This window comes from Bradyrhizobium sp. ORS 278 (assembly GCF_000026145.1).
Taxonomy (GTDB): Bacteria; Pseudomonadota; Alphaproteobacteria; order Rhizobiales; family Xanthobacteraceae; genus Bradyrhizobium.
In genome coordinates this window covers 4,568,746-4,626,416 of the sequence record NC_009445.1, presented here as the reverse complement: position 1 = coordinate 4,626,416, position 57,671 = coordinate 4,568,746, and the positions used below count along the sequence as shown (strand labels likewise).

Below are 57,671 nucleotides of genomic sequence, written 5' to 3'. Positions count from 1 at the left end.
GTCGGCAACACCACCAAGGCGGTCACCAAGGGCTATGCGATCGGCTCCGCCGGTCTCGGCGCGCTGGTGCTGTTCGCGGCATATAACCAGGACCTGCAGTTCTTCATCTCCGACTCCGCCAAGCATCCGTACTTCGCGGGGATCAAGCCGGACTTCTCGCTGAACAACCCCTACGTCGTGGTCGGCCTGCTGTTCGGTGGCCTGCTGCCGTATCTGTTCGGCGCGATGGGCATGACCGCGGTCGGCCGCGCCGCCGGCGCGATCGTGGAGGAGGTGCGCCGCCAATTCCGCGAGAAGCCGGGCATCATGCAGGGCACCGACAAGCCTGACTATGGCAAGGCGGTCGACCTGCTGACCAAGGCGGCGATCAAGGAGATGATCATCCCCTCGCTGCTGCCGGTGCTATCGCCGATCGTGGTCTACTTCCTGATCTACGCGATCGCGGGCGGTGGCGCGGCCGGCAAGTCGGCGGCGTTCTCGGCCGTCGGCGCCATGCTGCTCGGCGTGATCGTCACCGGTCTCTTCGTCGCGATCTCGATGACCTCGGGCGGCGGCGCCTGGGACAACGCCAAGAAGTACATCGAGGACGGCCATTTCGGCGGCAAGGGTTCTGACGCCCACAAGTCGGCCGTCACCGGTGACACCGTCGGCGATCCCTACAAGGACACCGCGGGCCCCGCGGTGAACCCGATGATCAAGATCACCAACATCGTGGCCCTGCTGCTGCTGGCGATCCTGGCGCACTGAGCAACGGAACGGCACTTCAAACAAAGACCCCGCGGTGCGAGCCGCGGGGTCTTGTCATTTCGATATCGTGTTCTGCCGCTACTCCGCGGCGCTCTGCCGCACCCGGTAGCTCTGCAACATGCTCTGCGCCATGCGCGGCTGCATCGCCGTGAAGCTCGCCAGCTGCTGGTCGAGCTGCGGGCGCGCGCTACCGCTGGCGCTGGCCTGCATGAACAGCAGGGTCGTCGTGGTCACCCAGGACAGATCGAGCGCCTTGGCGAGCACGAGCAGCTGATCCGGCTGCTTGCGCACGAAGGCGCGCTCGACCACGTCGAGCGGCAGCTTGCACATCAGGGACAGCGCCAAGGTGACCTTGTCGAAGCTGCCTTCCTTGGCGAAGCCGTGCAGCTGCGCCTCGTGCAGCTGGCCGGTGGCGTGTAGCTGCTCGACATAGGCCTTGGCGTTGGCGAAATCGGTCGAGCGCGTGCGCGCCGCGGCCTGCAGATGGCCGGAAGCCTGGGCAACCGCCAGCTCCACGATCTCCGCGCGGGTGCTGTCGGCCGAGGCGAGCTGGTTGCGAACGGCATCGGAGGCTTCGACGAACAGTCGGACCAGCACCTCGCGCGGACTATCGCGGCGGCTCCAAAGCTTCAGCGCCAGGCCCGGATCGTCAGATGCCTTGGTCACCAGGCCGGAGAAGCCGTGGTCCGAGAAGCGGGCGCCGTCATTGTTGGCGGTGCTGGAGACCACCGCCTGATCGCCACGATCGACCAGCACGTCGGTGACCGCCTCGGTCAGGATCTTGCGGCCTGAGATCGCCAGCAGATGCTCCTGGCCGCGGCTCTGCGCGGTCGCGACCAGCGCCTGTTCGTCCAGACGGTTGCTCTGGCGCAGCACGGGGCCGGCGACCGCGATGGTCTCGTCGCTGGCCAGAAGCTTGATCAGGCGCGGCGGCGCATCCGGCAGCACCGCGAGCCGGCTGCCGAGCTCGGCGCGCGCCGCGACGGCGACGTTGTCGAGCAGCTTGAACAGGACATGGTCGAACAGGTCGACATGCTCGTCATTGAACTTGCCCGAGCCGATCACGAACAGGTCGGTGACGCGCTCCAGGATCTCCGCGCGACGTGAGACGTAGCGGCTGGCGAGAATGTCTTCCAGCTGATGCAGGACGTTGTTGGGCAAGACACGGGCTCATGCAAACAGATATCGCCGCTGCCTGCCCTTCGGACGGTCGCCCGAGCGACAGCCCGACAGGCTACCGTCCCGGCGATCGTTGACGGTATCTCATAACCAGATCAAAGACACGCGGTCGCCATCTATCGCACCATCTCGCTTAAGGTGGCGTTACGCCTTGGCGTGATCCCGATACCACTATGCCGCCGCCAGGGCGATTCTCGACAATGGCCGACGGTCGCCGAGCGGACTGCTGATGCGGAGGCGGGGCCGTCCGAGCACGTGCGCACGGGCGACGCTGCGCCAAACTGCGCAGCAAAGGCCCGTTCTTGCCGTGGCCCGGAATCGTATTCCGGGCTGCGGCGGCTCAGGCTCGGCTCAGTTGAAGCTGAGCAGCTTGAACAGCGGCGTCAGATAGCTGAGCTCCTGGCCCGATGTCGGCGTGGTGCGGCTGACGAAGTCGAAGATCTTGCCGTCCTTCATGCCGTAATTGGCGAGCCTTCGGACCTGGCGGTTCTTGTCGAAATAGACCGCGACAACGCGCTGATCGACCACCTTCTGGTTCATGAAGGCGACCGGCCGCTCGGCGCGCTGGGAGATGTAATAGAACACCTCGCCGTCCAGCGTCGCGACCGTCGATGGCGTGCCCATCACGATCAGCACCTGATCCTGGCTGGCCCCGATCGGGATCTGCTCCAGCGCGCCCGGCGGCATGATGTAGCCCTTCTGGAACTGCTCACCGGTGCAGGCGGCCAGCGCGAGGCAGGTCAGCGCGATCGCACCTGCGGCGCGCAGACGGGTGCTCAGGCCACGGTCGAACCGGCCATGGTTGCGCAGGCCTCGGGTGAGCAGGCGGGCAGTCGTTCGCATTGTCTGGGTCATCTTCTCGAGATTGGATCCCGTCCCCTTGCGTCGGGCAGGGCGTTGACGTACCGGGCAAAGTTGCGGATTGCAACATGCACCCCGAACCGGGTCACGGAAACTTAAGCCGCGGAAGCTCCATGCTCTGGCCATTCAACCATCTCAGGAAATCGCGACCGTCGCCGCGCGGGACCATCGAGCCGATCTATGGCATGATCGTGGCACAAACCCGAGAACCGTTGTTTTATAAACACTTAAATGTCCCCGACACGGTCGAGGGGCGGTTCGACCTGTTGATTCTGCACCTCTGGCTGGTGCTCCGCCGGTTGCGCGGGGTCGGGTCGGAACTGTCGCAGGCGCTGTTCGACCGGTTCTGCGACGACATGGACGACAACCTGCGCGAGATGGGCGTGGGCGACCTGACCGTTCCGAAGCGCATGCAGAAGTTCGGCGAGGCGTTCTATGGCCGCACCGCCGCCTATGACCTGGCCTGGTCGGAGAGCGAGGCCCAGCTGGCCGAGGCGCTGCAGAAGAACATCTTGAACGGGCAGCACCCCGACAGCGCGGCGGGACTTGCCGCTTACGCGGCCCAGGTGGCCGCCCACCTCGCGTCCCTCGACGACGCCAAGCTGCTCGGCGCAGGCTGGAGCTTTCCGCGGCCGGTTCAGCAGGGATCAGCGACATGAGCAGAGACAGAGACGCATCTGGCGACACCGCCGCGAGGGACCGGTCGAAGGATCCATGGCGGTCGCCGCCGGCGATCGTGGCGCAAATTCCTGACGCCGGCCTGCATCGCGAGATCGAAGCCGATGCAGCGACCCGGCGCGCGCTGGCTGCGATCGGCGAGCTCCGCGACGTGATGTCGGCCCAAGCCTCGTTCGACATCGTCCAGAAGCGGGACGGCAAGGTGCATGTCGAAGGCCGGGTCCGCGCCCGGATCAGCCAGACCTGCGTCGTCACGCTCGAGCCGATCGAAACCGAGATCGACGAGCCGATCGACCAGCTGTTTGCGCCGCCCGAGGCCATTCCGGAGCTGGCTGAGTTCGTCGAGGACGACCCGAACAGCGAGGTCGACACCGCCGATCCGCCGGAGCCCATCATCAACGGCCAGATCGACCTTGGCCGCCTGGCCGCCGATGCGCTGTTTCTCGGCATCGATCCCTATCCGCGCAAGCCGGGGGCGGTGTTCGAGCAGCCGGCGGCGGCCGCCGATCCGGAGGATCACCCCTTTGCGGCGTTGAAGGCGCTCAGATCGGGCGGAGAATCAACGCCGGGCACGGCCAAGGCGAAGAAAACGGATGAGGATTGACGCCCGAATGGGAGGGGCGCTTGCGCGCCCGTGCTGTCACGAAGCCTCCTGAATTCGGCTCAACTTGCTGATTTCGATGAGAAAGACATTTCTGCTTGCCGCCCTGGGCCGTGCCCCGGTTGCAAATTGTGCCGCCCTCGGGAGGTTGTTTCGACACGGGGAGACGCTATTGTCGCGCCCGGGTCGGGGTGCGACGAAAACGCTCGGCCGGCCGTGGGACTGTCCTCTGGCCGTGCAGTGCCTCTGAACGACCGCCAGAACACGGCCACGCCAGGCCAAGACGAGATCAAGCTCGAGATCAGGTTTCCGGGACGTCATGCCTCAAAAGGTTCGAATCGCGCTGGACGCCATGGGCGGGGATTTCGGCGCGTCCGTGGTCATTCCCGGTGCCGCGATCGCGCTCGGCCGCCGTCCCGATACGGAATTCCTGCTGTTCGGCGACAGCGCCAAGATCGCGCCGCAGCTCGACCAGCATCCGCGTCTGAAGGCGGTCTCGCGGGTCATCCATACCGACGTGGCGGTCAGCAACGACGACAAGCCGAGCCAGGCGCTGCGGCGCGGACGCAAGACCTCGTCGATGTGGCTCGCCATCGAGGCGGTGAAGAAGGGCGAGGCTGACGTCGCCGTCTCCGCCGGCAACACCGGCGCGCTGGTGGCGATGGCCCGGTTCTGCCTGCGCACCCTGGACGGCATCGACCGCCCCGCGCTGGCGGCGATCTGGCCGACCACCCGCGGCGAATCGGTCGTGCTCGATCTCGGCGCGACCATCGGCGGCGATGCCCACCATCTGGTGGCGCTGTCGGTGATGGGCAGCGCGCTCGCCAGCGTCCTGTTCGGCAAGCCCAAGCCGACGGTCGGGCTCCTCAACATCGGCGTCGAGGAAATGAAGGGTCACGAGGAGATCCGCGAGGCAGCGGAGCAGCTGCGCGCGATGAACCTGCCGCAGCTCGATTATATCGGCTTCGTCGAGGGTGACGGCATCGGCAAGGGGGCCGCCGACGTGGTTGTGACCGAGGGCTTCAGCGGCAATATCGCGCTGAAGGCCGCCGAGGGCACGGCGCGCCAGGTCACCGAATTCCTGCGCGGCGCGATCCAGGCCAGCCTGATGGCCCGGATCGGCTACCTGTTCGCGCGCGGCGCCTTCGCGGCGCTGCGCGCCCGGCTCGATCCGCGCCGCTCCAACGGCAGCGTGGTGCTCGGGCTCAAGGGCATTGTGGTCAAGAGCCATGGCGGAACCGATGCCGAGGGCTTTGCCTCGGCCGTCCGGGTTGGCTATGAGATGGCCCGCTGCGATCTCCTGACCAAGATCAATCAAACACTCAATCGCGACGGCGGCGCATCGGCGTCCGAACCGGTCGCCCAGGAGGCTGTCTCGTGACAATTCGTTCGGTCGTGCTCGGCTGTGGCTCCTATCTTCCGCAGCGGGTCGTGACCAATGCCGAACTTGCAAGCCGGATCGAAACCTCGGACGAGTGGATCGTCCAGCGCACCGGCATCCGGGAGCGCCATGTGGCGGCCGACGGCGAGTTCACCTCCCACCTCGCGATCAATGCCGCCCGTGCGGCGCTCGCCAATGCGGATGTCGATCCGCAGTCGATCGACCTGATCGTGCTGGGCACCTCGACGCCGGACAACACCTTTCCGGCCACGGCGGTCGCCGTGCAGAACGGCCTCGGAATTCATCACGGGGCGGCGTTCGACCTGCAGGCCGTCTGCTCCGGCTTTGTCTACGCCTTGGCGACCGCCGACAATTTCCTGCGCAGCGGCTCGTTCAAGCGGGCGCTGGTGATCGGCGCCGAGACCTTCTCGCGCATCCTCGACTGGAACGACCGCACCACCTGCGTGCTGTTCGGCGACGGCGCCGGCGCGCTGGTGCTGGATGCCCAGCAGCAGGGCGGCACCGCGGCTGATCGCGGCGTGCTGAGCACGCATCTGCGCTCGGACGGCCGCCACAAGGCCAAGCTCTACGTCGATGGCGGCCCGTCCTCGACCCAGACCGTCGGTCACCTCCGCATGGAGGGCCGCGAGGTCTTCAAGCACGCGGTCGGCATGATCACGGACGTCATCGTCGATGCCTTCGAGGCGACCGGGCTGTCGGCCGAGACCATCGACTGGTTCGTGCCGCACCAGGCCAACAAGCGAATCATCGACGCCTCGGCGCACAAGCTGCATATCGCGCCGGAAAAGGTGGTGCTGACGGTCGATCGGCATGGAAATACCTCTGCCGCCTCGATCCCGCTGGCGCTCGACGTCGCGGTCAAAGACGGCCGGATCAAGAAGGGCGATGTCGTTCTGCTGGAGGCGATGGGCGGCGGATTCACCTGGGGCTCGGCCCTGGTGCGCTGGTGAGCCATTCCGTTGCACGAGATTTGGCTGGGACGAATGGTGCCCAGCCCGCCAGTTCGGTTCACGCTGCTGTTGACCATTGCCGCTTAACCTCTTAATTTCCGGACCGAATTATTCGCCGGGAGTTTGGGGCAGGCGATGGCGGGAACGGGAAAAACAGTTACACGGGTCGATCTGTGCGAGGCGGTCTACCAGAAGGTGGGCCTGTCGCGGACGGAGTCGTCCGCCTTCGTCGAGCTGGTCCTGAAGGAGATCACCGACTGCCTGGAGCGTGGCGAGACGGTGAAGCTGTCGTCGTTTGGGTCTTTCATGGTGCGCAAGAAGGGGCAGCGCATCGGCCGCAACCCCAAGACCGGCACCGAGGTGCCGATCTCGCCGCGGCGCGTGATGGTGTTCAAGCCATCGGCCATCCTCAAGCAGCGCATCAACGGCCAGCAGGCCAACGGCAAGATGAACGGCGAATCCGCTCCCTCTGAGTTCAGCGCCGAGACTGAATAGCGGTCTGCCCGGCTTCAACCGCGGTCCGGCCCCAGGCCGGACGGAATGCGTCATCGTCAGCGTAGCCTAGCGTCACATCTTGTCAGCACGATCGAAGGGGAACGGGCATTTGGACAAGGCGCCGGATGCGTTTCGGACGATCAGCGAGGTCGCGCAGGAGCTCGACATTCCGCAGCACGTGCTGCGGTTTTGGGAGACGCGGTTCGCCCAGATCAAGCCGATGAAGCGAAGCGGGGGCCGGCGCTATTACCGGCCCGATGACGTCGACCTGCTCAAGGGCATCCGCCGTCTGCTCTACAGCGAAGGCTACACGATCAAGGGCGTGCAGCGGATCCTGAAGGAGCACGGCGTCAAGTCGGTGCAGGGGCTGGCCGACAGCTCTGCCGCCGTGTCCTTCGGCGCGCTCGAGGAGACCCTCGGGCAGGCGATGATGGAAGAGGAGCCGGTCGGCGAGGCCGAGGTTGAATCGGAGGACGAGGAGGAGGAGGCCTCCGAGGAGGAGGGCATCGATTTCCGCTTTGTCGACACCGAGGACGACATCCTCGACACCTTCCGCGTCGGCCCACCCACCCGCGCCGGCATAAAGCCGGAGGAGCGCGAAAAGCTCGAAGGCGTGCTCAAGGAACTGCTCGACTGCCGCGCGCTCCTGGACCGGGCGATGAAGGAGGTCTGACGGGCGCCTGCTGACCCCACGCGGGCGGGGCCGCTGGTGGTCAGCGAATCGCCCGTTCGGAGCCGCACCGGCGCTGCGGGCTGGCTGCACTCCCCCTTTGTCGGGAAGGTTCGAGGTTGGGGGATCCCCGACCTCAGCTCTGTCCGACACCCCCACGAAACCCATCCGCCGTGCCTTGCATCGCACCCCAATCACGGCTACAGGATCGGCCATCGGAGCGTGGCGCAGCCCGGTTAGCGCACTAGTCTGGGGGACTAGGGGTCGTGGGTTCGAATCCCGCCGCTCCGACCATTTTTGCAACGAAGCCAGCGGCGAAGGCGGGAGCTCTGGGTCTATCGACCGGACCTTGTACAGATCTGGTATCGATGCGTTCGCTGAGGTTTGTAGCTTCAACCCCTCGCCTGGCTCTGGGTCTCTTTCTCGCAATCGTTGTCAGATTTCGGAATCGGCCGCAAACGGTCTGCGGGCCGGAGGCTCGCCGAACCAGTGGACTGCCGTGGTGCCGCTATCGGCCATGACGTCGCTTCCGGTGATGAACGCGGCGTTCGGGCTTATCGGAAGAGCTGCGATGTTGGCGATCTCGTCCGGAGCCGCAGCGCGACATGCGATCGAGCTCTTCGTCAACTTGCGATAGCATCCGCCGAGGGCCGTTGAGTTCGTCGTTAGCCAACGGGATGATGATGCCGGGGCCGATCGCGTTGATTCATGCGCCTCTCCGGCCTCATTGGACCGCCTCGGCCTCCAAGTGCAGGCCGTTGCCGCGCTTCGACAGCTGATAGGCGTGCAGCGTGTCCTTGACCTGACCGGGCTGAAGCAAAGGCCGATTCAGCAGCTGCTTGGCGGGTGTGGTCGCGAGCTGGCAATCTTGTTCGACGGTCAAGCATGCCATGCGATGTCCCGACTACGAGATGACGACGCCCGAACCGCCATGCGCGATCATCTCGCCGCATGTCTCGATCAGCAAATCAGTGCTGTAGAGATCTTCGCCCTGTCGCCTTAGGCGGCGTGTTGCACGAGCAACTCCGAGCACCAGTCCCCAACACCATCAGCCTCACGTCTTGCTGCCCGAAGACTGGTCAAATGGGAAAGAAGGCGATCACCTCGAACTTTGCTCGATCTGTCGGCGTGAGCCAATCAGTCCGACGCAAGAATGCACCGGATACAGCAAGAAAGTACGCGCGTCGCGCCTGCCCGGGGGAGCAGAATGCGATCGCGGCGCGGCGTGTGACTCACCGGGACCATGCAGATGAGCGGGCTGAAAATCTTGAGTTCTTCTGTCTGGCTGCTGATCCTTGCCCTCCAGGCGACGGGCATAGATGCGTCGCACGCCCAGATGGCTCCTCCTGCGGTGGATGTTGCAAAACCTCTGCAGCGCACGATCGATCGCTGGGACGAGTACACCGGCCGGTTCGAGGCTGTTCAGCAGGTGGAGGTCCGGCCTCGGGTCTCTGGATTTCTGACGTCCATTGCGTTCAAGGATGGAGAACTCGTCAGAGCAGGCGAGCTCCTGTTTACAATCGATCCGCGTCCGTACGAAATCAGCGTCGAGAGCGCACAGGCGGAAATCGCCAAGGCCAAAGCCCAGGTCGCCCAGGCGGCGACCGATGTGTCCCGCGCCCAGCAGCTCATCGGCAGTCAGGCGATCACTCAGCGTGACGTTGACGCCAGGAAGGCAACGCTGGACGTCGCCGAAGGGCAGCTTCTGGCGGCGCAGGCCTCGCTGCGAGCGGCCCAGCTCAATCTCGAATGGACGCGCGTGACAGCTCCGATCTCCGGCAGGATCTCGGACAGGAAGGTCGACGTCGGCAACCTGGTGGATTCCGCGTCCTCCGTTCTGACCAGAATCGTTGCTCTGGATCCGATCCACTTTGTCTTCGAGGCCTCCGAGTCCGATTACCTGCGCTACTCCCGGCTGGCGGCAGAGCGGAAGCGTGCGTCCTCCCGCGACGCCCCGACGGCGGTCGACGTCCGTCTGGCTGACGAGGCCGAGTGGACGTGGCATGGCAGTATGAATTTCGTCGACAATCAGCTGGGCGCTCGAACCGGCACCATTCGCGGACGGGCCGTTTTCGCCAACCCGAATCTGTTTCTCATCCCAGGTGAGTTCGGACGAGCGCGGCTGTTCGGCGGAAAGGCGGACGTGCTGCTGATACCGGATGCTGCGGTGTTGTCGGATCAGGCGAGCAAGATTGTGCTGGTGGTGGGCGCGGGTGCGAAGCTCGGTGCCAAACCCGTGAGGCTCGGCCCGATCGCATTAGGGCTTCGGAGCGTATTCGAGGGGCTTTCGCCAGACGACGTTGTCGTCGTTGGCGGACTCGCCAATCCCGCGGTCCGGCCGGGTGCGGTGGTCACGCCGCACAATACGGAGATCGTCGCGCGTAGCGATCGTTAGGATCTGAGCCATGCGGTTCTCGCACTACTTTGTCGATCGGCCGATCTTTGCCGCCGTGCTGTCCATCATCCTCACCATCGCCGGGGCGATCACGCTGACGCGTCTTCCCGTGTCGGAATATCCTGAGATCGCCCCGCCCACCGTCAGCATCACCGCATCCTACCCGGGTGCTTCGGCGCAGGTGATCTCCGAGACGGTGGCCACACCCATTGAGCAGGAGGTCAATGGCGTCGACGACATGCTCTATATCGGATCCCAGGCGACCGGCGATGGACGCCTGACGATCAATGTCGTCTTCAAGCCGGGCACGGACATCGATACGGCTCAGGTCCTGGTGCAGAACCGGGTGGCGGTCGCAACACCGCGTTTGCCGGAGGATGTCACGCGCCTTGGTATCACCGTCAAGAAGGCCTCACCCGACCTGATGATGGTGGTGCATCTTGTCTCTCCGGACGGCACACGAAACCAGCAATACATCTCGAACTACGCCACACTCTATATCAAGGATCTATTGGCCAGAGTGGATGGCGTCGGCAACATCAATATCTTCGGCGCGCGCGACTATGCGATGCGGATCTGGGTCGACCCGGATCGCGCGGCTGCGCGCGGACTGACCGCTGGTGACGTAACGGCGGCCGTTCGTGCCGCCAATCTGCAGGTTGCCGCCGGCGCGCTCAATCAGCCGCCCGCAAGATCGGACGGTGCCTATGAGGTGGCCGTCGAGACGCTCGGCAGGCTGACGTCGCCGGAGCAGTTCGAGGATATCGTGCTGCGGGCTGATCCGGACGGCGGATATCTTCGGCTGCGCGACGTCGCCCGTGTCGAGCTCGGAGCCCAGGACTATTCCGTCAACGCCTATCTCAACGGCGACGCCGCGACCGCCATCGTGGTCTATCAGCGACCCGGCTCGAATGCGCTCTCGACCGCGAAGGCGGTGTTTGCCGCGATGGAAATCGCCAAACGAGACTTTCCTTCCGGGCTCGACTACAAAGTCGTCTATAATCCAACTGAGTTCATCCGAAAGTCCGTGGACGAGGTCGTCCAGACCCTGTTTGAAGCCGTCGCGCTGGTCGTGATCGTCATCCTCGTGTTTCTGCAGAGCTGGAGGGCCGCGATCATACCGGTTGTCGCGATTCCGGTCTCCCTTGTTGGCTGCTTTCTCGTGATGGGCGCAGTCGGCCTGACCTTCAATAACCTGTCGCTGTTCGGACTGGTTCTCGCCATCGGAATCGTGGTCGATGATGCGATCGTCGTTGTTGAGAATATCGAGCGCTACATTGCGGAAGGTCTCGATCCGAGGGAGGCGTCGCACAGGACAATGGATGAAGTAGGGGGCGCTCTGCTGGCGATCGCCCTTGTGCTCTGCGCCGTCTTTGTTCCCACAGCGTTCATCCTCGGCCTCCAGGGCGCCTTCTATCGTCAGTTCGCGATTACGATCGCCGCGGCAACGCTGATTTCGTGCTTCGTCTCGCTTACGCTGTCTCCCGCGCTTGGCGCCATCCTGCTCAAGAGCGGACACGAACCGGCTGGCCGTTTCGCCAGACTGGAACGGCCATTCACCGCGGTCGCAAACGCGTTCAACCGAGGATTCGACGCGATCGCCCGCGGCTTCGGTTCGCTCACCGCGAGGCTGGTGCGCGTCGCTGCCGTCATGCTGTTGTGCTACGCCGTTCTCGTCGGCTTTGCCTATCGGCTTCTCACCGTCACGCCCACTGGCCTGATCCCGCAATTGGACCGCGGCTACCTGATCGCTGCCATCCAGCTGCCTCCGGGATCATCGCTGGCGCGCACCGATGCCGTCGTGAAGGCTGCGATCGAAATCGCACTGAAGCGGCCGGGCGTGGCGAACGCCGTCGCCTTCGCCGGTTTCGACGGCGCGACCTTCACCAACGCACCAAATGCTGGCGTCATTTTCATCACCCTGAAGCCTTTCGAGGAGCGGGTGCGCGCGGCGTTGCCTGCCATTGCTGTCGCTGCGGATCTCAGGAAGCAGCTGGCCTCGGTCAACCAGGCGTTTGCTCTGGTCATCGAGCCGCCGTCGGTCCCCGGCATCGGCACCGGTGGAGGGTTAAAGGGATATGTCCAGGACAGGGCGGGCCGCGGCTTGCCCGCCTTGGAGGCCACGGCCTGGCAGGTCGCGGGAGCTGCGAGACAGAGCCCGGGGATTGTCCAGGCCTATACTTTGTTCAACAATCGCACGCCGCAGGTGTTCGCGGATATCGACCGGACCAAGGCTGAGCTCATGGGCGTGCCTATCGGTCGGGTCTTCGAGGCGCTGTCTGTTTATCTGGGTTCGAGCTACATCAACGATTTCAACATTCTGGGGCGCACCTACAAGGTAACCGCGCAGGCCGATAATGAGTTCAGGATCGATACGACCGACGTGGGTAGCCTGCGGATGAGAAACTCCGATGGTGACATGGTTCCGATCGGATCGGTCGCGCGTTTCAAGGATGCAAGCGGTCCCTACCGCGTTCCCAGGTATAATCTTTATCCGGCCGCTGAGGTAAACCTGCAGCTTGCCAAGGGGTACTCGACCGGACAGGCGATCGCTACCCTTGAGGCGATCAACGCCAAGGCGCTGTCGCAAGGATTTGGCTTTGAATGGACTGAAATCGCCCTTCAGGAGAAGCTGTCGGGCAATACCGCCGCCGTGGCCTTCGGGCTGGCCGTCGTGTTTGTCTTTCTCCTTTTGGCGGCGCTCTACGAAAACTGGCTGCTGCCGTTGGCTGTCGTTCTCATCGTGCCGATGTGCATCCTGGCGGCAATGATCGGTATCGATCTTCGCTCGCTCGATCGCAATATCCTGGTGGAGATCGGTCTCATCGTCCTCGTCGGACTTGCTGCGAAGAATGCAATTCTGATTGTGGAATTCGCGAAGCAGGCTGAAGAGCAGGGCGCCAAGACCATCGATGCCGTGTCGACCGCTGCCCGGCTGCGGCTTCGTCCTATCGTCATGACATCGTTCGCGTTCATCTTAGGCGTCCTACCGCTCGCGATCGCCACCGGCGCAGGCGCCGAGATGCGGCAATCGCTCGGAACCGCCGTGTTCTTCGGCATGATCGGCGTGACGCTGTTTGGACTGCTGTTCACGCCGACGTTCTATGTCGTCGTGCGTCGAATCGAAAAATGGTTTGGAGCGCGACGAAGACAGCCCGTTTGACTCCGCCAGCGCTCGCGATGCCCGTATCGAACAGGGTACGAAGATCTTGCTGGTGATGGCGGCGATCGCACGAAAATGACAATCCCGAGCGGCTCGGGCCTCACCCACGAACGATCAATCGGCTGGACAGGCGGATGCTTTGCGCTAGCATTTGGAGCGCCGGTTGTGTCGCTTGAGCGGAGCGTGGAGTGTGCTTTGGACGAAACCTTTTCTCAAGACAGGGTAGACGATGCATCAGGCGTGAGTTGCAGTGGACTGACGCCGACCAAGGTCGAACGCATTTGGGGTGTTGCGGCCAAGGCTCACGGGTTCGGCACGCTCGGCTTCTCGGCAGCGCTGTGGGATTGTGACAGAACATCGGGGCAGACGGTCGAGCGCCTCCGTCCGTCCTGCGACCACACCCACGTCGTTTCGATCTGGACCCGGGGAACGACGGTCTCTGAACTATACTTCGACAACAAGCTGCGTTTCCGGCGGGTGAGGCGGCGTGGCACTTTCCAGCTGAGTAGGGCAGGAGAATCGCTTCGGGTTCTGCTGTCGGAGACCAGCGGAAGCTGCCTTGACCTCTATCTGCCCGTGTCCCTGCTCGCCTCGGTGGTGGGAACCGAGTTCGATTACGGCGATGGCGGGCGTCTGGAACTGCTGCCCCTGAAGCTGGAAGCCGATCCGGTGATCACGCGCCTGGGTGACGAGATGGCTGCCGAGATCGAACGGCCAGGCGTCGCGACTCAAGCCGCGCTGGATGCTGCCGCTCTGACGTTATGTGTCAATCTCGTGCGCCGGTGGTCCAACCTCTCCGGTGTCGTGCGACCAAGCCGCGCGGGGCTCACAACGGCACAGGTCAGGAAGGCGACGAGCTACCTGAAAGACACCATGCACCGCGATGTCTCGCTGCAGACACTGGCGGAACAGGTGGGTCTCTCGCCCTTCCACTTCGCGCGTGCCTTCAAGGCTGCCGTCGGCGTGCCTCCGCATCAGTATCAGATCAGACTTCGCATGATGCGGGCCCGCGAGCTGCTCGAGAATACGATGTACTCGGTGGGCGAGGTCGCGACGCAGGTGGGATATGATGACGCCAGCTATTTCAGCAGGGTGTTCAGGAGAGAACACGGCGTCTCTCCGGGGCAATTCCGTCGCGCCAAAGTGAGCTGAGGCTCGTACAGGCTTCTCGGTGAGCGAGACACCGGTGGCGGATCGCAGATCGTGTTCCGTTCTATCGTTTGGCATTCTCATTCGGTTGAGCTGAAAGCGGTATAAGCGACAGCGGCACGGCGCTGTCGGTGATGCGGTCCGTCCTTCAAAGCCAGCGGAGGCGTCGTTGTTGCGGACCGGGACGAACTTGCGGTTCTGTCAAAAAACCGGCCTGATCAGATCAGGACCGCCTGCTCTCGTCCACGATCAGCTTATCGGGCGAGTCATTCGGGCCTATGATCCTCTGACAATCAGTTAGCAGGTCACGCCTCGTCGAGGATTGTCGCACGATGACCACCGATCTTCCGGAAACGAAACGTCTCGCGTTCGGCGAAAAGACGCTGGCCTATTTCGAACTGGGTTCTGGCCCGGCCCTCGTCATCGTTCATGGCGTTGGTGGCCATAAGGAGGATTGGCTGAGTGCAGCTCGGCGACTCGCATCGACGCACCGGGTGTTCGCCATCGATATGCTTGGCTTCGGGGCGTCATCGAAGACCGGCGACGATCTTTCGATGCCGGTGCAGAGCGCGGCGATCAAAGCCCTGCTCGACGCTGAGCAGGTCGACCGCGCCGCGCTGGTGGGCAACTCGGTCGGCGGTTGGGTGGCGACGACTTTTGCTGCGACCTATCCCGAGAGAACCGAGCGCCTGGTCATCATCGACGCAGCCGGCTTCAGAGCGATGTTCGAGGGAGAACCGCCGGTCAACTTCGACCCCAACAGCCCAGAAGAGATGGACAAGCTCATCCACGTCGTCATCAATTCGAAGGTTGCCGACACGCCCGGTCTCGCAGAGAGCGCCTACCGCGCCTACGTCGAGAGCGGCGAAAAGGCGATCAGCGCCATTTGGGGCAGGAGCCTGTTCGTTTCGCCTCGCCTCGAGGATCTTTTCCCCAAAGTGACCGTACCGACGGTGATCCTCTGGGGACAGGACGACCGGCTGTTTCCCGCCGTGCTTGCCGACGCTTTTCGTGCCCAGCTTCGCGGCTCGCGTGTCGAGATGATTGCGGATGCGGGTCACTTCCCGCAGATCGACCAGCCCGATGCGACGGCCGAGGCCATCGCGCGCGCGCTCGTCTGAGGAGTGACTGATGAGTCTGAAGGATCACAATCCGGTCGATGCCAAGACACCGAAACGGGTTGCTATCGTTCTTGCCAACCCGGCTATCTCGCCAACGTTGGGTACACCGGTCGGGTTCTGGTGGAGCGAACTGACGCACCCGTGGTTTGCCTTCCGAGAAAAAGGCTACGTCGTGAAGCTGTTCAGCTACGGCGGAGGCAAGGTCGAACCTGATGCGATGAGCGACCCGGAAGATCCGACCGGCTATTCGGCAGGCGACCTCATCACCCAGGGCTTCAGGCACACACCGTCATTGATGGCGCTGTTGGAGAATACCAAACCAGTAAGCGCGATCAGGCTCGAAGACTTCGACGCGATCCTGATCGCTGGCGGTCAGGCGCCGATGGTGACCATGCCCGACCAGACGGCGCTGCATGGGCTGTTCGCGGCCTTCTACGAGGCGGGCAAGGTCGCGTGCTGTCTGTGCCACGGCTCGTCGATCCTGCGTTATGCGAGGCTCTCGACAGGCGAATATCTCTGCAAGGGCAAGACCGTCACGGGCTTCGCCAATGTCGAGGAGGATTTCGGTGATCACGCCGTGTGGGACCTCGGCTTCTTGCCACGCGGCAAGCATCTGATGCCATGGCGGATCGAAGACGAACTCAGAACACTGGGCGCCAATTATGTCCAGGCCGGACTCTGGCGCGGCTTTGCCGTGCGGGACGGAAATCTCGTCACGGGCCAGCAAAATTTCTCAGGCATGGAAACCGCCGAGCTCGTCATCCGCGCCCTCGGAGAATGAGGCGGCAGCTCGTGATTTAACCTCGCTGTACAATAGGCGCGTTACTCCGCAGCCGGGTGTCACGGCCCGTGCCGAAGAACGGAGTGAGGGGAGGGCGAAGTGGGGTGGTCCTGGCGTCCCGGGCTATTGCGCAGCCACGATCGGCTCTCCGCAAATCTGCGAATCGATGATCGGCCCCTCAACTCAGATGCCGGGATGACGTTTGTGCCAGTCGGTGGCGCGCTGAAACGCATCGCCGGCGCGCACGAGGCCGGCCTCGTCGAAATGACGGCCGACGAACTGGAAGCCCACGGGACCGCCATTCGCGGCAAAGCCTCCGGGCAACGTCACGGTCGGGCTTCCCGTCATGTCGAACGGGCAGGTGAAACGAAGCAGTCCGCCGATCAGCGAAGCGTCCTCGCCAAGCGTCGCCATCTTGGCGAGGCTCGGTGCAGCAAAGGCCTGCGCCGGGACCGCAAGGAGGTCGACCGTCTCGAACAGTACGCGGACTGCCCCGCGGAACGCCTCGCGCCGAAGCACGATTTTCTGATAGTCCATACCTGATTGTTGGTGGCCGAGATCCAGCAGGCCGGCGAGCCCAGGACCGTACTCGTCCTTGCGCGCCGGGTAGGTGTTTTCGTGCGCGACCGCTGCCTCGATGCCGCAAAGCGGGAACCAATCGTCGATGACCGCCTGGGAATCGGGAAAGTTGATCTCCTTGATCTGTGCGCCGAGATCGACAGCCACACGCAGAGCCTCGGTCAGGACGTTGGCTGTATCGCTGTCGGTGCCTTCGCTGGTCCAGCGCCGGTCGATCCCGATCGTCACGCCCCGGAGGTCGCCGGAGAGACTGGCCAGATAGTCAGGCACGGGCAGCGGGACAGCCGTCGTATCCCTGGGATCTTGCCCTGCGATCACGCCGAGGACGGCGCCGCAATCAGCCGCGCTGCGCGCCATGGGGCCGATGTGGTCCAGCGTCGCCGCGAGTTCGAAGGCGCCGTAGCGGCTGACCCGTCCCCAGGTCGGCTTAAGCCCGGTGACGCCATTGGCCGCGGAGGGAAAGCGGATCGAGCCGCCGGTGTCGGTGCCGAGCGAGCCGAAGCACAGGCCCGCCGCGGTGGCGGCGCCAGAGCCGCTCGAGGAGGCGCCAGGCCAAAGATCGGCGTTCCAGGGATTCTTGGGTGGATCGATCTTCGGATGATGATCGGCGTAAGCCCCTTCGGTCTGCTGCAGCTTGCCGAGGATCACAGCGCCGGCGGCCTTCAGCCGCGCGACCACTGTCGCGTCCTCGTTCGGACGGAAGTCACGATGGATCGTCATGCCGTGCGCCGCTGGCGCGCCCTTGGCCCAGCAGAGATCCTTCACCGCGACGGGCACGCCGTGCAACGGGCCCCTGATCTTGCCGGAGGCAATCTCCTTCTCAGCGGCGGCAGCGTCCGCGACGGCCGAGTCGGCCATGACATAGGCGAAGCTCTTGAGTTGGCCATCGAGCTTCTCGATCCGCTCGAGCATGGCCTTGGTCACTTCGACCGGCGACAACTCCTTAGCCTGGATCTTCCGACCGACATCAACGAGTCCGAGATAGTGGAGATCTGTTGCTGGCATCCTCGTCATCCTCTCTCGTCATATGGTGCATATTTGCACTCGGTCATGCACCACGGTTTCGGCGACGCGGACGCATCGCAAGCTCGCCGGGGCGGCAAACACGAAAACCATCCGTACCTCAGCTGAACGAGGCAACGAATGGCGAAGATGCCGCAGGCTATGTTCTGTTGTTCAGGCGCCGAGTTCGAACGAAGCACTTCTTGCAAAGACCTGGACGTCATCGGCCAGTTCAGCGCACGCGAAGTTCGACAGCGTATGAGCCGACGATCGTAAGGAGCGATCCTTTGTCTTGTCAACGATCGGGCTTGCCCAAATTCGGAGAGCCGTGCGCAGCAAAGCGGCAATGAACCGCGCTTTCGGATGAGCTCGTCTTCGCACGTGTCGATCGGAGAACTGCCCAACGAGCAGCAGGCTCACGAACCGATCTGTGGAACCGTTCCGGCCACTGGTCCAGACGATCTAATTAGGACCGAGCGATCGCGTGGCGTCGGACGCCGCAGCGTCGTGAGATCGTCCGCCGCGATCACCTCGTGCACAGCCGCGGCGGACTTGGGCGGAGACGCAAGGACGTCGGCTTGTGTGGCTGCGGACCGACCCGCTCATGATCGGCGCGGCTGCGAACAGAGGGCGGTCTGCGCCGGACTAAAATACCGCTTGGTCAGAACAACATGCTGGTAAATCACGTGATTGTTATGCATATTCCGCGGGCTGTAATTGCTGGAAACGCCTCGCGTGAGCTCGGAAAACACACTGAACATCGGCCCGCGCCTCCGGCGCGCCCGTCTGTCCAAGGGGATGCGCATGCGCGATCTGGCGCAGATCGTCGGTTGCGACGAGAGCATGATCTCCAAGATCGAGGCCGGCAAGGTGATGCCGTCGCTACCCATGCTCGACAAGATGGTCCACGCGCTCGACCGCGACATGGCCTCGTTCTTCGGCCTGAGGGTCGACGACTACAAACAGGTGCAGAAGCCCGAGGATCGGATGAAGGTTTACGTCGATGCGCTGCGCGGCGGCAAGGGCGTCGTCTATGAGCGTCTGGTGCCTGTCGCTGCAGGGAACCTTCTCGAGGCGAACATTCACGTCGTGGCTCCCGGCGGTGAGAAGATCGACCTCATCACTCATCAGGGCGAGGCCGTCGGCTATCTCATCTCCGGAACCATCGAGCTCACCATCGACGACACGACCTATCTCATGACCGCCGGCGACTCTTTTTTTTTCAAGGCGTATCTGACAAACAGTTATCGCAACGTCGGAACCGACGAGGCGCGGATCGTCTGGGTCAACACGCCGCAGGTCCACTGATGTGTTGAAGGCGCCATCCTGCTTTGGCTTCGACCAGCGCAGGTGAGGGGCCGGTGCATGAATTTCATGCATGTGGCGAGAACGGGTGCAGTCGACATGGAGCTTGTTGGTTCCGCAGCCTTCGCACCTTGAGCCATTTTGTTAGTAAGCCCCTGACATTGCGCGGATCCTGTAATTCAAGTACTTCCGCTGACCTCATGGCATAGCGCTTGCTTCACGTCGACATGACTGTGATGCATGCTAGCCGCCCCTTGGCTGCATCCGACTGTCGATGGGGCCTCACCCGTTGAGGCGCGGCGCAAGCCGTCGCTGCAGCGAAGGTTGGCAGGCGAACCGCTGATGGCTTTCGTGTGGAAGCGACTGCTTGGCACCATCCCGAGCCTGGTGGGTGTCGTCGTTCTCACCTTCTTCATTTCGCGCGCGTTGCCCGGAGATCCCGCCGCGTTCTTCGCCGGGCCCGCGGCCAATGCCGCGTCGATCGCCAGCATCCGCGCCACGCTGGGCCTCGATCGTCCGCTGCCGGTGCAGTTCGTGAGCTACATCGCCGACCTCGCGCACGGCAATCTCGGCCGCTCGCTCACGACCGGGCAGCCGGTGCTGACCGATCTGCTCGAACGCTTGCCTGCATCGCTCGAGCTGTCATCCTTCGCGCTGCTGTTCGCGATCGGCATCGCCATTCCGATGGGCGTGTGGGCGGCGACCCGCCTCAATGGCGGCGTCGATCACGCCTGTCGTGCGCTGGTCACCGTCAGCGCCGCGTTTCCGACCTTCTTCGTCGGTCTGCTGTTGGTCTACATCTTCTACTTCCTGCTCGGCTGGGCGCCGCAGCCGCTCGGCCGGCTCGACGAGATCGCCTTCTCGCCGCCGCCCCGCGTCACCGGGGCCTACACCATCGACGCCGTCATCGCCGGCGACTGGCCGGTGTTGCGCGCGGCCTTGGCGCAGCTGATCTTGCCCGCGATCTCGCTCGGGCTGTTCGCGCTGGCGCCGATCGCGCGGATCACGCGCGCCGCGATGCTCGAGGCTCTGAGCAGCGATTTCATCCGTACCGCGCGCGCCAGCGGCCTGCCGGTGCGCAAAATCCTGATGGCCTACGCCTTCCGCAACGTGCTGCTGCCGGTCTCGAGCGTGCTCGGCATGGTGTTCTCCTTCCTGATCGGCTCCAACGTTCTGATCGAGCAGGTGTTCGGCTGGCAGGGCGTCGGCGCCTATGCGGTGGCGGCCGTCATCGCCTCCGACTACGCTGCGGTGCAGGGCTTCGTGCTGATGATGGCCGTGCTCTACGTGCTGCTCAATCTCGCGGTGGACGTGTTCGCCACGCTCGTCGATCCCCGTGTCCGGTTCGAGGGCTGAGCCATGAGCCTGGTCACGCTCGCCCGCAACACCGGCTACGCGTTCGGCGAAAACCGCCTGACGCTGGTGGCCGCGATCATCCTGGCGCTGCTGACGCTGTTCGCGATCTTCGGCCCCTCGATCGCGCCCTATGATCCTCTGCTCACCTCGGCGACAACCAAGCTCGCGCGCCCGAGCCTCGCGCATCCGTTCGGCACCGACGCGCTCGGCCGCGACATCCTGAGCCGCGTCATTGTCGCCACGCGCCTTGATCTCGGCATGGCGGTGTCGGCAGTGGCGCTGTCCTTCGTGGTCGGCCTCGCGCTGGGCGCGCTCGCCGGCTATTTCGGCGGCTGGACCGACCGCATCATCGGCCGCGCGATGGACACCATCATGGCGTTCCCGTTGTTCGTGCTGGCGATGGGCATCGTGGTGGCGCTGGGCAACAGCGTCGCCAACATCATCATCGCGACGATGATCATCAATCTGCCGTTCTACTGCCGCTTCGCGCGTGCGGAGGTGAACGTGCGGCGCGAGCTCGGCTATGTCGAGGCGGCGCGGATGGGCGGCAACGGACCGCTGCGCGTCCTGATCAATCATATCGTCCCGAACATCCTGCCGCCGATGATGGTGCAGGCCTCGCTCAACATGGGCTGGGCGATCCTCAACGCCGCCGGCCTGTCTTTCATAGGACTCGGCGTGCGGCCGCCGACGCCCGAATGGGGCATCATGGTCTCGGAAGGCGCGAGCTACATCATTTCCGGCGAATGGTGGGCCTTCATGTTCCCGGGCGCGGCGCTCGTGCTCGCGGTGTTCTCCTTCAACATGCTGGGCGATGGACTGCGCGACCTGCTCGATCCAAGGAAGCGCGTGTGATGGCGCAGCTCGAGATCGACAACCTCTCGGTGGAATTCCGCACCCGTCATGGCGTGGTGCGGGCGCTGGATGCCGTCAGCCTGTCGGTCTCGCGCGGTGAGATCGTCGGCGTGGTCGGCGAAAGCGGCTCTGGCAAATCCGTCACCGCCTACACCGTGATGGGCCTCAACGATGCCGCCGCACGCGTCACCAAGGGCGCGATCACGATGGGCGGCATCGATCTTTTGGCGGCGCCCCCGGAAGCGATGCGCGAGCTGCGTGGACGCGAGATGGCGATGATCTTCCAGAGCCCGCGCACCGCGCTCAATCCGATCCGCAAGGTCGGCAAGCAGATCGAGGACGTCCTGCAGGAGCATGCCGCGCTGCCGCGGCGCGAGCTGAAAACGGCGGCGATCGCCGCACTGGCGCGGGTGCGCATTCCCGATCCCGAGCGCCGCGCGGAGGCCTATCCGTTCGAGCTGTCGGGGGGCATGTGCCAGCGCGTGATGATTGCGATGGCGCTGGCCTGCACACCGTCCGTGCTGATCGCGGACGAGCCGACGACGGGACTCGACGTGACGACCCAGGCCGTGATCATGGACCTGATCCGCGAGATGAGCCGCGCGACGCAGATGTCGACCTTGCTGATCACTCACGATCTCGGCCTCGCTGGCGAGTATTGCGACCGGATCGCTGTCATGCATGCCGGCCACATCGTCGAGATCGCACCGACCGAACAATTGCTGGAGCGTCCGGCGCATCCCTATACGCGCCGGCTGCTGGCGGCGACGCCCGTGCCGGAGTCGCGCCTCGACGACCTCAATGCCATCCCCGGCCATCTGCCAGATCTCCGCGGCGCGCTGCCGCCGTGTCGCTTCAGCGGACGCTGCGAGCTGAGGCAGCCGATCTGCGATGAAGCGGAGCTGCCTTGGACCCGTGTATCACCCCAGCATCTCGTGCGTTGCCGGTTTCCGCTCTCATGACACCGCTGCTCGAGGTCAGGTCGCTATCCAAGCTGTACCCGATCAAGCGGGCAGGGAAGGGGGCAAAGCTCCATGCCGTCGACGACGTCAGTCTGACGATCTCAGCCGGAGAAAGCGTCGGCCTCGTCGGTGAATCCGGTTGCGGCAAGTCGACGATGGTGCGCCTGCTCGGCCGTCTCATCGATCCCACCGCGGGCCAGGTCCTGATGGACGGCGAGGATCTCACCGCAATCACGCAGACGAAATTCGCGGCGTCGCCGAGCCGGCGGCGCGTCCAGGTCGTGTTCCAGGACGCGACCGAGAGCCTCAATCCCTCCTTTCGCGTGTTCCAGGCTATCGCCGATCCGCTGAAGCGGCTGCTCGGCCTCACCGACGGCGCCGAGATCGCGCACCGCGTTCAGGCCACCGCGGCGCTTGTCGGGCTGCCGGATGAGTTGCTGCAGCGCTATCCGCATCAGCTCTCGGGCGGCCAGCGCGCGCGCGTCGGCATCGCGCGCGCGGTCGCGGTCGAACCGTCGCTGCTGATCCTGGACGAGCCGACCTCGGCGCTCGACGTCTCCGTGCAGGCCGTGATCCTGCGGCTGCTCGCCGACCTGCGCGCGCGGCTGTCGATGAGCTATCTGTTCGTGTCGCATGATCTCAACGTGGTGCGGCTGCTGTGCTCGCGCGTGGTCGTGATGTATCTCGGCAAGATCGTCGAGATCGCGCCGGCGGAGGCGCTGTTCACCGCACCCCGCCATCCCTACACGCAGGCGCTGGTCGCTGCGATCCCGGACCCGGCGCGGCGCGGCGAAGCCCGGCCGCGGCTCGACGGCAGCCCGGCCAGCCCGATCAATCCCGATCCCAATATGTGCCGCTTCTACGGACGCTGCCCCAAGGCGGCCGATATCTGCGCAACGGCGATGCCGCCGCTCCGCGCGACGGCGCCGGATCATTTCGCCGCCTGCCACTTCGCTGTTTCACCCGCTGGAGGAAACGATGAGCGCTGACAACGAAATCTGCCGCATGGACGCCGTCACCGTTGCGGCAAAGGTCAAGGACAAGACTCTCTCGGCCATGGAGGTCACCGAGGCGGTGCTGCGCCGCATGGACAAGCTCGAGCCGCACATCCACGCCTTCTGCACGCCGACACCCGATGTCGCGCGGGCGGCGGCGGCCGCCGTCGACGCCAAGATCGCCGCGGGCGAGGATCCCGGCCTGCTTGCGGGCGTGCCGATCGGCATCAAGGATCTGGTTGCGACCAAGGACATCCTCACCGTCATGGGGTCGCTGCTCTATCGCGACTTCGTGCCGGACGAGGATGACATCGTGGTCGAGCGCCTGAAGGCGGCCGGCGCCGTCATCATCGGCAAGACCAACGTGCCGGAGTTCGGATACAGCGGCGTCGGCCACAATCCGGTGTTTCCGGCGACGCGCAATCCTTGGAATCTCGACATGACGTCGGGTGGATCGAGCGCCGGTTCCGGTGCGTCGGTCGCGAGCGGTGTCGCGCCGTTTGCGATCGGCTCCGACGGCGGCGGCTCGATCCGTATTCCCTCGGCGCTGTGCGGGCTCTACGGCATCAAGGCCTCCATGGGCCGCGTGCCGCTTTATCCAGGGTGCCGCGACGAGCGCTATCCCGGCGTGTCGAGCTGGGAGTCACTCGAGCATGTCGGTCCGATGAGCCGCACCGTGGCGGACTCGGCGCTGATGCTGAAGGTGATCACCGGGCCCGATCCGCGCGATCGCTACTCGATCCCGGCCGCCGACTTCGACTATGTCGATGCAACGAAGGAGAGCATCAAGGGATTGCGCATCGCCTACAGCGAGGACTGGGGCTATGCGCCGGTCGATCCCGAAGTCCGTCGCGTCGTCTCCGAAGCGGTGCGCGTGTTCGAGACCGATCTCGGCTGCACCGTCGAGCGCGCCAATCCCGGCTGGGACGATCCGTTCCCGCATTTCTGGACCATCGTCGCCGGCGACACCGACCTCACCGGGATGCGCCGCATGATGAAGGGGCGCGAGAAGGAGATGTCGCCGCATCTCGTTGCGCTGCTGCAGCGGCAGTGGACGGCGGAGGAGTTCACGGACGCCAAGATGATCCGGCAGATGGTCTGCAACCGCATGTGGCGGTTCATGGCCAACTACGATCTCCTGATCACGCCCACGCTCGCGGTGCCGGCCTTCCCGCTCTACATGCAGGGGCCGGAGATCATCGAAGACAAGATGGTCACGACCGGGGACTGGCTCTGCTTCACCTTCATCTGCAACCTGACCGGCCAGCCCGCCGCGACCATTCCCGCGGGCTTCACCAAGACGGGTCTTCCTGTCGGCATGCAGATCATCGGACGCCATCTGGCTGATAGGACCGTGCTCGCCGCCTCCGGCGCCTTCGAGCAGGCGCGCCCGTGGGCCCACCAATGGCCGAAGCTGTTGAGCGAGCTCGGCCTCTGACACTGCCTCCACCCTCCACCTGAACCCTCCAGAAAGGACGCACGATATGAAGCTTTATCGCAGTCTCGTTGCAGCGGCGTTGCTCACAGCGTCCGCTGTGCTGCCCGGCGCCGTTGCGCATGCGGAGATCGCCAAGGACACTTTGGTGATCGTGTCTGAGATGGGCCCGAACGGCCTCGACACGATGGTGCCGACAGCGAACGATCACAGCCGCATGGTCGTGTGGCAGGCCTATGATCGCCTGGTCAGCCATGGCGAAAAGACGCTGGCGGACGGCACCGTGTCCTATGATGCGAAGGTCATGACGCCGGAGCTGGCCGAAAGCTGGGAGGCCAGCGAGGACGGCAAGACCTACATCTTCCATCTGCGCAAGGACGCGACGTTCCACGACGGCACGCCGGTCACCGCCAAGGACGTGAAGTGGTCGTTCGACCGCGCCATCGCCGCCGGCGGCTTCCCGGCCGTGCAGATGGCGGCGGGATCGCTAGTCAAGCCCGAACAGTTCTCGGTGGTCGACGACTACACCTTCAAGGCGACATTCGATCAGTTCAACAAGCTGACGATGCCCGACCTCGTGGTGCCGGTGCCGGTCATCGTCAACTCCGAATTGGCCAAGAAGCATGCGACGGCGCAGGACCCGTGGGCGTTCGACTGGGTGTCGCGCAATGATTGCGGCGGCGGCGCCTACAAGGTGGAATCCTGGTCGCCGGGCCAGCAGACCGTGTTCACGCGGTTCGATGCCTGGAAGTCCGGACCGCTGCCCAAGCTCAAGCGCGTGGTCTACCGGCAGATCGCCTCCGCCGGCACGCGCCGCGCGCTGCTGGAGAAGGGCGACGTCGACATGTCCGTCGGCCTGCCGCCGAAGGACTATGCCGAGCTGGCGGAGCAGGGCAAGGTCTCGATCATCGGCGTGCCCGTGCAGAACGATCTCGTCTTCGTCGACATGAACGTGAAGATCGCCCCGTTCGACAATCCGAAGGTGCGGGAGGCGATCTCCTATGCGATTCCCTACAAGGAGATCGTCAGCTCCGCGCTCTACAATCGCGCCAAGCCGATGTTCGGCGGCGATCCGGCCAAGCCGTATCCCGATGCGACCTGGCCGGTTCCGGTCAAGCACGGCCAGGACCTCGCGAAGGCCAAGCAGCTGCTCACCGAGGCCGGCTTCCCGAACGGCTTCAAGACCACGCTGTCGATCGACCTCAGCGAAGCCACCGTACGTGAGCCGACCGCCATCCTGATCCAGGAAGCGCTCAAGACTATCGGTGTCGAGCTGACGATCGAGAAGGTGCCGGGCTCGAACTGGTTCGCACAGATGGCCAGCAAGACGATGCCGATGGTCATCGCCGAATTCTACGGCTGGCTCGACTATCCCGACTACTTCTTCTTCTGGACCTTCCACGGCGGCAACAACTCGGTGTTCAACACCGCCAATTACGTCAATCCCGACCTCGACAAGGTGATCGACGAGGCGCGCTTCACCCGGGATCCTGAGATCTACAAGACCAGCCTGAACAAGATGGTCGACATCGTGATGACCGACCTGCCGCGCATCCCGCTCTACACACGGTTTGCCGACTACGCGATGCAGAAGAACGTCAAGGGCTTCGAGTACTGGTTCCACACCCACCCGGATTTCCGCAAGCTCTACAAAGAGTGACTGCATGCCAGGCGCGCTCACCCGAGCGCGCCTGGCAACAAATCTGGATGCTGCTTGCGAGTGATCGGGAGAACCATGGTTCAGGACCCCCTCGGAGCCTTCCTTCCCAACGCGATCATGCGGCGTTCGCCGCATCGGTCCGGCCCGTTGTCCGGACTGAGCTTCGCGGTCAAGGATCTGTTCGATGTTGCCGGCGATGTGACCGGCTGCGGAAATCCGGACTGGGCCGCCTGTCATGACACCCCGGAGAGGGATGCCTGGGCCGTGGACGCGATGTGCTGCGCTGGCGCGACGCTGACCGGCAAGACCATCACCGATGAGATTTCGCTCGGACTGCTCGGCATCAACAGGTTCTACGGAACGCCGCTCAATCCGCGTGCGCCGGATCGTGTCCCCGGCGGCTCGTCGAGCGGCTCTGCGTCCGCGGTGGCTGGTGGACTGGTCGACGTCGCATTAGGCACCGACTCCGGCGGCTCCGTGCGCACGCCCGCGAGCTTCTGCGGGATCTATGGCCTGCGGCCCACGCACGGCCGTATCTCCGTCGCTGGCCTGATGACCCAGGCGCCGTCGTTCGACACCGTCGGCTATTTCACGAGAGATGCGCTGACGTTTGGCCGCGTCGGAAGCGTGCTGCTCGCCGAGCCGATTGCGGATGGGCTGCAGCCGGACATCGTGATTGCTTCAGATTGCTTTGCGCTGGCCGACGAGCCGGTCAGGGCCGCCTTGCAACCGGTTGTCGCGCGGCTCCGCAGCGTCGCACCAGCCACGGAGGCGGCGCTGGCAGATGGCGAGCTTCTCGCGTGGGGGCGGCATCAGCGCGTCCTGCAGAAAAGCGAATTTCACGCGACGTTTCGCGATTGGATCGACCGGGTCAATCCGCGCTTTTCCTCGGAGGTGGCCGGCGCCTTTGCCGATGACGGACGCATTGCCCCGCAGGATCTCGCAACCGCCGAGGTCTTCCGCGCGGCCGCATCGAAGCGGCTCGACGATGTGCTGGACGGGCGACGGATGCTGTGTCTGCCGACAACGCCCATTCTGCCGATCGCTCGCGATGCCGGTCTATCAGAGATGCGCACGGCCGTGCATCGGATCGTCGACCTGACGTGCATCGCCGGGTTGACGGGGCTTCCGCAGGTGAACCTCCCCGTGGCGACATCCGGTGCGGTCCCTGTCGGACTGTCTCTGATTGGCTGGCGCGGCGGCGATGCGTCGCTGCTCGCGGCGGCGCAGACGCTTGCGAGAGAGTTCTCGATCGGCTTGTTCGAGGAGCCGTCATGACCGACGTCGATGACACACGCGCTGCCCCACCTCTCGCCGTACTCCGAGCGACTACGCCGCCTGAACCGCGTCAGCCTCCGCCTCTTCGACGCGCTTCGTGTTGATGAGATTCAGCAGGTGGGCTGCCGCCCGAGCGTCGCAGAGCGCTCGATGGTGGTCGTCCAGCTCGATGCCGTAGATCGCGCACAGCTTTCCCAGCCCATATGATGTGTGCCCGGGATATCGGCGCCGCATTCCGACGCAGGTGCACAGCTTCGGGAAGCGGAAGCGCCGTTCGAGCCGCTCGAACTCGCTCGACAAGAATCCGTAATCGAAATTCACATTGTGGGCCACGAAGATGCCGTCCCCCATGAACGCCATGAAACTGTCGGCGATCTCGTGAAAAACGGGCGCATCCCGAACCATCTGGTTGGTGATGCCGGTTAGTTCGACGATCTTCGCGGGGATCGGCCGCTGCGGGTTGATCAGCGAGTGCCACTGCTCGACCAGTTGATGATTGCGGACCTTCACCGCTCCGATTTCGGTGATGCGATCACCCGATGACCAGGAGCCCGTGGTCTCGATGTCGACGACGACGTAGTCTTGCTCCGGGTCGAAGCGGTAATCCACGCGGCCGATCTCGGCCGGTATGCCGGCCTGCTCCAGCTGACGCAGACGCGTCAACTGATTGCGGCGTATGGCGTCGCCCTCGGCCTTGACCTCGACGAACGTCACTTTTCCGTCGCGCACCTGCATCAGGTCGGGGAAGCCGTCCCGCATGCCGCAGAAGTCCTCGCACATCGCCCGAAGAATCGCAGCCAAGCCGTCCGCATTGGCACAGGCGAGCAAGGCGCGTAGCGCGTCGATCTGCACGTGCTCCCAAGCGAACAGTCCGTTGGACCGGCCCCATTTGGAGGCGACCACACGCAGGATGATGGGCAGTCCCTGTCCGGATTTGATCTGCGCGAGCTTCGCATCGATCTGCGCGGCGAAACGCCGATGAAAAGTCCGGTCGCGAAGGCAATGCGGAACCCAGTCGAACAGGCTGTTGAGCTGGCCGGATTCGAAAAGCTCATCCCAGAACAGTAGCCCGAACAGCGTGAGCCACAGCGTATTCTCGGCGAAATAGACGTCGCCGCCCCGACGTCTCAGTACGCCGGCGACGCCTGCTTCCGGATGACCGCGGTGCGTATCGTCGACGACGATCAAGCGCCCGGATCGCAGCAACGCAGTGCTGAGGCCCGTCCGTTGCTTGCCGAACTTGCGGGCGTAGAAGTCCATGGCGAAGAGGTGCTCATCGTCGCTTTCGGGATCGTCGATCATCTCCCGCAACAGAAGCTCGGCGGCGTCCTTCTCGCCTCGGGTGTACAGCAGCCGGACGAGGCGCTCGCGGCAGTCCGCCGACTGGCCGAAACGATAGAGGCGCTCGGCAACATCCAGTTCGCCCTGTTTCTCGAAATACTGTCCGACCTGACACGCGGCGCGAGACGCGAGATCGGCGGCGTAGTCGCTCGTCCGCGGCGGACCGTCGAGGATCGCCTTAACCGCCAACTGATAGATATCGACGGAACGAGCTTCGATTCGGTTCAGCACCTGGCTGTAGTGAAAACAGGCATGCGCCTCGTCGGCGTCGACAAAGCGAGAGCTGAACGACGTCTCCTTGTTCGTGCGCAGCACGCCGAGATCTCGCAGAGCGAAGTTCTTGAGACTGTCCGCCGTCTTGCCGAAATAGAGATACAGCAGAAAGTCGATGGACCGCGTGTTGTCGAGGGCTATGAAGCCCACGGCGCCGCAATGCATCGCGGCAACATCGAAGGGAATTGTTGCCAGGAAAAAGTCGGCCAGTGCCGGCTTCGACCAGGACGCGCGTATATCGCGGCCGAATCCCGCCGCCCGGGCGCCGTCGAGAAGAGCGGTCTTCGGTTGGCAGAGCAGGAAAGCGGAATAATCGTCGGCACGAAGACCACGGGCATATCCGCAAGCGATCAGGTTTCGAGCGGCGGACTCGAGGTCCGTAATCTCCGGGTACTTGAAGAGCGCGCGGTTGAAGATCGTCCCACGTCGGTTGACCATGCGGATCAAGAGGCACTGCGCGTCTTTGGAAAGACCGCGAAAGCTTGAGGTGAATGCACGGTCCTCGTCGCTGAGGATCTCGTCATATGTCCTCTCCACGAACTCCAGCATTTCGACGAAGTGGTCGAGATAATAGTAGACCGGCAACGTGGTGGGCTTCATGTGATACGCGCCGATTTCCTGCGGCCTCGGTCGACGACGGTCCCCCGGCATTCGGCCGAGTCGTTCGTTCCTTTTTTGTTCCGAATGTGCGATTTGTCAAGGTGAAGCATCTTCCTCGGGGGTTTGGTCGAGCGAAAATCGCCTGAACTCGCGAAGGGACGGAGCCGATATCATGCCAGCACCGCCGATCTCCGCGTCGATGCCGGCGCGCGTCAGATGTGAACAATCGCAGAGGCAGGGCGAACCTTTGCGGCGGCCGGCCGCGCCTTACGCGAACCTGTAGGCAAGCAGGCGCTCGCCGAACGTTCCGCCCTGCCATAGCATTTGCAGGCCGGCGACGATTTCGGCGCCGTAGATCGCGTAAGGAATCTCGACAGATGTCAGCCACGGCGCGACCCATCGGTTGAGCGGCGTGCCGTCGATACTGACAAGATCGCAATCCGCAGGAATGGTCAGGCCGCGCTCGCGGGCGCGGCGGTTCACGCCATAGGCGATCTGGTCGCTGACGCAGAGCAGGGCGTCCGGCCTCTGGCTCCGCGCGAGCACGCGCGCGGCGGCATCGTAGCCGATTTCGAGATGCGACCGTCCGTCGCCGCCTTCGCGGATGATCGCGTCATCGCCATAGCCGCGCGCCTGCAGCCGCGCGAGGAAGCCGGCGACGCGGTCGCGCGAGGCCGAAGAGCCCAGCCGCGGAAACACCACGCCCGGCCTCCGCAGGCCGCGATCGGCGAAATGATCGGCGACCGCGGCGCCCGCAGCGCGATCGTCGATGCCGACGAACGGGCCGGCGCCCTGCGGATTCCTGCGGTTCACGAACACGGCCGGCGCGCCCGATGCCGACAGCTCGGCGAGGCCGGGGCTCGGCACTGCCGCAACCAGGACGTAGCCGCTCACCATCTGCGCTCGCATTGCCGCGAGATATTCGTCCTGCAGCTCCGGCCGGTCATGGGTGTCGCACAGCACCATGACATAGCCGGCCTCGCGCAGCGCGGCTTCCGTGGAGCTCGCGATGGTGGCCATCGCAGGGTTGTCGAGATTGGCCGCGATCATCGCCACCAGCTGGCTCTGGCGGCGCTTGAGCGCCCGACCGACCGGGTTCGGCCGATAGCCGACCGCCGCGATCGCCTCGCGCACCCGCATCACCGTCGCCGCCGAGGCGCGGTGCGTCTGCCCGTTGACGATCCGCGACACGGTCGAAACCGACACGCCGGCTTTGACGGCAACGGTGGCAAGTGAGACGTCGTCGGGCATCGCTCTCCGTCAGCTCCGGTTTCGCCTGTCATTGGCGTCAGCCGTCGGGCGCTCGACGCGCCGGCATCAGCTCTCGGGCGCAGGCTAGACCAGGCTTGACGCATTGGCAAACGTTTGCCAAGCTCGAGAAAAGCGTCCGGCTCAGCCGAGTGGACGCTTGAGGAAACGCCGGCGCCGCAGCTGGCTTCGACGAACCCGTCGCGGCTCGGCTGCGAAGGTGTCAGCAAGCCGGCGCCTCATCAGGGGAGAAACAATCATGCGTGCCATGACGCCGCTCATCACGTCAGTTCTGTTGTCGGTGCTGTGGGCGACCGCGCTCAACGGGCCTGCTTGGGCCGAGACCGTGACGCTGCGCATGGCGTGGTACTCCGACGGCAACGAGGGCGAGGTCATGACCGACCTGCTCAAGCGCTTCCACGACCAGAACAAGGACATCGAGGTCGTCCTCGACCAGGTGCCGTACAAGGCGATTAACGAGAACCTGCCTGTGCAGCTCGCCTCCGGCCAGGGACCGGACATGGCGCGGGTCGTGGATATGGGCGGGCTGTCGCGCTACGCGCTCGACATGCGCCCGCTGCTCAAGGACCCCGGCTATTGGGACGCGAATTTCGGCCCGTTCCTCGCCTGGATGCGTCCGGCCGGCGACACCCAGGCGATCCCTGGCTTCATGACCCAGCTCACCGTCACCGGCCCGTTCGTCAACAAGACACTGTTCGAGCAGGCCGGCGTTCCGACGCCCGGCGACAGGGCGACGTGGGAGGATTGGGCGAAGGCGGTGAAGGAGGTGGCGGCCAAGGTGCAGGCGCCGTTCCCGCTCGCGCTCGACCGCTCTGGCCACAGATTCTACGCGCTGGCGATGTCGCAGGGCGCGCAGGTGTTCGCGGCCAATGGCGAGCCCGACGTCGTCGACGACGGATTCAAGCGGGCCGCGCAATTGATATACGACTGGCACAAGTCCGGCGTGATGTCGAAGGAGCTGTGGGGCTCGGTGTCGGGCACCGCGTATCGCGGCGCCAATGACGAGTTCAAGAACGCGCAGGTGGTGATGTATCTGTCCGGCTCCTGGCAGATCGCGCAGTTCGCCAAGACCGTCGGCAATGCGTTCGACTGGGTGGCGGTGCCCAACCCCTGCGGTCCCGGCGGCTGCAGCAGCATGCCGGGCGGCGCCGGTCTGATCGCGTTCAAGTCGACGCAGCATCCGAAGGAGGTCGCGCGGCTGATGGAGTATCTGGCGAGCGAGCCGGTGCTGGCGGAGTTCTACGCCCGCACGCTGTTCGTGCCCGGCCATCTCGGTCTTGCAAAGAAGGGCGTCGACTATCCGACCGCGAGCCCCGAGGCCGCCGCCGCGCTGAAGGTGTTCACTGCCAGCGCCGCGCAGATCTCGCCGCTGGCCTATCGTACCCAGGGCTACATCAACAGCCGCATCATCTTCAACGCCGTCATCAGCCGGCTCGGCCAGGCCGTCTCCGGCGAGACGACGCTCGATGAAGCCTACAAGCGCATCACCGCCGACGTCAGCCAGCAGATCGCCGAGCGCAACAAGAAGTGAGTGCGGCGAACTCACAGCCGGGAATCGTCACGATGCCGGACGCGCCATCGGCTGCAGCGCCGCAGCCCGGCCGCGTAGCGGGCGCCGTCGGATGGCTCGGCCGCGTCGCGCTACTGCCGGTGGAGCTCGCGCTGCGGCTGCTCGATCCGCCGATGCGCGCGCTGCAGCGGCTGATCGGCGCGCGCCGCATGGCCTATGCATTCCTGCTGCCCAACTTCGTGTTCTTCGGCCTGTTCGTGTTCCTGCCGATCGGCATCAACCTGGTGTTCTCGGTGACCGGCGGGGTGGCGCTGTTTCCGTCGCAGCGGCCCTATGTCGGCGCCGAGCAGTTTTCCTATCTGTTCGACTGCGGCTCCTATCTCGATCCCGCGAGCTGCCGCGAGGATCATTTCTGGCGCGGCGTCGCCAACACCGTGGAGTTCGTGCTGTTCCAGGTGACGGCGATGGTGCTGCTGTCGCTCGTCACGGCGCTGGTCCTGAACATGAAGATCCGCGCCCGCGGCTTCTTCCGCGCGGTCTACTTCTTCCCGGTCTTGCTGTCGCCGGTGGTCGTCGCCCTGATCTGGAAGTGGATCCTGCAGCGCGACGGCCTCCTGAATGCCGCGATCACGACGTTGGGCGGCCAAAAGATCCTGTTCTTCGTCGACCCCGGCTGGGCGATGTTCTGGGCAGTGTTCGTATCAGTGTGGGCGCATATGGGCTTCTACACACTGATCCTGCTCGCCGGCCTGCAGGCGATCCCGGCCGATCTCTACGAGGCGGCGGAGATGGACGCGACGCCGCGCTGGCGCGTGCTGACGCACATCACGCTGCCGCTGCTGTGGCCGAACATGATCGTGGTCATCGTGCTCGCGCTGATCAAGGGCGCGCAGACCTTCGACGAGGTGTTCGTGCTCACCGGCGGCGGTCCCGGCACGGCCACGCTGATGATCGTGCAGTACATCTACGAGACCGGTTTCGCCAGCCAGGTGCAGAATTTCGGCCTCGCCGCCGCCGCCTCGGTGGTGCTCGGAATCGTGCTGTTCATCCTGACGCTGCTGCAATTCGCCGCTGCGCGGCGGAAGGAGGTCTGAGCCATGCGCCTTTTGAGCCTGCTTGGTCAGCGTCGCAGCGGTCCCGGACGAAAGCTGCACTGGACCGACATCGCCGCCTACGCCTATCTCGCGCTCGGCGTCGTCCTGATGTTTGGCCCGGTAGTGTGGCTGGTGCTGTCGTCGTTCAAGACGCCAAGCGCGCTGCTGGAGTTTCCGCCGTCGCTGCTGCCGTCGGCCCAGGTCGAGGTCCAGGTCGCCGGCCAGCCGCAGCCGCTGCCGCTGTTCCGTGCGACGCTGCCCGACGGATCGGTGCGCGAGCTCGCGCAATTGCGGCGCGTCGGGCTGATCGCCCAGATGGTCGATCCCGAAGACCCGTTGCAGCAGTTCCGCGTCGCGATCGACAAGCGCGAGCCGGTGCGCCGCGTTGCCTTCGCGACCGCGAACTACACCGAGCCGCTGCAGCGCTTCGCCTTCCTGCGCTTCCTGTTCAACTCGGTGTTCGTGACCGCAGTCGCCACGCTGATCACGCTGCTGATCAATTCGATGGCCGCCTATGCGCTCGCCGTCTACGCATTCCCCGGCAAGCAGGCTGCCACGCTTGCGGTGATCGGCACGCTGATGATCCCGATCACCATCGTCCTGGTGCCGGTCTATCTGGTCGTGACCGAGCTCGGTCTCGCCAACTCGCTATGGGCGGTGATCCTGCCGGGCGCCGCGACGCCGACCGGGGTGTTCCTGCTCCGGCAATACATGCTGACCTTGCCGAAAGACCTGATCGAGGCCGCGCGGATGGACAAGGCATCCGAATGGCAGATCTACTGGCGCATTGTGATGCCGCTGACCCTTCCGGCGCTGGCGGTGCTGGCGATCTTCTCGATCATGTGGCGCTGGAACGAATTCCTGTGGCCGCTCGCGGTGCTGACCAAGACCGAGGTGTACACGCTGCAGATCGCGCTCAACGCCTTCCAGGGCGAATTGCAGACGCAGTGGCACTATCTGCTGGCGATGACGGTCGTGACGCTCGCGCCCGTCGCGCTGGTGTTCGTGTTCCTGCAGCGCTTCATCACCACGGGCATCGGCTCGACCGGCATGAAATGAGCAATCGGACGCTGAGCCATGGCTGACCTGAAACTCACCGGCGCGCGCAAGTCCTTCGGCCCCGTCGAGGTGCTGCACGGCATCGATCTCGCCGTCCGGGATGGCGAGTTCGTCGTCTTCGTCGGCCCCTCCGGCTGCGGAAAGTCGACGCTGCTGCGTGTCATCGCCGGCCTGGAGACCGTAACCGGCGGCGAGATTTACATCGACGGCGCGCGCGTCACCCATCTGCCTGCGTCGGAGCGCGGGCTTGCGATGGTGTTCCAGTCCTATGCGCTGTATCCGCATATGAGCGTGCGCAAGAACATGGCCTTCGCGCTCGAGAATATGGGGCTCAAGCCGGCCGAGATCGAGGCGCGGGTCGGCCGTGCCGCCGCGATGCTGCGGCTCACCGACTATCTCGATCGCAAGCCCAAGGCGCTGTCCGGCGGCCAGCGCCAGCGCGTCGCTATCGGCCGGGCGATCGTGCGCGATCCGAAGATCTTCCTGTTCGACGAGCCATTGTCGAATCTCGATGCCGAGCTCCGCGTCGCGACCCGCAAGGAGCTCGCGGCGCTGCATGCCGAGATCGGCGGCACGATGATCTATGTCACCCACGACCAGGTCGAGGCGATGACGCTCGCCGACCGGATCGTGGTGCTCAATGCCGGCCGGATCGCGCAGATCGGCACGCCGCTCGAGCTCTACAATCATCCGTCGAACCTGTTCGTCGCCGGCTTCATCGGCTCGCCGCGCATGAACCTGTTGCCCGCGACAGTCGCAGCCGACGACGGCACGCTCCGCCTCCGCATCGGCGACCGCGAGATCGCGCTGCAGCGGCCGGCCTCGGGTCTCGCCGCAGGCCAGAGCGTGACGCTCGGCATCCGTCCCGAGCATGTCGAGATTGCACCGGACGCCGGCATGCTGACGCTGAGCGTCGATCTCGTGGAGCAGCTCGGCGGCGAGACCTTCATCTCGGCGGCGGCGCCCGGCCTGCCACAGATCACGTTGCGCCAGCACGGCCAGTCGCGGCTGCGTCGCGGCGATGCCGTCGCGATCCTTTTTTCGCCCGACCATCTGCATCTGTTCGACGCGACCGGCGCGGCTCTTGCCGGCCCCGATCGACCCGGAGCCTGATCTCATGAAAGCCCTCACTCATGGCCGCTTCCGCGGCATCCATGACGGCGCCGCGCTGTTCGAGCTTGCGACCGCGGCGACGACGTCTGTTCTCGCCACGCTGCGCGTCGCAATCCTCGAGCGCGACATCGGCCGCGTCACCCTGCAACGGCCGGAGGGCTACCGGCTCGATCGCGGCTGGGCGATCGCCCCCGACCGCACCGAGCCGCCATTCGAGGGACGGCAGCGCGACGACGTCTCGGGCTTTGCCAATCCGGCTGTGGTGGTGACGGAGCAGGGCGGCGTCGTCACACTCGCGACAGCCGGCCTCCGCGCGGAAGTGAAGCTCGATCCATTCGGCATCGCGTGGTATCGCCATGGCGAGTCCCAGCCGTTCCTGCGCGATCGCCCGACCCAGGCCTATTTGTTGTCGCGCAATTCCGGCGCCCTGATACACGCGATGGAGCGTCACCAGGACGAGCGCCATTACGGCCTCGGCGACAAGGCCGGCCCGCTCGATCGCACCGGCCGGCGCTTCGCCATCGACGCCGTCGATCCCTGCGGCTTCGACGCCGAACTGTCGGACCCGCTGTACAAGATGCTGCCGTTTGTCATCGTCGATGGCGCGCGCGGCGCCCATGGCGTGTTCTACGACAATCTCGCGCTCGGCGCGGTCGACCTCGGCTGCACGATCGACAATTATCACGGCCTGTTCCGCCTCTATCGCGCCGAGGATGGCGATCTCGACTACTACGTGCTCGCCGGCCCGACCGTGCCCGACGTGACGCGACGGTTCTCCTGGCTGACCGGCGGACAGGCCTTCGCGCCGCGCTGGACGCTCGGCTTCGCGATGACGACGATGACGATCGCGGATGCGCCCGACGCGGATGCGCGCATCACCGCCTTCATTGCCGATTGCGAGCGTCACGGCATCCGCTGCGACAGCTTCCATTTCGGCTCGGGCTACACCTCGATTGGCAAGCGCCGCTACGTCTTCAACTGGAATCGCGACAAGTTTCCCGATCCGGCCGCGACGATGGCGCGGCTCAAGGCGGCGGGCATGCAGCCGGTCACCAACATCAAGCCCTGCCTGCTCGATGATCATCCCCGGCTCGATGAGGCCAGAGCGCGCGGCATCCTGGTCGCCGATGGCGAGACCGGCGCGCCGGCCATCGCGCAATTCTGGGACGGGCTGGGCTTCCATGTCGACTTCACCAACCCCGAGGGGCGACGATGGTGGGCCGACGGCATCCGCAACGCGCTGCTCGGCTTTGGCGTGACAGCGATGTGGAGCGACAACAACGAATACGAGATCTGGGACGAGGACGCGGTGTGCGCCGGCGACGGCAGGCCGTTCCCGCAGGCGCTCGCCCGCCCGGCGCAGGCGCTGTTGATGCACAAGCTCGCCTACGAGACCCAGGCCGCGCACGATTCAGGCAAGCGCCCCTACACGATCACGCGCGCCGGCGGCGCCGGCATCGCCCGCTACGGCCAGACCTGGAGCGGCGACAATGAGACCGCCTGGAAGACGCTGCGCTACAATCTCACCCAGGGCCTGAACATGAGCCTGTCGGGGCTCTACAACATCGGCCACGATGTCGGCGGCTTCCACGGACCGTCGCCGGGACCGGAGCTGCTGTGCCGGTTCGTCGAGTTCTGCGCGCTCTGGCCGCGCATGGTGATGAACTCCTGGAAGGAGGACGGCAACTTCAGCACGCCCTGGATGCACCCCGGCGTGCTGCCCGAGGTGCGCTCCGTCCTGGAACTGCGCCATCGTCTGATCCCGTATCTTTACACGCAGATGTGGCGCGCGGCGGTGGAGGACATGCCGGCGGTGCGGCCGCTGCTGTGGGACTTTGCGTCCGATCCGATCGCGGCCGGGATCGAGGATGCCTTCATGCTCGGCCCGCATCTGCTCGTCGCTCCCGTGCTCGAGGAGGGCGCGACAACGCGCGAGCTCTATCTGCCGGTTCACCCCGGCGGCTGGTACGACTGGCATGACGGCACGCCGTTCGAGGGCGGACGCCGCATCACCGTCGCGGCGCCGCTCGGCCGCCTGCCGCTGTTCGCCCGCGCCGGCGCGATCGTTCCGGTCGAGGACGAAGCAGGACTGACAGCGGTCGTGTTCGGCGCGCCCGATCAGGGCAGCGCAGGCTGCCTCTATGTCGACGACGGCGAGACGGCCGACTGGCGCCGGCAGGGTCAGCTGATCGAGCTCCGGCTAAGCCGCGAAAATGCCGGCTTCGTGCTCGACGTCAGCAGCGGTGAGGCCGCAGACATCCGCGCCCGCGGCGTCGGCATCGAAATTCGTGAAGTGGTCGTTTCACCAGCCTAGGCGTCGCAATCTCCTTTGGAGAAATACCAGTGCTCCGCGAGGATTGGCCTATCCTTGCGGAGTCGCGTGTTTTCGATGTGAAGGTCCGTGCCGTAGCGATGGCTTCGCACAAGAGGTCTTCACGACGGCGCGTGGTCATGGTGCAACGACGTCGCTTGCGGTGACAATGCACAAGGCTTTCTATGCGTGACCGCCGCACTTTGTCTGATCCGTTCAATGCGAAAACTCGTCGAGGCCCCTGCGTTTCTCCGCGACATTGCCCGCCGCAGATCGTCGACGGAACGCGGGACGCAAGCAGCGTCGGCCGTTTTGTTTGCCGATACAACGAAGTCTGGAAGCGCTCTCGGATCATAGCATCGCTCCAGCCATCTGCGCCAAAGAGTCGCTGAGCGTCACCGTGCTGTCCAGCATCTAACATCGTTCGACCAGGCTCGCGATCGCGGTGCGAACTTACCGGAGCGTGCGTCGCGATGCGATCTCGCGGACCGCGCATGAACTGTCACAGGAACAGTGACACCATGAAACGACTGCAAGGTCGTACATCGCCATGAACCGGTTCAAGGGTCGCGATACCAATGAAGTGGATGGTTGTTACCCGTATCGACGAGCGGCTGTTGTACGCGACCACTACAGAAACGACGAACACGATTGACTTGATCCAAAGACACGAACTAACCTAAGGTAGTGTTGACAGAAGGCGGCTGGCAAGGCCGCAGCCGAGGAACAGGCGCCGCATATCGGCGCTCCGAGGAGAGTGCGATCTTGGTATGCGCCGGGGTGTAACCGCGCAGCCGTCTCGAGCGACTTTTCGCTTTTACGTCCTACAGAGTTCGATCGATCTTATTTGACCGATCGATGACAGCTCATGCCTGCGACGATCATCTACAACGATTGATTTCTGCGACGACCGATCACTGCGACCGTTGATTTTGACCAATCCAGTCACGCACTCCGAGGAAGCGGAGGAGGAGGCTCGATGCCAGTTCAGGTCAGCTATCCCGGAGTCTATGTTCAGGAAATCCCGAGCGGTGTCCGCACCATCACCGGCGTGGCCACCTCGGTCACCGCATTCATCGGGCGGACGCTGTACGGCCCCGACAATGAGCCGGTGCTGATCAACAGTTACGGCGACTTCGAACGTATTTTCGGGGGCTTATGGGGCGCAAGCTCGCTCGGCTACGCGGTCCGGGACTTCTTCCTCAATGGCGGCGGCCAGGCGATCGTGGTGCGCCTCTACAATGAGGACACGACAGCCAACGCCAGGCCGGCCAGGAGCAAGATGAATGTCGGCACGTTCCGCCTCGAGGCGAGCGACAAGGGCACCTGGGGTGCGGGCTTGCGCGCCAGCATCGACACAGCCGTGTCCGCCGACGTGGCAGCGCGGCTCGGGCTCACGCCGCAGGATCTGTTCAACCTGACGGTGACCGAGGTCGATGCCTCCGAGCGCGTGGTGGCGCGGGAAGTCTTCCGCAATCTGACCGTCAAGGATGGCCCGCAGCGCATCGACAATGTGCTGCGGGCGCAGTCGAAGCTGGTGCGCTGGAGCGGCGCATGGCCGCCCAATCCGTTGCCGACCATCGCGGCCGCCGATGACGACGTGACGAAGGCATTGAAGCAGCTTGCGGCAGCCAATGCGGCCAATCCGCCGGTCCCGAACGACATCAATACAGCCCAGCAAGCTGTGACCACGGCCAAGGCGGCGATGGCCGCCAATGATGGCCTGCCTCTGACGCTGAAGGATAATTTCAATCCGGCCCAGGCCCAGGCGCAGAAGCGCGGCCTCTATGCGCTGGAAAAGGCTGATCTCATCAATCTGCTCTGTATCCCACCCTACACGGCGAGCAATGACGTCGAGACCGGCCTGATCTCGCTGGCCGCGGCCTATTGCGAGCAGCGGCGTGCGATGCTGCTTGTCGACCCACCGAGCAACTGGGTCGACGTCGCCACCGCGCAAGCGAAGTTTACCGACACCGGCAATGATTTCGTCGGAACGCGCAGCCGCAATGCGGCGCTGTTCTTTCCGCGGCTGCGGATACCCGACCCGCTGCTCAACAATCAGGTCGGCGAGTTCGTGCCGTGCGGCGCCGTCGCGGGCGTGTTCGCGCGGACCGATGCGACGCGCGGCATCTGGAAGGCGCCCGCCGGTCTCGACGCAGGGTTGAACGGCGTGCCGCAACTGCGCATGGTGCTGACCGACGCCGAGAACGGCCAGCTCAATCAGCTCGGCATCAACTGCCTGCGCTCGTTCCCGGCGGCCGGGCGTGTGGTCTGGGGCGCACGGACGCTCCGAGGCGCCGATCAGCTGGCCGATGAGTACAAATACATTCCGGTCCGGCGCACCGCGCTCTACATCGAGGAAAGCCTCTATCGCGGCCTGCAATGGGTCGTGTTCGAGCCGAATGACGAGCCGCTCTGGGCGCAGATCCGGCTCAATGTCGGGGCCTTCATGCACACGATGTTCCGACAGGGCGCGTTCCAGGGATCATCGCCGCGCGACGCTTACTTCGTCAAATGCGACGGCGAGGTCACGACCGACGACGATGTCAACCGCGGCGTGGTGAACGTGCTGGTGGGATTTGCGCCGTTGAAGCCGGCTGAATTCGTCATCATCAGCATCCAGCAGATGGCCGGCCAGATTGCCACCTGAGGAGAGATCCAATGGCTTCTTTCAGCGTCAATGCGCAGCGTTTCGATCCCTACAAGAATTTCAAATTTCGCGTGAAGTGGGACGGCAAATATGTCGCAGGCGTCAGCAAGGTCGGCGCGCTTAAGCGCACCACCGAGGTCGTCAAGCACCGCGAGGGCGGCGATCCGTCGAGCTCGCGCAAATCGCCCGGGCGGTCCGAATACGAGGCTCTCACGCTCGAACGCGGCGTCACCCATGACAAGGAGTTCGAGCAGTGGGCCAACAAGGTCTGGAACTTCGGCGCTGGCCTCGGGCAGGAGGTCTCGCTGAAGGACTTCCGCAAGGACATCATCGTCGAGGTCTATAACGAGGCCGGGCAGCTCGCGATCGCCTACAAGATCTATCGCTGCTGGGTTTCGGAATTCCAGGCCGAGGCCGATCTCGATGCCAATGCCAACGCCGTGCTGATCCAGAGCATCAAGCTCGAGAATGAAGGATGGGAGCGCGACGTCGACGTCAGCGAGCCGTCGGAGCCGAGCTTCACCGTGCCGCAATAGCGCAGGTCTCCGCCCGATGTCGCAGCCCGCGCCAGTGAATCGAGCATCCGGGGCCGGATGCTGGTCGATTCCTCCCGCTATGGATCGCATGTGAGGCAGGCGTCATGGCCACGCACGATGAGATCACGGTCCCCACAGCCGCGCTGCTTCAGGCGTGGGAGCACGGTTGCGATGCGTCGCCCGGCGCCCGTGGCCTGATCCTGCTCGCGATCGCGCAGCCCGGGCTCGCAGTGGCGGCGTTGGCACAGTGGCCAGTCGGGCGACGTGACGCGGCGCTGCTCGGCCTGTTCGAGCGCCTGTTCGGGACTGAGCTCGCGGCGCAAGCGGAATGCCCACATTGTGGCACCGCGCTGGAGACGAACTTTCCCGTTTCGACCATCCGCGCGGACATGCCGGACCCCGGAGCTGCAGCCATCGCCAATCGCTTCGTGCTCGAGCATGGGGGACGTCGCATCGTGTATCGATTGCCGACGGCCGCTGATCTCGCCGCCCTGGGCGACGTCGGTGCCGCCGATGCGGACACCGCGGCGCGCAGCGATTGGCTGATCCGGCAGTGCCTGGTCGAGACGGATGACGACGAAGTGCCGAGCGACGTTCTGCAGGCGCTGAGCGCTGCGATCGCCACAACTTCGGCAGAGGTCGATCCTCTCGCCGAGATCGACCTGCAGCTGGAGTGCCCGGCCTGTGCGCAGGCCTGGCGTTCGCCGTTCGACGTCGTGAGCTTCCTGTGGAGCGAGCTCGACGTCTGGGCGCGCGGCATGCTGCACGAGATCCATGTCCTGGCCTCTCATTACGGATGGAGCGAGGCCGAGATCGTCGCGCTCGGAGCCCAGCGTCGTCGGCGTTACCGGGAGCTGATTGGACAATGACGTCGCTCATGGAATCACTGGTCGAACGCAGCGTGCGCACGGCTCTCCGGGTCGAACCGCCGGCGGGGCGTTCGGTCGATACGACAGAGGCGGAGGGCGCGCGCGGCGCGAGCCCACCGACGCTGCCGCCCGGTGTCGTCCGGCCGCGGCGTCGCAGCCGCCATGAGCCGCGTCCGCAGGGAGCCCGGTTCGACCTCGAAACGATCGAGGATCTGCTGGAGCGCTGGCCCTCGCCGTCATCCGGCGCCGCCGAGCCGGTCGCACCGGTGCCGAGGGACGAAGAGGCGATGACCGCTGAGGCTCCGCGGCGCACGCCTGCCGTGCACCGCTGGCTGGCTGGCCGCGATGCTGCCCCTTCAGCCCGCCGCCTCGCCGATGCTCCCCAGCCTCGTCTGCCGAGCGAGGCCGATGCGTCGCTGGCGGCAGCCTCGACTGCGACGTCGGCGACGGCATCGTCCGCGCCGACGCCGCGCGACGATGAGGTGCCGCCGGTCCTGCCGGCGTCCAGAGACCGCAGCCCGCAAGCAAGGCCGTATCCAGACCGGTCTGCCGATGCCGCGGCCTCCGTGAGGCCGGCGATCGCAGGACAGCAGATCGCGCAAGAGACGGCGCCGCTGCGCCGGCCCGATCCGCCGCGTACGCATGCGGCCGTGACGATGTCGCCGCAGCGCCAAGAGTCGTCCACGACGGCGCGACCCTCGCAGCCCGGTACGCTGGAGCGAGCCGCTGGGTTGCGCCCGACGGCCGCTCCGTCGCGTGAGCCCGGTGCCACGCGACAGCCGCCGACCATGCCGCAGCAGCCATCCATGCCGCGGGTCGAAATCACGATCGGGCGCGTCGAGGTGCGTGCCGTCTATGCTCCGCCGGCCGTCGCCGAGCGAAAGCCGAGCGCGCGGCCGATGACGTCGCTCGATGACTATCTCAAGCAGCGTGACAAAGCCGGATGAGTGATTTCCGCGCCATCGCAACCGTCACCGCGACGCTGCAGCGGGCGCTGCAGGCGGCGATCCAGGCCGACATCGCCGGCGCCACCGTCTCGACGGTGCGCCCGGCCGAGGGCACCAACACCCATCTGCCGACTGCGGGCGTGAACATCTATCTCTATCAGGTCAGCCAGAATCCGCATCGCAGTAATCTCGATCTCCCGACGCGGCGCTCGGAGGGAGGCCTCGTGCAGCGCCCGCAGATCGCCCTCGATCTGCATTATCTGCTCAGCTTCTATGGTGACGACCTGACCCTCGAACCGCAGCGTCTGATGGGCAGCACGCTAGCGTTCCTGCACAGCCAGCCAATGATCACCCGGGCGCAGATCGAGGCCGTGGTGGCGGATGCGTCCAAGGCGTTTCTCGCACAATCCGATCTCGCCCGGCAGCCGGAGCTGGTGCGATTCACGCCGCTGACCATGTCGCTCGAGGAGCTGTCGCGGCTGTGGTCGGTTCTGCTTCAGGTGCAATATGTTCTGTCGGTCGCCTACAAGGCCTCGGTGGTGCTGGTCGAGCGCCAGCTCAAGCCGCAACCGGCGCTGCCGACGCGCGCTTTTAACCTCGCCGCCGTTCCGTTGCGCCAGCCCTTCATTCGTCAAGTCGTGGCCGACGCGGGCGAAGGCGTTCCGATCCGTCCGGGTGATCCCGTGCGCATTGCCGGGGTCGATCTGCAGGGGCAGGCGACCCAGGTGCTGGTTGACCAGGCGCAGGTCGCTCTCACGGACATCAGCAGCGATCACATCACCATCAACGTCCCGGCCATGCTCAGTGCCGGTCCCCATCGCGCGCAGGTCGTGCAAGGCGTCAGGTTCGATCCGGCGGGCACGCCGCGCATGGCCGTCCGGTCCAATCTCGGCACCTTCGTCGTTCATCCTGCGATCACCCAGACGGCCGGCAAACCCGACATCGCCATCACCAATGTGCAGGGCGCGGGCGCCGCTCCGCGCTCCGCCTCGGTGACCGTCGGCGTGTCGCCACCTGTCGGCGCGGATCAGCTCGCGACGCTCGAACTGCTGCAGCAGCAGGAGACGATCTACACGTTCGCCGCCTTGACCCCGCGCGCCGCTCCGGCGGCCCAGCTGACCTTTCCGGTCAGCGGCGTCGCGGCCGGCGACTATCTGGTCCGCGTTCGCATCGACGGCGCCGAGAGCGCGTTGCAGCTCGATCCCAATCGCGTGCCGATCGGCCCCAAAGGAACGGTTCCATGACGGTCCATGGTCATGATTGGGTGATGCAGAACCAGGCCTACCTCACCGCGATGCTGGCGCGGGTGCGGCAGGCGCTGCAGCTGCATCTGCAAATGCCAGCGGCGAATGGCGCAGGCCCGGGCCGCGACGCGCTGCCGGCCCCCGATCCCGCGGCGGGAGCCGCGCTCGAGATCCTGGTCGAGCGCTTCCGGTTGACGCCGTTCGAGCGCGACCTGCTGGTGCTGTGCGCGGGCGTCGAGCTCGATTCTTCCTTCGCCGCGCTGTGCCGCGAGGCGGCAGGGCGCAGCAATCCGACCTTCAGCATGGCGCTTGCGGCGTTGCCGGACAGTCACTGGAGTGCGATCACGCCAAGCGGTCCGCTGCGCTATTGGAAGATGATCGAGGCGGGGCCGAGCGACAACCTGGTCAGCGCGCCGCTGCGGATCGACGAGCGCATCCTGCATTTCCTCGCCGGAGTATCCTATACCGACGAGCGGCTGCAGTCGGCGACGCGGCCGCACCGGCCGTCCGAAGCGGGGCTGTTGGCCGCGCATCGTGTCGTTGCCGACCGCATCGTCGCGCTGTGGACCGCCGCCGACACGCGAGGCGACGCCCTTCCGGCGATCCAGCTCGTCGGCGAGGATGATGCAGGCCTGACCGAGCTCGCGGCGGCCGCGTTCGCGCTGCGCGGGCTCGACATGCGCGTCATCCGCGGCCACGAGATCCCGCGCCTTTCGGCCGAGCGCGAGCTGTTGACGCGTTTGTGGCAGCGCGAGGCTGCGCTGGCCGGAAGCGGTCTGCTGATCGTACTCGACGACAGCGAACAGGACGAGGGCGAGCGAGCGATTGCGGCCTTCGTGGAGCGCGCCGATGTGGCGCTGCTGCTGGCCGGGCGCGAGCCGCTGCGGCTGGCGGGACATGCGCTGCCGCGGTTCGACGTGAAGAAGCCGGACCGGACGGACCAGGCGGCGCTGTGGCGCCATGCCCTGGGCGCTGATGAGAAGCGAGATTCCGGCGAGGACGGCACCGAGGTGGACGTCACGCTGCAGGCCTGCATCGACCGGCTGGTCAATCAGTTCCACCTCGGCGCCGCGGCGATCGTGAACATCAGCGCGATGCGGGCGCGCGGCGCTGAGCCGATGACCACCGCTGACGTCGCTGCATTGTGGGAGACCTGCCGCGCCCAGGCGCGTAGCCGGCTCGACGACCTGGCGCAGCGTGTGGAGACATCCGCGACCTGGGACGACCTCGTGCTGCCACCCTTCCAGAAACAGATCCTGCGCGACATTGTCGTCAATGTGCGGCAGCGCTCGCGGGTGCATGACCTCTGGGGCTTCGCAGCCAAGAGCAGCCGCGGTCTTGGGATCTCGGCGCTATTTGCCGGGCCCAGCGGCACCGGCAAGACCCTGGCCGCCGAGATCATGGCGAACGAGCTGCGGCTGGATCTGTATCGGATCGATCTCAGCCAGATCGTCAGCAAATATATCGGCGAGACGGAGAAGAACCTGCGCCGCGTGTTCGATGCGGCCGAGACCGCCGGCGCCGTGCTGTTGTTCGACGAGGCGGATGCCCTGTTCGGCAAGCGCAGCGAGGTCAAGGACAGTCACGACCGCTACGCCAACATCGAGGTGAGCTATCTGTTGCAGCGGATGGAAGCCTATCGAGGCCTGGCCATCCTCACGACCAACATGAAACAGGCGCTGGATCCCGCCTTCATGCGCCGCATCCGCTTCGTCGTGCAGTTCCCATTCCCCGATTTTGCCGAGCGCGCCGAAATCTGGCGGCGCGTCTTCCCGTCGACGACGCCCATGGCGGCACTGAACGTCGACAGCCTTGCGCGCTTGAACGTCTCGGGCGGCAACATCCGCAACATCGCGCTCGGGGCCGCCTTCGTCGCGGCCGACGAGGACCGGCCGGTGACGATGGCGCATCTGCTGCGCGCAGCCCGCGCCGAATATGCCAAGCTGGAGCGGCCGTTGACGGACAGCGAGATCGGAGGCTGGAGCTGACGTGACGGAGCTGCGGGCCAGCGAGAGACCGGGTTGCACGCTCCGCATTGGCGAGCTCGTGCTGCACGGCTTTGCGGGGATCGACCGCCATGCGGTGGCGGACGCGATGCAACGCGAGCTCGGCCGGCTGCTCGCCGGCGCCGAGGCCTGGCGGTCGCTCGCCGCAAGCGGGCGGCCTGCGGACGGCCACCGCCTCGACGTCGGCCAGGTCAGCGTGGCGGCCGATGCCTCGCCCGAAGCGGTGGGCATCCAGATCGCCCGGGCCATCCATGGCGGGTTGACGCCGAGCGCTGCCGGGTCGCGCCCGGTACGGTCCGGCAGGCCACAGGTGCTGCCGATGCCGCCGGGACCAGGGGGGCCGCGATGAGCAAGCGCGCCAGCCTGTCTGTGCCAGCCTCCGCCGATCGTGCGGCAAGAGAGAGCAACCGCGTCAGGCAGCATGGCGCCTCGCGGTCCCATGCCGAAGGCGCGGTTGGGCGCGGGTGGTCGTCCCCGACGCCGTCGTTGCCGCCATCACGATTGCGGGTTGGCCCGGCCGACGATGTCCATGAGCGCGAGGCGGAGCGCGCCGAGCAGGCGGTCGGCGCGACACCTCTGCAATCGGCCGCAGGACTGTCACCATCGCCGCGGCGCATCCAGGCTCGGGCCGAGCAGGGCGCAACACCCCACGCGCCGGCTGGCGTCGATGAGCGGATCGCGGCGGCCGCGCCCGAGGGCCGCCCACTGCCGCCGGAGCAGCGGACCTTCTACGAGCAGCGCCTCGGTCACGACTTCAGCACCGTGCGTATTCACGCCGGTCCCGCCGCGGCCGAGGCGGCTTCGTCGGTTCGGGCGCAGGCCTTTACCCACGGCCAGAACATCTATTTCGGCCAGCACCACTTTCAGCCGAATGCGACCGCGGGCCAGAGACTGATCGCGCATGAACTGGCGCATACGGTCCAGCAGCGGCCCAACGTCATCGCGCGGCGGGCTCTGGATGGGGCAGGGCCGTCGGAGATGCCGCCAACCACGTCGCCCGAACAGGCCAAGACGCCGTCATCGGTGGACGTACAACCGTCGCTGACGACGGCCGACGACAGCGCTCCGGCGGCGGCAGCTCCGAGGGCGGAGACCGCTGTTTCGTCCGGGCAGGACGCGTCAAGCGATGCTACGATGAAATCCGCAGCCCGGATACAGGCGCTCGTCCGGACTGCCGAAGCCGATGCGGGTCAGGCGACGGCGGAGGCTGGCAAGGCACCTGACGAAGGCGAAGCCGAACAAACAGGCCAACGCAAGGGAGCGGCAGAGTCACCCGCGTCGGAGGCGATCATGGCGGCTCAGGCCGCTCAGGCAAGCTTCGAGGCTCAGCTTGCGAAGCTGGCGGAGCGCCGTAGCGCGGAGATCCGGTTTCGTGATGTTGAGCCTGGCAAGGTCGAGGATGGTGAGCGCCGGGCGCTCCGGCAACGCAGCCTGACGGCAGCCAACGCATTCCTGAAAGATGTGGGGACTCATGTCGAGGCGATCATCACGCCTGCGCGTGAGCTGACGGCACCTGTGTTGAGCGAACTCGGCGCATCCACTGCGGCAATCACGGCTGCTACCAAGTCGCAGTCGGACGTTTTGCACGGCTCCGCCGACGCATCCCGGCAAAAGGTCCGGGCGCAGACCGCGCAAGCGCGGGGCACGATCGTGCGCAAGCAGAAAGACGGTGACGCATCGACGTCGAAGACGGTTCAAGCCTCGCGGGATCAGGCCTCGAAAGCCAAGGATGGTGCGAACAAGGCGATCGACAAGCATGCCGATGCCGAGGCCAAGTCCATCAGGATGAGCTATCTAAAGGCCAAGCCGCCGATGCGCCGCGTCGGCGCAGAGGCTGGAGGCAATGCGACGGATGCGGCCGCTCGCAAATCGGCAGCGTTGTTGGGACAACGCAATGGCGAATCGACGCTGCTCGATGGCCCGCTACATGATGATCGGCTCGAGGCGGCGGCGGAAGCGGCCGTCCAGGTCGGCGACGAGTATGCCAAGAGCTTCCAGAAGTCGGCCGATGAGCAGGCCGACAAGCTCTCGGAGAGCAAGCCGGAGGTGCTTGGCAAGGTCACGGAGATTGCGGGACAGGCCAAGAGGGGCCTCGATGACCAGCTCAAGCAGGTGAATGACGGTGCCGACGCATTCGCCAAGAGTGCGTCGGCGCGTTCGGCGAAGCTCGCAGCCGATCTAGGCTTGGCTGCAGGCCGCAGCGGCAAGCAGACCGCTGAAGCCATCGACGCTGCCGAGGCCCAGCAGGCCGGCGAACTGGTCGCCTTCAGCGCCACGCAGGTGAAAGCCCTCGATCATTCCGTTGCAACGGGTCTGTCCGAAATGGCGGATGGTGTTGCCCAGACGACCGACGGGCTGATCGACTCGATGGGCGAATTCATAACCTCCGCCGCTACGATGAATCCGCCGGACCCAGACGAACTTTCGTCGTCGCTTGCCGAAATCAGCGGACAGACCGCGGCATCAGCGGGCAGCATGGGCGGCAAGATCCAGACCATCGGTCCGGCGCTCGTCCAGTCGATCGCGACCGGTCGTGATCAGTCGGTGCACATGGCGGCTCAGGTGGGTGCGAATGCAATCAAGGCTATCGATGGCACCCGAGAGTCGTTCGTCAAAGGTGCCGTGGCGTTGAATCAGCAGACGGTCACCGGATACGACAAGCTCGGCAAGGCGGACGAAAAGTCGGCAAAGGATGTCGGCACCCAGGCTGAGACCGGTTTTGCGGACGCTGCGCGCACCACGGGCGAGAACTTCAAGGCGTTTGGAGACAAGGTCGAGGAAAACTTTGCGCTGGGGCGGGCCCAGATGCTGGCAAGCCTCTGGGGCAGCGGGAGCAAAGCGCAGCTCGACGCCGACATGGACAAATACGGCAAGGAGGCGGCCGACAAGGTCCAGCCGCGTTGGAAGAAGGTCCTGAAGTGGGCGATCACCATCATCGTCATCATCGCGGTGATCGCGATCACCGTCGCCACCGCGGGGGCTCTCGGTCCGGTCGGTGTCGTTCTTCTGGGAGCCGCGCTCGGTGCCGCAGCCGGTGCCGTCACGACCATCGCCAATAACCTAATCGACGGCAAGAAATGGAGTGATGGCGTTGTCAAAGCGATGATCGTCGGCGCGATCGGTGGGGCGGTCGGTGGCGCCGGTGGCGTGATCCTGAAGGGCGTCGGCTCGATTGCGCTCAAGATTGGATTGGAGTTTGCGATCAACGTCGCCGGCGGCGTCCTCGCAGAGGCAGTCGGCAGTCTCGCGGTGGGAGAAACTATCAATTGGACCAGCGCTCTGATGGGGGCGCTGATCGGAGCCGGAATTGGCGCCGGGTTGGGCATCGCGGGCGCTCTGAAGGGAAAGATCCGGCTCACCCCGGTGGGTGACATCGCGCCGCCGCCCCAAGTGAAGCCGCAGGTCGAAGTGCCGCCGCAGCCGTCTGGTCGTGTGCGCGGCCTGCTCGAGCAGGCCAAGATCCTTGCGCCGCGTCCCGGAAGCGTTCCAGAGGTTGCCCCCGGCGTGGCGCCGAAGGACATCGCAGGCGTGGAGCCGAAGATCTCTGCCCCGGACGTATCACAGCCGGCTCCCGCCAATGGGGTTGAGCCCGGGCCTTCGCCTACGGCGGCAGCTGAGCCTCCGGCCGTCGTACCCGAGCCCGCTGCGCTGCGGACTCCAGCAGCCGCACCCGATCAGGTCACGCCGGCCGCTTCCGCCGAGCCGGCGCCGGGCATCTCGCGACCGGAGCCGGCAGGTCCGCCCTCGCAGCCGGAGCCCAGCCTTTCCCCAGACTCGGTCAAGCGGCCCATCGCCGGTGGACGACAGCAACTGCCGGCTGCAACCGGCGAGCCGGGCGCGGTCGCGACCGAGCCCCCGGCTAGCACCGCCCCGGACAATGTGTACGATCTCGATGCCGCGAGGCGTGCGCGCGCTGCGGCGATGGAGAAGGCCGCCCGGCAGGCTGAGCCGCGCATCAAGCCCGATGTCGCGGCGAAGCCAAAGCCGTCAGGGCCGCCGGTGCAGGCCGAGCCACGGGTTGCGCCAAGCCATGAAGGCGTCGCCGCGGAAGCGGGCACACCAGATAATCTGCGTCCCATCAGTTCGGCCCGACGCGCACGCGCGGCTGCTGCAGCGCAATCTGCCCCGCAGGCCGAGCCGCAGCGGCAACAACTTCCGGTGGCTGCAGGCGGAGAAGGAAGAGTAGTCGAACCTGCGGATCTTGGTGGCGGCCCAAACACTGCCGCTGACAAAGGCTCGGCGTTGGACATTCGAGCCTCGGCTAATCCCGGAGGGCGAGCTGAAGGAGCGCGGTCGTCGCGCGGGGGAACTGCCGCACGTTCTGTAGGACAAGGCGCCGAACTAACGTCGCAGCCAATACGGGGCGGCGGCTCGCGCTCGGGACGCGGAGCGTCCGGAGCAGAGCGGGTCGGTCCGCCTGCCGTTGAAGCGGACGCAACAGTCAGGCAGTCAGCGCCCAGCAAGTCCGTAGATCCTGCGAAGACGGCGGATCCGAACACGGGGACACCAGAGTCACAAGCTGCAGCGCCTGAACCACGCGAGCCGGATTTGCCCAAGACCGCATCGTCGAAACCAGAAACGCAAACTGCGGTGCCGAGTGATGCCGCTCCGACCGCCGCCAAGGACCCGCTGGTTGCGGTCAAGATCAGAGGCAACAACAAGGGTGAATATTGGTCGGAAGGATCGTCGAATTTTAAGAAGAACGCCGGCTCCGCGACCAGGCCACCTAACAAGGATTACGTAGTTCTGCCCAAGAGCCAAGCGGATGCCCTTGGTTTTCAGCCGAAGGGAACGCCTTTCAAGTCGACCATCGAGCCGCGGATGTCAGGTGGAAAGCAGATCGAATCGTCAGGCGCCGGGCGCGAGACTCATCCGATAACGGCGCGCACGACGCGTAAGCCGCCCGGCGCGGGTAGTTCGCCCGATCCATTGGAAATGCCAAATGCCGATCCATCTGCGCAGCACGCGTTCCCGCGAACCATCGGGGCTGATGTTGCTCAGGCGCACGGTTACAACGGGCTGCTCGACGCCGGAGAGCTGGGCGTCTTACGACCCGGCAATGTGAGCACTGGCGGTGTCGATTCAATCACCGCGACGGTCGAGGGGGGCAAGGCCAAGATCTATCTCAACGACTTCACGTCTCCTGGGACTTCAAAGCCGGCCAAGCCGACGCACGGCGATTGGGCGAAGACCCTCGACGCCGCAGCCAAGCAAGGACGGCTCAGTTTCGGCGATCCGGACATCGAGCAGGCAATTCAGCAGGCCGTCAAGGATGGTGAGGTCTACGTTCGTACGGTCGAAGTCAGCCTACCCGAAGTTGCTACACCCGGATCAGGTCCCAAAAACGGTATCGCAGCTCCATCGATCAAGCTAGGGGCACCAACCAAGGTCACGCGCCCATGAAGAGGTTGGCGAAGCTCGCGGTCGAACAATCGATAGGCGCGACCATGTCCAATCCGAGGAAAAAGCATCACGTGTTCGCTTCGACAGAGAATCGACTCAAATGACCTCCTCGCCCCTGGCTCCCCGCATCCTCAAAGGCGCGCTCGTCTCGGTGAGCGCGACCAGTCTCATCCCGTCGGTGATCGTCTTTCAGTACAATCCGGACACGCTGACGCGCTCGATCAAGCCGCGGGCGCCGGGTGGCGATGGCGCGCGGTCGGAGGCGATGCGGCTCACCGGGCCGCCCGAGGAGACGATCAAGGTCGACATCGAGATCGACGCCGTCGATCAGCTCGAAAGGAGCGACGGCATCGCCACCAGCCTCGGCATCTATCCGCAGCTGTCGGCGCTGGAAATGCTGACCTATCCGTCGAGCGCGACGGTCATCGCCAACACCGTGCTGCTGGCGGCCGGCACCATCGAGATCGTGCCGGCCGATGCGCCGCTGACGCTGTTCATCTGGGGCGCCAAGCGCATCCTGCCGGTGCGCATCAGCGATTTCAGCATCACCGAGGAAGCCCACGACCAGGCGCTCAACCCGATCCGGGCCAAGGTCGGGCTGGGGCTACGCGTGCTCGGCTACAATGATCTGTCGATCACCAATCCCGGCTACTACGTCTTCATGGCGCATCAGGTGGTCAAGGAGACGTTGAGCATCGTCGGGACGATCAGTGATCTGACCGCGGTGGCGGGCGGAAATGTCAGGATCCTCTAGATCGGGATTCTCGGGTTCATGTCGTGTTCGGGGCTGATCCTCTTGAAGTGCCCAAGTGACGTTAAATGCCCAAGTGACTTTTCCGGATCAGGCTCTCGGACCACCACGTCGCGTGAAAGACGATCAGTGCAGGAGGGGTCATGTTCGATCATGCCAGTCGCTACGCCAATATCGGGACCACCACGATGATGCTCCCGGACGGTCGCATGGTGTCCTATGTGCGGCGTCGTTTCCTGCCGCGGGGAGGCCAGATGGCGCTGCTCGCAGAAGTGCAGGTCGCGGCGGGCGAGCGCATCGACCTGATCAGCAATCGCACCCTCGGCGATCCGCTGGCGTTCTGGCGAATCTGCGACGCCAACGACGCGATGGATCCGCAGGCGATGGTGGCGGAGGTGGCGGCGGACGCCAACCGCCTGCTGCGCATCCCACTTCCGCAAGGCTGAGTCTCCGGAGATCACGACACAGAGGGACGAGAATGCTGCTCGGCGTCAATCTCACCTTGCTGATCGGTCCCACGGTGCCGCTGCCGGCAACGCCGGACATTGCGGAGGCGCTGCAGAGCGTGTCCGTGACAGAGAACGACGAGGGACGATCGGGTTTTCAGCTCGTGCTGCAGGTCGGCCGGGCCGGCCCGACCGATCTGCTCGATTACGCGCTGCTGCTCAATCCGCTGCTTCGTCCGTTCAATCGCGTCATCCTGATGGTCTTGTTCAATGCGATGCCGAAGGTGCTGATCGATGGCCTGATCACAAATCAGCAATTCTCGCCGGGCAACGCGCCAGGCACGGGAACCCTGACCTTGACCGGCGAGGATGTCTCGCTCGCGATGGATATGACCAAGAAACGCGCCGAGTGGCCGGCGATGAGCGAGATGGTCATCGCCAACCTGATCATCGCAAGCTACGTTCAATATGGGCTGGTCCCGCTGGTGATGCCGCCGCCCTCGATCGACCAGCCGCTGCCGATCGAGCGAACGCCGGTACAGCAGGGCACCGATCTCGACTACCTCAAGACGATGGCGCAGCGCTTCGGCTTCGTTTTCTACGTCGAACCGGGTCCGGCGCTGGGCATCAATTTCGCCTATTGGGGACCGCCGAAGCGGATCGGACTGCCGCAGCGGGCGCTGACGGTCAGTCCGGGGCCCGAGACCAATGTCGACAACATCAACTTCACGTACAATGCGATGGCGCCGACCATCGTCGACGATGTCGTGCAGGACCGGCTGACCAACAGCAGCATGCCGGTGATGACCTTCGTCAGCCAGCGGCCGCCGCTGGCGGCGATGCCCGCGCTGCCGTTCCAACTGCCGAACGTGCGCACCAGCTTGCTGGAGCAGAGCCCCGGCCTCTCGATCGTCCAGGCCTATGCGCAGGCCCAGGCCGTCACCGACAAGTCCGTGGACAGTGTCGTCACCGCCCAGGGCGAGCTCGATGCGCTGCGCTATGGCGATGTGCTGAAGCCGCGCGGCATCGTTGGCCTGCGCGGCGCCGGCTTCACGCATGATGGTCTCTACTACGTCAAGAGCGTCAGCCACACGATCAGTCGCGGACAGTTCAAGCAGCGCTTCAGCCTGACCCGCGAGGGCACCGGCGCCATCACGCCGGTGGTCGTCCCATGAGTCAGTATTTCGGAAAATACCGCGGCACCGTCGCCAACAACATCGATCCGATGATGATGGGACGGGTCCAGGTCAAGGTGCCCTCGGTGCTCGGCTCGGGCCAGCTCAGCTGGGCCATGCCGTGCGTGCCTTATGCAGGTGCGGGGGTCGGCTTCTTTGCCATCCCGCCGAAGGACGCCAACGTCTGGGTCGAGTTCGAGGGCGGCAACACCGACCACCCGATCTGGAGCGGCTGCTTCTGGGGCGTCGGCGAATTGCCGTCGGAAGCACTGCTGCCGCAGGTGAAGGTGCTCAAGACCGACACCGCGACCCTGACCTTGAGCGATGTACCGGGCACCGGCGGCATCACGATCGAGACCAAGAGCGGCAAGAAGATCAAGATGGACATGATGGCGATCGAGATCACCGACGGCAAATGGAGCATCAAGCTCGAAGCCGCCAGCGTCACGATCAATGGCGGCGCATTGGAGGTGACATGATGCCAGGCTTCATGCTCGATATCTCATCGACGGTGAATTGCGCCCATCTGCCCGGCAAGGCGCTGCCGGCCACGCCATTCCCGCGCGTCAAGATTCTCAAGCAGCCGATCGTGGTGCAGACGGCGCAATACACCGTCACCGGATGCGCGCTGACGGGCTCGCCCAATCCGCCCTGCGCGACCGCGCAATGGACCAGCGGCGCGCTGCGCGTCAAGGCCTTGGGCACGCCGGTGCTGCTGCAGGACAGCCAGTCCACCTGTGTGCCCACGGGCACGCCGCTGACCGTCATGGTGGTGCAAACGAGGGTGAAGGCCAAATGACCAGCCTCGCTTATCCCTACCAGTTCGACGGCACCGGCGGCACCGCCGCGACTACGCTCGACGATCACATCCGCGACCTGATCGAGCAGACCCTGTTCACCTCACCCGGCGAACGTGTCAACCGGCCGACTTTCGGCACAGGCGTGATGCAGCTGGTCTTCGCCCCCAACAGCGACGCCCTGTCGGCGGCGACCCAGTTCCTGGTGCAGGGCGCATTACAGCAATGGCTCGGCGACCTGATCCATGTCGAGGGCGTCGCGGTCGAGAGCCAGGACGCCGCGCTCCGGGTGACCGTGCAATACCTCGTACGCCGCACGCAGCAGCGGCAGAGCGTCCAGTTCTCCAAGGACATCCAGCCATGAGGCCGTATTTCTGTTGCGATGATGTCAGGCGCAATGCGGTCAGGGCGTCGGCCAATCTCAATGGCATCGATTTTCTGGAGGTCGTCGACAGCGATGCGGCGACGCCGGCCGACCGGCAACGCGTGCTGCGGCTCGCCTTCGTCAAGGCGCCGCCGCCGGGACTGACGCCGGCCAATGTGGTGATCACGGGCGGCGAACGCATCCGCAATGTCGCGGCGGACAAGGTCGGCTATGAGGGCAACGCCGTCGTCATCCACCTCAACGCCTATGGTGATTATTCGCCGTATCGGCTGCAACTGGTCGGCGCCACCGGCAGCAGCTTCGATCCCAAGACGCTGGATCCAATCCTGTCGGGAATCGATTTCGCATTCAAGGTGGAGTGCCCGAGCGAGTTCGATTGCGGTGCGCCGCCGGACCCGGCCGCGGCGCCCGCGGCGAGGGGTCCTGATATCGACTACCTCACCAAGGACTACACCGGATATCGGCAGCTGATGCTCGATCGCCTGACAGCGCTCAGCCCGCAATGGACGGAGCGCAATCCGGCCGATCTCGGCGTCGCCCTGGTGGAGACCCTGGCCTTCGTCGCAGATCAATTGAGCTATCGACAGGATGCGGTGGCGACCGAGGCCTATCTCGCCACGGCGCGGCGGCGGGTCTCGGTCAGGCGTCACGCCCGGCTCGTCGACTACATCATGCATGACGGGATCAACGCGCGCGCCTTCGTACATATCGGCGTGTCCGCCGATCTGACGGTGCCGAAAGCGACGAAGCTGCTGACCGGGATGAGCGGACAGCCGGTTCGCGCATCGGCCGTTTCGATGGCGGCGCCCGGCGTGCAGCGCGGCGTCGAGACATTCGAGACCATGGCGGACACGAAGCTGTTCGCCGCGCACAACATCCTGCCGTTCTATACTTGGGGCAGCGGCCGATGCGTGCTGCCGACGGGGGCAACCCGCGCCGCCTTGAAGGGACGCTTCCCGAGCCTGCAGCCCGGCATGGTCCTGGTGTTCGAGGAAATCGCCGGGCGGCGCACGGGTCTGGCCCAGGATGCGGATCCGTTGCAGCGCCATCTCGTGCAACTCACCAAGGTCACCGCGACGAGCGATCCGATCGGCGGCGCCTTCGATCAGCCGCCGACGACCCAATCGGTCGATGTCACCGAGATCGAATGGGCATCGGAGGACGCGCTGCCATGCGCGCTCTGGATTAGTGCCCAGGCGGCTCAGCCTGATGGCAGCACGAAGCCGGTCGTAGTCGCAACCGCGCGCGGCAACATGGTGTTGGCGGATCACGGCGCGACGCTGCCGGGGGCGGAGGACCTCGGCAAGGTCCCGGAATCGCGGCTGAGCTATCTGCCGCAACCCGCAACACCCTGTGATATTGCCGACGCGCGGCCGCTGCCGCCGCGGTTCCGGCCGCGATTGAAGGAGACTGCGCTGATTCATGTCCCGCCCTATGATGCTGCGCGCCCTCCGACATCGGCCCGTGCCGCGTTGAATCCGTCGATCGGCGACGCGATTCCGCAGATCAGCCTGACGAGCAACGACGGTGTCCGACAGGCCGTGTGGAAGCCGCAGCGCGACCTGCTCAACAGCGAGCCGGATGAACGTCATTTCGTCGTCGAGACGGAGACCGACGGAACGGCATGGGTGCGGTTCGGCGACGACACCCATGGCAGCCGCCCGATCGCCGGCACGGCCTTCAGCGCGACCTATCGGGTCGGCAATGCGCTGCGCGGCAATGTTGCGGCGGAGGCGATCTGTCAGGCCGTCATCAGCGATCCCGCGGTGCAGACCGTGCGCAATCCATTGCCGGCGCGTGGCGGCCGCGCGCCGGAGCAGATCGACGATGTCCGCCGCAAGGCTCCGTTTGCGTTCCGGACGCAGGCGCGCGCGGTCACGCCGGCCGATTATGAAGCACTGGCGGCGACCCATCCGAAGGTGCAGCGCGCTGCAGCCGTGCTGCGCTGGACCGGAAGCTGGATGACGGTGCTCCTGACCATCGACCGGCGCGGTGGTGAAGCGGTGGATGACACGTTCGAGTCCGAGATCCGCGCTTTCGTCGAGCCGTATCGTCTGACCGGTCACGACCTCGAAGTGAACGGGCCCGACTTCGTCGCGCTGGAGATCGCAGCGCGCGTCAGCGTCGCGGCCAATCACTTCCGGTCGGACGTGAAGGCGGACCTGTTGCGGCTGTTCGGCAACGGCGTGCTGCCTGACGGACGGCTTGCCGTGTTTCACCCCGACAATTTCACCTTCGGTCAGCCTGTCTATCTCAGCGCGCTCTATGCGGCC

Annotated in this window: 47 protein-coding genes and 1 tRNA gene (2 of these 48 only partly in view); 41 read left to right on the top strand and 7 right to left on the bottom strand. The window is 65.2% G+C overall.

The genetic code is table 11. The features are described 5' to 3' along the window. Window positions 1–747: the final stretch of a sodium-translocating pyrophosphatase gene (locus tag BRADO_RS20605; RefSeq protein WP_011927281.1), read on the top strand. It extends 1,374 nt beyond the left edge of the window; only the last 747 of its 2,121 coding nucleotides appear in the window; its start codon lies off the left edge, out of view; it ends in the stop codon at window positions 745–747. 78 nt (window positions 748–825) lie between these two features. Here BRADO_RS20605 and BRADO_RS20600 read toward each other — a convergent pair whose 3' ends face one another. Continuing rightward, complete coding sequence (locus BRADO_RS20600) at window positions 826–1,908, bottom strand: DUF2336 domain-containing protein (protein ID WP_011927280.1); 1,083 nt, start codon at window positions 1,906–1,908, stop codon at window positions 826–828. 369 nt (window positions 1,909–2,277) lie between these two features. Continuing rightward, window positions 2,278–2,769: an outer membrane protein assembly factor BamE gene (locus BRADO_RS20595; RefSeq protein ID WP_011927279.1), complete on the bottom strand. Its 492-nt coding sequence runs from the start codon at window positions 2,767–2,769 to the stop codon at window positions 2,278–2,280. A gap of 131 nt (window positions 2,770–2,900) precedes the next feature. On the opposite strand from BRADO_RS20595, the gene BRADO_RS20590 reads away from it, so the two are divergent. The 7 genes from BRADO_RS20590 (at window position 2,901) to BRADO_RS20560 (ending at window position 7,877) form a co-directional block, all read left to right on the top strand. Then, on the top strand, window positions 2,901–3,446 hold the full coding sequence (locus BRADO_RS20590; RefSeq protein WP_011927278.1) for a ubiquinol-cytochrome C chaperone family protein: 546 nt from the start codon (window positions 2,901–2,903) through the stop codon (window positions 3,444–3,446). Further along, window positions 3,443–4,069 (top strand): DUF177 domain-containing protein, encoded by a 627-nt coding sequence (locus tag BRADO_RS20585; RefSeq protein ID WP_011927277.1) that lies wholly within the window; start codon window positions 3,443–3,445, stop codon window positions 4,067–4,069. Before BRADO_RS20590 ends, BRADO_RS20585 begins: the two co-directional genes overlap by 4 nt. Before the next feature lie 316 nt (window positions 4,070–4,385). After that, a complete protein-coding gene (plsX, locus tag BRADO_RS20580; protein ID WP_011927276.1) occupies window positions 4,386–5,447 on the top strand; it encodes a phosphate acyltransferase PlsX in 1,062 nt (353 codons plus the stop codon). After that, window positions 5,444–6,418, top strand: coding sequence for a beta-ketoacyl-ACP synthase III (locus BRADO_RS20575; RefSeq protein WP_011927275.1), 975 nt, complete (start codon window positions 5,444–5,446; stop codon window positions 6,416–6,418). Before plsX ends, BRADO_RS20575 begins: the two co-directional genes overlap by 4 nt. 135 nt (window positions 6,419–6,553) lie before the next feature. Further along, complete coding sequence (locus BRADO_RS20570) at window positions 6,554–6,913, top strand: integration host factor subunit alpha (RefSeq protein ID WP_011927274.1); 360 nt, start codon at window positions 6,554–6,556, stop codon at window positions 6,911–6,913. A gap of 109 nt (window positions 6,914–7,022) precedes the next feature. Then, window positions 7,023–7,586, top strand: a complete 564-nt coding sequence (locus tag BRADO_RS20565; RefSeq protein ID WP_041756770.1) for a MerR family transcriptional regulator — start codon at window positions 7,023–7,025, stop codon at window positions 7,584–7,586. Between the two features lie 213 nt (window positions 7,587–7,799). Next, a tRNA-Pro gene (locus BRADO_RS20560) sits at window positions 7,800–7,877 on the top strand. 430 nt (window positions 7,878–8,307) lie between these two features. On the opposite strand, the gene BRADO_RS35100 is transcribed toward BRADO_RS20560, so the two are convergent. Then, window positions 8,308–8,475, bottom strand: coding sequence for a hypothetical protein (locus BRADO_RS35100; RefSeq protein WP_157872594.1), 168 nt, complete (start codon window positions 8,473–8,475; stop codon window positions 8,308–8,310). Between the two features lie 357 nt (window positions 8,476–8,832). Here BRADO_RS35100 and BRADO_RS20550 point away from each other — a divergent pair, with 357 nt between their 5' ends. The 5 genes from BRADO_RS20550 to BRADO_RS20530 all read left to right on the top strand — a co-directional run bounded on the left by BRADO_RS20550 (window position 8,833) and on the right by BRADO_RS20530 (window position 16,192). After that, window positions 8,833–9,978 (top strand): efflux RND transporter periplasmic adaptor subunit, encoded by a 1,146-nt coding sequence (locus BRADO_RS20550; RefSeq protein ID WP_157872593.1) that lies wholly within the window; start codon window positions 8,833–8,835, stop codon window positions 9,976–9,978. 10 nt (window positions 9,979–9,988) lie between these two features. Beyond that, window positions 9,989–13,141: an efflux RND transporter permease subunit gene (locus BRADO_RS20545; protein WP_011927271.1), complete on the top strand. Its 3,153-nt coding sequence runs from the start codon at window positions 9,989–9,991 to the stop codon at window positions 13,139–13,141. Window positions 13,142–13,336: 195 nt separating this feature from the next. Beyond that, complete coding sequence (locus BRADO_RS33350) at window positions 13,337–14,293, top strand: AraC family transcriptional regulator (RefSeq protein ID WP_157872592.1); 957 nt, start codon at window positions 13,337–13,339, stop codon at window positions 14,291–14,293. A 329-nt stretch (window positions 14,294–14,622) separates the two neighbouring features. After that, on the top strand, window positions 14,623–15,411 hold the full coding sequence (locus BRADO_RS20535; protein WP_011927269.1) for an alpha/beta fold hydrolase: 789 nt from the start codon (window positions 14,623–14,625) through the stop codon (window positions 15,409–15,411). A 10-nt stretch (window positions 15,412–15,421) separates the two neighbouring features. After that, window positions 15,422–16,192 carry a type 1 glutamine amidotransferase domain-containing protein gene (locus BRADO_RS20530; RefSeq protein WP_011927268.1) on the top strand — a complete coding sequence of 257 codons (771 nt, stop codon included), beginning with the start codon at window positions 15,422–15,424 and terminating at the stop codon, window positions 16,190–16,192. Window positions 16,193–16,375: 183 nt separating this feature from the next. Here BRADO_RS20530 and BRADO_RS20525 read toward each other — a convergent pair whose 3' ends face one another. Beyond that, complete coding sequence (locus BRADO_RS20525; RefSeq protein WP_011927267.1) at window positions 16,376–17,776, bottom strand: amidase; 1,401 nt, start codon at window positions 17,774–17,776, stop codon at window positions 16,376–16,378. Between the two features lie 171 nt (window positions 17,777–17,947). Further along, on the bottom strand, window positions 17,948–18,193 hold the full coding sequence (locus BRADO_RS35095; RefSeq protein ID WP_157872591.1) for a hypothetical protein: 246 nt from the start codon (window positions 18,191–18,193) through the stop codon (window positions 17,948–17,950). Window positions 18,194–18,508: 315 nt separating this feature from the next. Here BRADO_RS35095 and BRADO_RS20520 point away from each other — a divergent pair, with 315 nt between their 5' ends. From BRADO_RS20520 to BRADO_RS20485, 8 genes are all read left to right on the top strand, one after another. Continuing rightward, entirely contained in the window at window positions 18,509–19,081 is a 573-nt protein-coding gene (locus tag BRADO_RS20520; RefSeq protein WP_157872590.1) for a cupin domain-containing protein, read from the top strand. Window positions 19,082–19,417: 336 nt separating this feature from the next. Continuing rightward, window positions 19,418–20,434, top strand: coding sequence for an ABC transporter permease (locus tag BRADO_RS20515; RefSeq protein ID WP_041757639.1), 1,017 nt, complete (start codon window positions 19,418–19,420; stop codon window positions 20,432–20,434). Window positions 20,435–20,437: 3 nt separating this feature from the next. Continuing rightward, window positions 20,438–21,289, top strand: a complete 852-nt coding sequence (locus BRADO_RS20510) for an ABC transporter permease (protein WP_011927264.1) — start codon at window positions 20,438–20,440, stop codon at window positions 21,287–21,289. Beyond that, window positions 21,289–22,251 (top strand): ABC transporter ATP-binding protein, encoded by a 963-nt coding sequence (locus BRADO_RS20505; RefSeq protein WP_011927263.1) that lies wholly within the window; start codon window positions 21,289–21,291, stop codon window positions 22,249–22,251. Before BRADO_RS20510 ends, BRADO_RS20505 begins: the two co-directional genes overlap by 1 nt. Next, window positions 22,248–23,240: an ABC transporter ATP-binding protein gene (locus BRADO_RS20500; protein ID WP_011927262.1), complete on the top strand. Its 993-nt coding sequence runs from the start codon at window positions 22,248–22,250 to the stop codon at window positions 23,238–23,240. The genes BRADO_RS20505 and BRADO_RS20500 overlap by 4 nt, the downstream gene beginning before the upstream one ends. Continuing rightward, on the top strand, window positions 23,230–24,684 hold the full coding sequence (locus BRADO_RS20495; RefSeq protein WP_011927261.1) for an amidase: 1,455 nt from the start codon (window positions 23,230–23,232) through the stop codon (window positions 24,682–24,684). Before BRADO_RS20500 ends, BRADO_RS20495 begins: the two co-directional genes overlap by 11 nt. Window positions 24,685–24,730: 46 nt before the next feature. After that, entirely contained in the window at window positions 24,731–26,341 is a 1,611-nt protein-coding gene (locus BRADO_RS20490; protein WP_011927260.1) for an ABC transporter substrate-binding protein, read from the top strand. 75 nt (window positions 26,342–26,416) lie between these two features. Further along, entirely contained in the window at window positions 26,417–27,619 is a 1,203-nt protein-coding gene (locus BRADO_RS20485; RefSeq protein WP_011927259.1) for an amidase, read from the top strand. Window positions 27,620–27,670: 51 nt separating this feature from the next. On the opposite strand, the gene BRADO_RS20480 is transcribed toward BRADO_RS20485, so the two are convergent. Then, window positions 27,671–29,833, bottom strand: coding sequence for an exonuclease domain-containing protein (locus BRADO_RS20480; protein WP_041756768.1), 2,163 nt, complete (start codon window positions 29,831–29,833; stop codon window positions 27,671–27,673). Window positions 29,834–30,100: 267 nt separating this feature from the next. Then, on the bottom strand, window positions 30,101–31,084 hold the full coding sequence (locus BRADO_RS20475) for a LacI family DNA-binding transcriptional regulator (protein WP_011927257.1): 984 nt from the start codon (window positions 31,082–31,084) through the stop codon (window positions 30,101–30,103). A 256-nt stretch (window positions 31,085–31,340) separates the two neighbouring features. On the opposite strand from BRADO_RS20475, the gene BRADO_RS20470 reads away from it, so the two are divergent. The 20 genes from BRADO_RS20470 to BRADO_RS20375 all read left to right on the top strand — a co-directional run. Then, the gene (locus BRADO_RS20470; RefSeq protein ID WP_011927256.1) at window positions 31,341–32,633 is read left to right on the top strand and encodes an ABC transporter substrate-binding protein; all 1,293 of its coding nucleotides are present in this window, start codon (window positions 31,341–31,343) and stop codon (window positions 32,631–32,633) included. A gap of 152 nt (window positions 32,634–32,785) precedes the next feature. Then, window positions 32,786–33,706, top strand: a complete 921-nt coding sequence (locus BRADO_RS20465; RefSeq protein WP_244423070.1) for a carbohydrate ABC transporter permease — start codon at window positions 32,786–32,788, stop codon at window positions 33,704–33,706. Between the two features lie 3 nt (window positions 33,707–33,709). Then, a complete protein-coding gene (locus BRADO_RS20460) occupies window positions 33,710–34,765 on the top strand; it encodes a carbohydrate ABC transporter permease (protein WP_011927254.1) in 1,056 nt (351 codons plus the stop codon). Window positions 34,766–34,783: 18 nt separating this feature from the next. Beyond that, window positions 34,784–35,878, top strand: a complete 1,095-nt coding sequence (locus BRADO_RS20455; protein ID WP_011927253.1) for an ABC transporter ATP-binding protein — start codon at window positions 34,784–34,786, stop codon at window positions 35,876–35,878. Between the two features lie 4 nt (window positions 35,879–35,882). Then, on the top strand, window positions 35,883–38,192 hold the full coding sequence (locus BRADO_RS20450; protein WP_011927252.1) for a TIM-barrel domain-containing protein: 2,310 nt from the start codon (window positions 35,883–35,885) through the stop codon (window positions 38,190–38,192). A 976-nt stretch (window positions 38,193–39,168) separates the two neighbouring features. Then, window positions 39,169–40,839 (top strand): phage tail sheath C-terminal domain-containing protein, encoded by a 1,671-nt coding sequence (locus BRADO_RS20445; protein WP_011927251.1) that lies wholly within the window; start codon window positions 39,169–39,171, stop codon window positions 40,837–40,839. 11 nt (window positions 40,840–40,850) lie between these two features. Next, complete coding sequence (locus tag BRADO_RS20440) at window positions 40,851–41,375, top strand: phage tail protein (RefSeq protein WP_011927250.1); 525 nt, start codon at window positions 40,851–40,853, stop codon at window positions 41,373–41,375. 104 nt (window positions 41,376–41,479) lie between these two features. Continuing rightward, the gene (locus BRADO_RS20435) at window positions 41,480–42,244 is read left to right on the top strand and encodes a hypothetical protein (protein ID WP_011927249.1); all 765 of its coding nucleotides are present in this window, start codon (window positions 41,480–41,482) and stop codon (window positions 42,242–42,244) included. Window positions 42,245–42,252: 8 nt separating this feature from the next. Next, on the top strand, window positions 42,253–43,191 hold the full coding sequence (locus BRADO_RS20430) for a hypothetical protein (protein WP_157872589.1): 939 nt from the start codon (window positions 42,253–42,255) through the stop codon (window positions 43,189–43,191). Further along, entirely contained in the window at window positions 43,188–44,435 is a 1,248-nt protein-coding gene (locus BRADO_RS20425; protein ID WP_011927247.1) for a DUF4255 domain-containing protein, read from the top strand. Before BRADO_RS20430 ends, BRADO_RS20425 begins: the two co-directional genes overlap by 4 nt. Further along, complete coding sequence (locus BRADO_RS20420; protein ID WP_011927246.1) at window positions 44,432–46,423, top strand: ATP-binding protein; 1,992 nt, start codon at window positions 44,432–44,434, stop codon at window positions 46,421–46,423. Before BRADO_RS20425 ends, BRADO_RS20420 begins: the two co-directional genes overlap by 4 nt. 1 nt (window position 46,424) lies before the next feature. Further along, window positions 46,425–46,790, top strand: a complete 366-nt coding sequence (locus BRADO_RS20415; RefSeq protein WP_041756766.1) for a hypothetical protein — start codon at window positions 46,425–46,427, stop codon at window positions 46,788–46,790. Further along, window positions 46,787–51,844 carry a DUF4157 domain-containing protein gene (locus BRADO_RS33345; protein WP_083794928.1) on the top strand — a complete coding sequence of 1,686 codons (5,058 nt, stop codon included), beginning with the start codon at window positions 46,787–46,789 and terminating at the stop codon, window positions 51,842–51,844. Before BRADO_RS20415 ends, BRADO_RS33345 begins: the two co-directional genes overlap by 4 nt. A gap of 100 nt (window positions 51,845–51,944) precedes the next feature. Then, complete coding sequence (locus BRADO_RS20405; protein ID WP_011927244.1) at window positions 51,945–52,598, top strand: hypothetical protein; 654 nt, start codon at window positions 51,945–51,947, stop codon at window positions 52,596–52,598. A gap of 140 nt (window positions 52,599–52,738) precedes the next feature. Beyond that, window positions 52,739–53,041: a hypothetical protein gene (locus tag BRADO_RS20400; protein WP_011927243.1), complete on the top strand. Its 303-nt coding sequence runs from the start codon at window positions 52,739–52,741 to the stop codon at window positions 53,039–53,041. Window positions 53,042–53,073: 32 nt separating this feature from the next. After that, on the top strand, window positions 53,074–54,216 hold the full coding sequence (locus tag BRADO_RS20395) for a hypothetical protein (protein WP_011927242.1): 1,143 nt from the start codon (window positions 53,074–53,076) through the stop codon (window positions 54,214–54,216). Next, on the top strand, window positions 54,213–54,695 hold the full coding sequence (locus BRADO_RS20390; RefSeq protein ID WP_011927241.1) for a phage baseplate assembly protein V: 483 nt from the start codon (window positions 54,213–54,215) through the stop codon (window positions 54,693–54,695). The genes BRADO_RS20395 and BRADO_RS20390 overlap by 4 nt, the downstream gene beginning before the upstream one ends. Next, window positions 54,692–55,015 carry a hypothetical protein gene (locus tag BRADO_RS20385; protein WP_197535369.1) on the top strand — a complete coding sequence of 108 codons (324 nt, stop codon included), beginning with the start codon at window positions 54,692–54,694 and terminating at the stop codon, window positions 55,013–55,015. The genes BRADO_RS20390 and BRADO_RS20385 overlap by 4 nt, the downstream gene beginning before the upstream one ends. Continuing rightward, a complete protein-coding gene (locus tag BRADO_RS20380; protein WP_011927239.1) occupies window positions 55,012–55,377 on the top strand; it encodes a GPW/gp25 family protein in 366 nt (121 codons plus the stop codon). Before BRADO_RS20385 ends, BRADO_RS20380 begins: the two co-directional genes overlap by 4 nt. Then, a protein-coding gene (locus BRADO_RS20375) for a putative baseplate assembly protein (protein WP_011927238.1) crosses the window boundary here: on the top strand, window positions 55,374–57,671 show its 5' portion. The gene runs 186 nt beyond the window's last position; 2,298 of the gene's 2,484 nt are visible here — the first part of the coding sequence; its start codon is at window positions 55,374–55,376; its stop codon lies beyond the right edge, outside the window. Before BRADO_RS20380 ends, BRADO_RS20375 begins: the two co-directional genes overlap by 4 nt.

Coding starts and splice junctions, on each gene's coding strand:
- BRADO_RS20435 (WP_011927249.1), top strand. CDS start 41,480: ATGGCCACGCACGATGAGATCACGGTCCCCACAGCCGCGCTGCTTCAG.
- BRADO_RS20450 (WP_011927252.1), top strand. CDS start 35,883: ATGAAAGCCCTCACTCATGGCCGCTTCCGCGGCATCCATGACGGCGCC.
- BRADO_RS20390 (WP_011927241.1), top strand. CDS start 54,213: ATGAGTCAGTATTTCGGAAAATACCGCGGCACCGTCGCCAACAACATC.
- BRADO_RS20405 (WP_011927244.1), top strand. CDS start 51,945: ATGACCTCCTCGCCCCTGGCTCCCCGCATCCTCAAAGGCGCGCTCGTC.
- BRADO_RS20465 (WP_244423070.1), top strand. CDS start 32,786: ATGCGCGCGCTGCAGCGGCTGATCGGCGCGCGCCGCATGGCCTATGCA.
- BRADO_RS20550 (WP_157872593.1), top strand. CDS start 8,833: ATGAGCGGGCTGAAAATCTTGAGTTCTTCTGTCTGGCTGCTGATCCTT.
- BRADO_RS20525 (WP_011927267.1), bottom strand. CDS start 17,776: ATGCCAGCAACAGATCTCCACTATCTCGGACTCGTTGATGTCGGTCGG.
- BRADO_RS20395 (WP_011927242.1), top strand. CDS start 53,074: ATGCTGCTCGGCGTCAATCTCACCTTGCTGATCGGTCCCACGGTGCCG.
- BRADO_RS20505 (WP_011927263.1), top strand. CDS start 21,289: ATGGCGCAGCTCGAGATCGACAACCTCTCGGTGGAATTCCGCACCCGT.
- BRADO_RS20470 (WP_011927256.1), top strand. CDS start 31,341: ATGCGTGCCATGACGCCGCTCATCACGTCAGTTCTGTTGTCGGTGCTG.
- BRADO_RS20475 (WP_011927257.1), bottom strand. CDS start 31,084: ATGCCCGACGACGTCTCACTTGCCACCGTTGCCGTCAAAGCCGGCGTG.
- BRADO_RS20485 (WP_011927259.1), top strand. CDS start 26,417: ATGGTTCAGGACCCCCTCGGAGCCTTCCTTCCCAACGCGATCATGCGG.
- BRADO_RS20530 (WP_011927268.1), top strand. CDS start 15,422: ATGAGTCTGAAGGATCACAATCCGGTCGATGCCAAGACACCGAAACGG.
- BRADO_RS20400 (WP_011927243.1), top strand. CDS start 52,739: ATGTTCGATCATGCCAGTCGCTACGCCAATATCGGGACCACCACGATG.
- BRADO_RS20440 (WP_011927250.1), top strand. CDS start 40,851: ATGGCTTCTTTCAGCGTCAATGCGCAGCGTTTCGATCCCTACAAGAAT.
- BRADO_RS20460 (WP_011927254.1), top strand. CDS start 33,710: ATGCGCCTTTTGAGCCTGCTTGGTCAGCGTCGCAGCGGTCCCGGACGA.
- BRADO_RS20455 (WP_011927253.1), top strand. CDS start 34,784: ATGGCTGACCTGAAACTCACCGGCGCGCGCAAGTCCTTCGGCCCCGTC.
- BRADO_RS20510 (WP_011927264.1), top strand. CDS start 20,438: ATGAGCCTGGTCACGCTCGCCCGCAACACCGGCTACGCGTTCGGCGAA.
- BRADO_RS20480 (WP_041756768.1), bottom strand. CDS start 29,833: ATGAAGCCCACCACGTTGCCGGTCTACTATTATCTCGACCACTTCGTC.
- BRADO_RS20500 (WP_011927262.1), top strand. CDS start 22,248: ATGACACCGCTGCTCGAGGTCAGGTCGCTATCCAAGCTGTACCCGATC.
- BRADO_RS20495 (WP_011927261.1), top strand. CDS start 23,230: ATGAGCGCTGACAACGAAATCTGCCGCATGGACGCCGTCACCGTTGCG.
- BRADO_RS20380 (WP_011927239.1), top strand. CDS start 55,012: ATGACCAGCCTCGCTTATCCCTACCAGTTCGACGGCACCGGCGGCACC.
- BRADO_RS20585 (WP_011927277.1), top strand. CDS start 3,443: ATGAGCAGAGACAGAGACGCATCTGGCGACACCGCCGCGAGGGACCGG.
- BRADO_RS20430 (WP_157872589.1), top strand. CDS start 42,253: ATGGAATCACTGGTCGAACGCAGCGTGCGCACGGCTCTCCGGGTCGAA.
- BRADO_RS20445 (WP_011927251.1), top strand. CDS start 39,169: ATGCCAGTTCAGGTCAGCTATCCCGGAGTCTATGTTCAGGAAATCCCG.
- BRADO_RS20490 (WP_011927260.1), top strand. CDS start 24,731: ATGAAGCTTTATCGCAGTCTCGTTGCAGCGGCGTTGCTCACAGCGTCC.
- BRADO_RS20385 (WP_197535369.1), top strand. CDS start 54,692: ATGATGCCAGGCTTCATGCTCGATATCTCATCGACGGTGAATTGCGCC.
- BRADO_RS35100 (WP_157872594.1), bottom strand. CDS start 8,475: ATGGCATGCTTGACCGTCGAACAAGATTGCCAGCTCGCGACCACACCC.
- BRADO_RS20545 (WP_011927271.1), top strand. CDS start 9,989: ATGCGGTTCTCGCACTACTTTGTCGATCGGCCGATCTTTGCCGCCGTG.
- BRADO_RS20590 (WP_011927278.1), top strand. CDS start 2,901: ATGCTCTGGCCATTCAACCATCTCAGGAAATCGCGACCGTCGCCGCGC.
- BRADO_RS20570 (WP_011927274.1), top strand. CDS start 6,554: ATGGCGGGAACGGGAAAAACAGTTACACGGGTCGATCTGTGCGAGGCG.
- plsX (WP_011927276.1), top strand. CDS start 4,386: ATGCCTCAAAAGGTTCGAATCGCGCTGGACGCCATGGGCGGGGATTTC.
- BRADO_RS20425 (WP_011927247.1), top strand. CDS start 43,188: ATGAGTGATTTCCGCGCCATCGCAACCGTCACCGCGACGCTGCAGCGG.
- BRADO_RS20595 (WP_011927279.1), bottom strand. CDS start 2,769: ATGCGAACGACTGCCCGCCTGCTCACCCGAGGCCTGCGCAACCATGGC.
- BRADO_RS20420 (WP_011927246.1), top strand. CDS start 44,432: ATGACGGTCCATGGTCATGATTGGGTGATGCAGAACCAGGCCTACCTC.
- BRADO_RS33345 (WP_083794928.1), top strand. CDS start 46,787: ATGAGCAAGCGCGCCAGCCTGTCTGTGCCAGCCTCCGCCGATCGTGCG.
- BRADO_RS20535 (WP_011927269.1), top strand. CDS start 14,623: ATGACCACCGATCTTCCGGAAACGAAACGTCTCGCGTTCGGCGAAAAG.